The organism is Micromonospora sp. NPDC002296, assembly GCF_040296145.1.
GTDB lineage: Bacteria > Actinomycetota > Actinomycetes > Mycobacteriales > Micromonosporaceae > Micromonospora.
In genome coordinates, this window is record NZ_JBEOWQ010000028.1 from 1 (window position 1) to 57,671 (window position 57,671).

The 57,671-nt window shown below is 73.6% G+C and carries 46 protein-coding genes, 2 pseudogenes and 1 riboswitch (1 of these 49 running past the window's edge); of the genes and pseudogenes, 28 read left to right on the plus strand and 20 right to left on the minus strand.

Annotation, left to right across the window (positions count from 1 at the left end):
• The 3 genes from ABT023_RS20580 to ABT023_RS20590 all read left to right on the plus strand — a co-directional run.
• Positions 1 to 313, plus strand: a 313-nt coding sequence (locus ABT023_RS20580) for a thiamine pyrophosphate-dependent enzyme (protein WP_350887987.1), incomplete at its 5' end; no start/stop codon positions are given.
• Complete coding sequence (locus ABT023_RS20585; RefSeq protein WP_350887989.1) at positions 313 to 1,287, plus strand: alpha-ketoacid dehydrogenase subunit beta; 975 nt, start codon at positions 313 to 315, stop codon at positions 1,285 to 1,287. The genes ABT023_RS20580 and ABT023_RS20585, both read left to right, overlap by 1 nt.
• Positions 1,284 to 2,642, plus strand: a complete 1,359-nt coding sequence (locus ABT023_RS20590; protein ID WP_350887990.1) for an ATP-grasp domain-containing protein — start codon at positions 1,284 to 1,286, stop codon at positions 2,640 to 2,642. The genes ABT023_RS20585 and ABT023_RS20590 overlap by 4 nt, the downstream gene beginning before the upstream one ends.
• A 151-nt stretch (positions 2,643 to 2,793) precedes the next feature.
• Here ABT023_RS20590 and ABT023_RS20595 read toward each other — a convergent pair.
• Together ABT023_RS20595 and ABT023_RS20600 are read right to left on the minus strand one after the other, a co-directional pair.
• Positions 2,794 to 3,021 (minus strand): annotated as a pseudogene (locus ABT023_RS20595) (DNA-binding response regulator); the annotation flags it as partial.
• A 258-nt stretch (positions 3,022 to 3,279) separates the two neighbouring features.
• Entirely contained in the window at positions 3,280 to 3,978 is a 699-nt protein-coding gene (locus tag ABT023_RS20600; protein ID WP_350887991.1) for an SGNH/GDSL hydrolase family protein, read from the minus strand.
• Positions 3,979 to 4,473: 495 nt separating this feature from the next.
• Here ABT023_RS20600 and ABT023_RS20605 point away from each other — a divergent pair, with 495 nt between their 5' ends.
• On the plus strand, positions 4,474 to 5,076 hold the full coding sequence (locus ABT023_RS20605) for a hypothetical protein (RefSeq protein WP_350887992.1): 603 nt from the start codon (positions 4,474 to 4,476) through the stop codon (positions 5,074 to 5,076).
• Here the strand turns inward: ABT023_RS20605 and ABT023_RS20610 are convergent.
• Positions 5,047 to 6,300, minus strand: coding sequence for an MFS transporter (locus ABT023_RS20610; RefSeq protein ID WP_350888041.1), 1,254 nt, complete (start codon positions 6,298 to 6,300; stop codon positions 5,047 to 5,049). The two genes, ABT023_RS20605 and ABT023_RS20610, sit on opposite strands and share 30 nt — an antisense overlap.
• Before the next feature lie 26 nt (positions 6,301 to 6,326).
• The gene (locus tag ABT023_RS20615) at positions 6,327 to 7,901 is read right to left on the minus strand and encodes an AMP-binding protein (protein ID WP_350887993.1); all 1,575 of its coding nucleotides are present in this window, start codon (positions 7,899 to 7,901) and stop codon (positions 6,327 to 6,329) included.
• A gap of 377 nt (positions 7,902 to 8,278) precedes the next feature.
• On the opposite strand from ABT023_RS20615, the gene ABT023_RS20620 reads away from it, so the two are divergent.
• The 6 genes from ABT023_RS20620 to ABT023_RS20645 all read left to right on the plus strand — a co-directional run bounded on the left by ABT023_RS20620 (position 8,279) and on the right by ABT023_RS20645 (position 14,585).
• Positions 8,279 to 9,550, plus strand: coding sequence for an SGNH/GDSL hydrolase family protein (locus tag ABT023_RS20620; RefSeq protein WP_350888042.1), 1,272 nt, complete (start codon positions 8,279 to 8,281; stop codon positions 9,548 to 9,550).
• Positions 9,551 to 9,619: 69 nt separating this feature from the next.
• Positions 9,620 to 10,837, plus strand: coding sequence for a cytochrome P450 (locus tag ABT023_RS20625; RefSeq protein WP_350887994.1), 1,218 nt, complete (start codon positions 9,620 to 9,622; stop codon positions 10,835 to 10,837).
• A 9-nt stretch (positions 10,838 to 10,846) separates the two neighbouring features.
• The gene (gene lipP1, locus ABT023_RS20630) at positions 10,847 to 11,818 is read left to right on the plus strand and encodes a LipP1 family hormone-sensitive lipase (RefSeq protein WP_350887995.1); all 972 of its coding nucleotides are present in this window, start codon (positions 10,847 to 10,849) and stop codon (positions 11,816 to 11,818) included.
• Entirely contained in the window at positions 11,811 to 12,911 is a 1,101-nt protein-coding gene (locus ABT023_RS20635) for an alpha-hydroxy acid oxidase (protein WP_350887996.1), read from the plus strand. The genes lipP1 and ABT023_RS20635 overlap by 8 nt, the downstream gene beginning before the upstream one ends.
• Positions 12,860 to 14,263, plus strand: a complete 1,404-nt coding sequence (locus ABT023_RS20640) for an aminotransferase-like domain-containing protein (RefSeq protein WP_502890733.1) — start codon at positions 12,860 to 12,862, stop codon at positions 14,261 to 14,263. The genes ABT023_RS20635 and ABT023_RS20640 overlap by 52 nt, the downstream gene beginning before the upstream one ends.
• Before the next feature lie 61 nt (positions 14,264 to 14,324).
• Complete coding sequence (locus tag ABT023_RS20645) at positions 14,325 to 14,585, plus strand: hypothetical protein (RefSeq protein WP_350887997.1); 261 nt, start codon at positions 14,325 to 14,327, stop codon at positions 14,583 to 14,585.
• A 102-nt stretch (positions 14,586 to 14,687) separates the two neighbouring features.
• Here ABT023_RS20645 and ABT023_RS20650 read toward each other — a convergent pair whose 3' ends face one another.
• Positions 14,688 to 16,127: a glycine hydroxymethyltransferase gene (locus ABT023_RS20650; RefSeq protein WP_350887998.1), complete on the minus strand. Its 1,440-nt coding sequence runs from the start codon at positions 16,125 to 16,127 to the stop codon at positions 14,688 to 14,690.
• Between the two features lie 18 nt (positions 16,128 to 16,145).
• Positions 16,146 to 16,235: riboswitch (ZMP/ZTP riboswitch) on the minus strand.
• A gap of 131 nt (positions 16,236 to 16,366) precedes the next feature.
• Here ABT023_RS20650 and ABT023_RS20655 point away from each other — a divergent pair.
• Entirely contained in the window at positions 16,367 to 17,215 is an 849-nt protein-coding gene (locus ABT023_RS20655) for a metallophosphoesterase family protein (protein WP_350887999.1), read from the plus strand.
• Between the two features lie 141 nt (positions 17,216 to 17,356).
• On the opposite strand, the gene ABT023_RS20660 is transcribed toward ABT023_RS20655, so the two are convergent.
• The 4 genes from ABT023_RS20660 to ABT023_RS20675 form a co-directional block, all read right to left on the minus strand.
• Entirely contained in the window at positions 17,357 to 17,857 is a 501-nt protein-coding gene (locus ABT023_RS20660) for a hemerythrin domain-containing protein (protein WP_350888000.1), read from the minus strand.
• A gap of 122 nt (positions 17,858 to 17,979) precedes the next feature.
• Positions 17,980 to 18,510, minus strand: coding sequence for a GNAT family N-acetyltransferase (locus ABT023_RS20665; RefSeq protein WP_350888001.1), 531 nt, complete (start codon positions 18,508 to 18,510; stop codon positions 17,980 to 17,982).
• Positions 18,507 to 19,775, minus strand: coding sequence for an Imm61 family immunity protein (locus ABT023_RS20670; protein WP_350888002.1), 1,269 nt, complete (start codon positions 19,773 to 19,775; stop codon positions 18,507 to 18,509). Before ABT023_RS20670 ends, ABT023_RS20665 begins: the two co-directional genes overlap by 4 nt.
• A gap of 429 nt (positions 19,776 to 20,204) precedes the next feature.
• Entirely contained in the window at positions 20,205 to 21,695 is a 1,491-nt protein-coding gene (locus tag ABT023_RS20675) for a S8 family peptidase (protein WP_350888003.1), read from the minus strand.
• A gap of 335 nt (positions 21,696 to 22,030) precedes the next feature.
• Here ABT023_RS20675 and ABT023_RS20680 point away from each other — a divergent pair, with 335 nt between their 5' ends.
• From ABT023_RS20680 to ABT023_RS20690, 3 genes are all read left to right on the plus strand, one after another.
• Complete coding sequence (locus ABT023_RS20680) at positions 22,031 to 22,357, plus strand: hypothetical protein (protein WP_350888004.1); 327 nt, start codon at positions 22,031 to 22,033, stop codon at positions 22,355 to 22,357.
• Between the two features lie 82 nt (positions 22,358 to 22,439).
• Positions 22,440 to 23,261, plus strand: a complete 822-nt coding sequence (locus tag ABT023_RS20685; protein ID WP_350888005.1) for an SAM-dependent methyltransferase — start codon at positions 22,440 to 22,442, stop codon at positions 23,259 to 23,261.
• Positions 23,262 to 23,339: 78 nt separating this feature from the next.
• On the plus strand, positions 23,340 to 24,311 hold the full coding sequence (locus tag ABT023_RS20690; RefSeq protein WP_350888006.1) for a DNA polymerase domain-containing protein: 972 nt from the start codon (positions 23,340 to 23,342) through the stop codon (positions 24,309 to 24,311).
• Positions 24,312 to 24,324: 13 nt separating this feature from the next.
• On the opposite strand, the gene ABT023_RS20695 is transcribed toward ABT023_RS20690, so the two are convergent.
• On the minus strand, positions 24,325 to 24,831 hold the full coding sequence (locus tag ABT023_RS20695) for an Lrp/AsnC family transcriptional regulator (protein WP_350888007.1): 507 nt from the start codon (positions 24,829 to 24,831) through the stop codon (positions 24,325 to 24,327).
• Positions 24,832 to 24,903: 72 nt separating this feature from the next.
• Between ABT023_RS20695 and pdhA the strand changes: the two genes are divergently transcribed.
• From pdhA to ABT023_RS20720, 5 genes are all read left to right on the plus strand, one after another.
• The gene (gene pdhA / locus ABT023_RS20700) at positions 24,904 to 26,136 is read left to right on the plus strand and encodes a pyruvate dehydrogenase (acetyl-transferring) E1 component subunit alpha (RefSeq protein WP_350888044.1); all 1,233 of its coding nucleotides are present in this window, start codon (positions 24,904 to 24,906) and stop codon (positions 26,134 to 26,136) included.
• On the plus strand, positions 26,136 to 27,152 hold the full coding sequence (locus tag ABT023_RS20705) for an alpha-ketoacid dehydrogenase subunit beta (protein ID WP_350888008.1): 1,017 nt from the start codon (positions 26,136 to 26,138) through the stop codon (positions 27,150 to 27,152). The genes pdhA and ABT023_RS20705 overlap by 1 nt, the downstream gene beginning before the upstream one ends.
• Positions 27,149 to 28,558, plus strand: coding sequence for a dihydrolipoamide acetyltransferase family protein (locus tag ABT023_RS20710; RefSeq protein ID WP_350888009.1), 1,410 nt, complete (start codon positions 27,149 to 27,151; stop codon positions 28,556 to 28,558). Before ABT023_RS20705 ends, ABT023_RS20710 begins: the two co-directional genes overlap by 4 nt.
• A 608-nt stretch (positions 28,559 to 29,166) precedes the next feature.
• Positions 29,167 to 30,849, plus strand: coding sequence for a right-handed parallel beta-helix repeat-containing protein (locus ABT023_RS20715; protein WP_350888010.1), 1,683 nt, complete (start codon positions 29,167 to 29,169; stop codon positions 30,847 to 30,849).
• A 228-nt stretch (positions 30,850 to 31,077) separates the two neighbouring features.
• Complete coding sequence (locus ABT023_RS20720) at positions 31,078 to 32,337, plus strand: L,D-transpeptidase (protein WP_350888011.1); 1,260 nt, start codon at positions 31,078 to 31,080, stop codon at positions 32,335 to 32,337.
• Between the two features lie 114 nt (positions 32,338 to 32,451).
• Here the strand turns inward: ABT023_RS20720 and ABT023_RS20725 are convergent, their stop codons facing one another.
• Positions 32,452 to 33,471, minus strand: coding sequence for an SMP-30/gluconolactonase/LRE family protein (locus ABT023_RS20725; protein WP_350888012.1), 1,020 nt, complete (start codon positions 33,469 to 33,471; stop codon positions 32,452 to 32,454).
• 278 nt (positions 33,472 to 33,749) lie between these two features.
• On the opposite strand from ABT023_RS20725, the pseudogene ABT023_RS20730 reads away from it, so the two are divergent.
• Positions 33,750 to 34,109 (plus strand): annotated as a pseudogene (locus ABT023_RS20730) (STAS domain-containing protein); the annotation flags it as partial.
• 238 nt (positions 34,110 to 34,347) lie between these two features.
• Here the strand turns inward: ABT023_RS20730 and ABT023_RS20735 are convergent.
• The 4 genes from ABT023_RS20735 to ABT023_RS20750 form a co-directional block, all read right to left on the minus strand.
• Positions 34,348 to 34,716 (minus strand): FKBP-type peptidyl-prolyl cis-trans isomerase, encoded by a 369-nt coding sequence (locus ABT023_RS20735; protein ID WP_350888013.1) that lies wholly within the window; start codon positions 34,714 to 34,716, stop codon positions 34,348 to 34,350.
• Positions 34,717 to 34,885: 169 nt separating this feature from the next.
• Complete coding sequence (locus ABT023_RS20740) at positions 34,886 to 35,461, minus strand: hypothetical protein (protein WP_350888014.1); 576 nt, start codon at positions 35,459 to 35,461, stop codon at positions 34,886 to 34,888.
• A 325-nt stretch (positions 35,462 to 35,786) separates the two neighbouring features.
• Positions 35,787 to 36,512 (minus strand): helical backbone metal receptor, encoded by a 726-nt coding sequence (locus tag ABT023_RS20745; protein ID WP_350888015.1) that lies wholly within the window; start codon positions 36,510 to 36,512, stop codon positions 35,787 to 35,789.
• A 43-nt stretch (positions 36,513 to 36,555) separates the two neighbouring features.
• A complete protein-coding gene (locus ABT023_RS20750) occupies positions 36,556 to 37,698 on the minus strand; it encodes a DICT sensory domain-containing protein (RefSeq protein WP_350888016.1) in 1,143 nt (380 codons plus the stop codon).
• A gap of 188 nt (positions 37,699 to 37,886) precedes the next feature.
• On the opposite strand from ABT023_RS20750, the gene ABT023_RS20755 reads away from it, so the two are divergent.
• Positions 37,887 to 38,780, plus strand: a complete 894-nt coding sequence (locus ABT023_RS20755) for a PDDEXK family nuclease (protein ID WP_350888017.1) — start codon at positions 37,887 to 37,889, stop codon at positions 38,778 to 38,780.
• A gap of 724 nt (positions 38,781 to 39,504) precedes the next feature.
• Here the strand turns inward: ABT023_RS20755 and ABT023_RS20760 are convergent.
• On the minus strand, positions 39,505 to 39,852 hold the full coding sequence (locus tag ABT023_RS20760) for a histone-like nucleoid-structuring protein Lsr2 (protein ID WP_161683941.1): 348 nt from the start codon (positions 39,850 to 39,852) through the stop codon (positions 39,505 to 39,507).
• A 492-nt stretch (positions 39,853 to 40,344) separates the two neighbouring features.
• Here ABT023_RS20760 and lon point away from each other — a divergent pair, with 492 nt between their 5' ends.
• A complete protein-coding gene (gene lon, locus ABT023_RS20765; RefSeq protein WP_350888018.1) occupies positions 40,345 to 42,675 on the plus strand; it encodes an endopeptidase La in 2,331 nt (776 codons plus the stop codon).
• Positions 42,676 to 42,913: 238 nt separating this feature from the next.
• Here the strand turns inward: lon and ABT023_RS20770 are convergent, their stop codons facing one another.
• Complete coding sequence (locus ABT023_RS20770) at positions 42,914 to 44,629, minus strand: DEAD/DEAH box helicase (protein ID WP_350888019.1); 1,716 nt, start codon at positions 44,627 to 44,629, stop codon at positions 42,914 to 42,916.
• 812 nt (positions 44,630 to 45,441) lie between these two features.
• Between ABT023_RS20770 and ABT023_RS20775 the strand changes: the two genes are divergently transcribed.
• Positions 45,442 to 46,422 (plus strand): DUF5715 family protein, encoded by a 981-nt coding sequence (locus tag ABT023_RS20775; protein ID WP_350888020.1) that lies wholly within the window; start codon positions 45,442 to 45,444, stop codon positions 46,420 to 46,422.
• A 3-nt stretch (positions 46,423 to 46,425) separates the two neighbouring features.
• Positions 46,426 to 48,027, plus strand: coding sequence for an asparagine synthetase B family protein (locus ABT023_RS20780; RefSeq protein WP_350888021.1), 1,602 nt, complete (start codon positions 46,426 to 46,428; stop codon positions 48,025 to 48,027).
• A gap of 131 nt (positions 48,028 to 48,158) precedes the next feature.
• On the opposite strand, the gene ABT023_RS20785 is transcribed toward ABT023_RS20780, so the two are convergent.
• Together ABT023_RS20785 and ABT023_RS20790 are read right to left on the minus strand one after the other, a co-directional pair.
• A complete protein-coding gene (locus ABT023_RS20785) occupies positions 48,159 to 51,170 on the minus strand; it encodes a carbohydrate binding domain-containing protein (RefSeq protein ID WP_350888022.1) in 3,012 nt (1,003 codons plus the stop codon).
• 335 nt (positions 51,171 to 51,505) lie between these two features.
• Complete coding sequence (locus ABT023_RS20790; RefSeq protein ID WP_350888023.1) at positions 51,506 to 52,732, minus strand: ArsB/NhaD family transporter; 1,227 nt, start codon at positions 52,730 to 52,732, stop codon at positions 51,506 to 51,508.
• Between the two features lie 183 nt (positions 52,733 to 52,915).
• On the opposite strand from ABT023_RS20790, the gene ABT023_RS20795 reads away from it, so the two are divergent.
• Positions 52,916 to 53,926: a linear amide C-N hydrolase gene (locus tag ABT023_RS20795; RefSeq protein ID WP_350888024.1), complete on the plus strand. Its 1,011-nt coding sequence runs from the start codon at positions 52,916 to 52,918 to the stop codon at positions 53,924 to 53,926.
• Positions 53,927 to 54,063: 137 nt separating this feature from the next.
• On the opposite strand, the gene ABT023_RS20800 is transcribed toward ABT023_RS20795, so the two are convergent.
• The gene (locus ABT023_RS20800) at positions 54,064 to 55,068 is read right to left on the minus strand and encodes a hypothetical protein (RefSeq protein WP_350888025.1); all 1,005 of its coding nucleotides are present in this window, start codon (positions 55,066 to 55,068) and stop codon (positions 54,064 to 54,066) included.
• Between the two features lie 368 nt (positions 55,069 to 55,436).
• Here ABT023_RS20800 and ABT023_RS20805 point away from each other — a divergent pair, with 368 nt between their 5' ends.
• The 3 genes from ABT023_RS20805 to ABT023_RS20815 form a co-directional block, all read left to right on the plus strand.
• Complete coding sequence (locus ABT023_RS20805; RefSeq protein ID WP_350888026.1) at positions 55,437 to 56,684, plus strand: sensor histidine kinase; 1,248 nt, start codon at positions 55,437 to 55,439, stop codon at positions 56,682 to 56,684.
• Positions 56,681 to 57,346, plus strand: a complete 666-nt coding sequence (locus ABT023_RS20810; protein ID WP_350888027.1) for a response regulator — start codon at positions 56,681 to 56,683, stop codon at positions 57,344 to 57,346. The genes ABT023_RS20805 and ABT023_RS20810 overlap by 4 nt, the downstream gene beginning before the upstream one ends.
• A 205-nt stretch (positions 57,347 to 57,551) precedes the next feature.
• Positions 57,552 to 57,671: the 5' portion of an ABC transporter ATP-binding protein gene (locus tag ABT023_RS20815; protein WP_502890734.1), read on the plus strand. The gene runs 609 nt beyond the window's last position; 120 of the gene's 729 nt are visible here — the first part of the coding sequence; the start codon lies at positions 57,552 to 57,554; its stop codon lies beyond the right edge, outside the window.

A 57,671-nucleotide genomic window follows, 5' to 3' on the forward strand; every position in this document is an offset into this window, starting at 1 on the left:
GATGCGCGCCGGCGGCGGGCCGGAGCTGATCGAGGCCCGCACCTACCGCTTCGACGCCCACCACACCTTCGAGCACGCGGTACGCCTCGACTACCGCCCGCCCGAGGAGGTGGCCCGGGGCCGGTCCCGGGACCCCGTCGAGATCCAGGGCGGACGGCTGGTCGCCGCCGACCGGGCCGCCGTCGACGCCGAGGTCGAGGCCACCCTCGACGCGGCGGTGGAGTTCGCCCTGGCCAGCCCCGAGCCCGACCCGGCCGGCGCGCTGGAGCACCTGTACGCCAGCGGGCTGGTCGCCCGGACGGGAGGTGGCTGATGCCACGGCTGTCGTACCGCAAGGCGCTCACCCGGGCGCTCGCCGACGAGATGGCCCGCGACGAGTCGGTCTTCCTGCTCGGCGAGGACATCCGGGTGGCCGCCTCGAACGTCACCGCCGGGCTGCTGAAGAGGTTCGGGCCGGAGCGGGTGCTGGACACCCCGCTGTCGGAGCAGGCGTTCACCAGCTTCGCCACCGGGGCGGCCCTGGCCGGGCTGCGCCCGGTGGTGGAGTTCCAGATCCCGTCCCTGCTGTTCCTGGTCTTCGAGCAGATCGTCAACCACGCGCACAAGTTCCCGCTGATGACGGGCGGGCAGTGCGCGGTGCCGGTCACCTACCTGGTTCCGGGCTCCGGCTCGCGGACCGGGTGGGCGGGGCAGCACTCCGACCACCCGTACAGTCTGTTCGCCCACGTCGGGGTGACCACCCTCGTCCCGGCCACCCCGGCCGACGCGTACGGGCTGCTGGTCTCGGCGATCCGGCACGTCGACCCGGTGGTGCTGTTCGCCCCGGCCGGGGCGATGGACGTCCGGGCCGACGTGGACTTCGCCACCCTGGTCCCGGTGCCGATCGGCCGGGGCCGGGTGCACCGGGCCGGCGACGACGTCACCGTGGTCGCGGTCGGGCACCTGGTGCACGACGCGCTCGCCGTCGCAGAGGAGCTGGCCGGGCAGGTCTCGGTGGAGGTCTTCGACCCCCGCACGCTCTACCCGTTCGACTGGGACGGGCTGACGGAGTCCGTGGCCCGCACCGGCCGGCTGGTCGTCATCGACGACTCCAACCGGTCCTGCGGCATCGCCGGGGAGATCATCGCGACCGTGGTCGAACGGGTGCGGCTGCTCGCGCCGCCCCGGCGGGTCACCCGCCCCGACGGTGCGGTGCTGCCCTTCGCCCCGGCGCTGGACCGGGCCGTGCAGCCCGGCCGCGAGCAGCTCGCCGCCGCCATCCAACTCACCATGAAGGACGGATCATGATCGACCCGAGCTACCCCTGGCCGCCGCTGGACCAGGCGTGGAACGACCTGCCGGAGTCGACCCGCGCGGCGATGGTGGCCGCCGGGGCCGCCGCCTGGAAGGAGGTCTTCTACGGCTGCGCGACGTACAACCAGACGTGGCGGCTGGCCCGTCCGCCGGTCATGCCGGCGGACGCCTTCCGCGAGCTGAACGAGGTCTGCGACCGGCTCGCCCAGCTCATCCTGGAGTCCTGCCAGCGGCGCGCCCGCACCGCCGGGGAGCTGACCCGACTGCTCGGCGTGCCGGCGGAGGAGACGAGGCTGCTCGACGAGTCCGAGGAACTGTCCGAGGCGCTGCTGGCCGCGTACCGGCCCGACGTGCTGATCTCCGGCGGGGTGCCGAAGTTCGTCGAGTACAACATCGACAGCAGCCTCGGCGGCGGCTTCGACGCCGACACGGTCGTCTACCGGTACACGAAGATCTACCAGGATCAGGGCATCCTCGGCGGGCTGCCGGTGCGGCCCGCCCCGTCCCTGCTGGACCAGCGGTTCGTGGCGATCCGGGACGAGCTGGGCCTGGCCGACGGGGCCCGGGTGGCGCTGCTGCTGGACTTCGACGCGGACTACCCCGGCCTGGAGACCCCGGACGACTTCATCAGGATCCTGTCCCCGTTGGCCGACCGGGCCCGGCACTTCGGCATCGACCTGGTCATCGCCCAGCTCAAGTTGTCGACCCTGGACGAGGAGGGCCGGCTCGTCGTCGGCGGCGCCCCGGTGGACGGCCTGTTCCGGCTCTTCGTGCCCAACCGGGTCCACGCCAGCGCCGGCCTGGACGCCGTCGCCGGGGCCCTCGCGGCCGGCACCCTGCCGATGTTCGTCAGCTCCGCCGCCTGGCTGCTCGGCAACAAGATCAACTTTGCCTGGCTCTGGGAGGACCTCGACACCCTGCCCGAGGCCGACCAGGCGCTGATCCGCCGGTACGTCCCGCGCACCAGCGCGCTCACCGCCGCCGAGCTGCCCCGGGCACTGGCCGACCAGCACGACCTGGTCGCCAAGCCCGCCGACGGCTCCGCCGGCATCGGGGTGCTCCTCGGCCAGGAGACCTCCGCCGAGGCGTGGGAGGAGGGCCTGCGCGCCGCCCTCGACGAGGGCGGCTACATCCTCCAGGAGTACATGGAGGCCGACCGGGTGCCGATGGACTTCGTCCGGATGGAGACGGGGGAGACGGTCACCGCCGACGTCCCGTACAGCCTCGCCCCCTACCTGTTCGGCCGGCAGGGCTCCGGCGCGCTGGCCCGGGTCGGCTTCCCCGGCTGCGAGAGCGTCCTCAACCTCGCCCGCGGCGTCCTCCTGACGGGAATCCTCCTCACCGACTGACAGCCCCGCCCCGCCCCCCCGCCCCCCACCCCGCCCGCCCTGCCCCGCCCACCGGCGTCGATCATGCACTTGCGACCCGCCTAAAGTGGACACAAGTGAATGAACCAAGGGCCATAAGTGCATGATCGACGTCGGTCAGGCCGGTCAGGCCGGTCAGGCCGGGCGCGGGGGTGGTGGGTGGTCGGGCAGGGGGCAGCTTGGCGATCACCTCAGGATCCATCGCGGTGCCGCCTGAGGCGACCCGGCGTACGGCGTCGCCGGGCGGCCAGCGCGCCTGGAGGCCCTCGTCGGTGAAGGTCGGCGGTAGCCGCACGTCGACGACGGCCACGTCGGGCCGGTGCCGGGCCAGAACGGCGCGCAGCGACGGCCCGTCGCCGACGTGGCGCTGGGCGGTATCGCGGCCCGTTACTTCCACTGGGAGTGAGCCGCTGGGAGTGAGCCGCTGGGAGTGAGCCGCTGGGAGTGAGCCGCGACCGGGTGCCATGACGGGGAAGGGCGGGCGGGGACAGTCCGCACCTTGGGGATAAGCCCGCGGCGGCCACCAGGCGCGCGGCCCGGTGCATGGAGGCAGACCGGGTGCCGACGGACTTCCTGCGAATCAAGACGGGGGAGACGGTCACCGCCGACATCCCGTAGGTCAAGGGGTGTCCGCCTCCCCGCGGGCGGCCAGGTGGGTGCCGAGGCGGCGGATCGTCTCGGCGGCGGCGATGGCGTCGCTGCGGGCGCTGCCGTGCCGGCCGTCGGTGCTGTACAGGCCCGGGTCGGCCACCGCCGGGTGGTCGGTCAGGTGCACGTGCAGGGTGCCCAGCCGCTCGCCCAGCGCCCGGGTGTGCGCCGACAGCCGGCGCATCCGCTCGCCCAGGCTCTCCCGCAGCCGCTCGGGCACCGCCGGGCTGTGCGACACGTCGAACATGCCCACCGTGACCACGTCCGCCCCGGTCGCCTGGAGGCCGGTGACGATCGCGGCCAGCTCGGCGTCGACGGCGTCCGCGTCGTACCCCTGGCGGAACGCGTCGTTGCCGCCGCACACCACCAGCGCCAGGTCCGGGTCGAACTCCACGGCCGGGCCGAGCTGCGCCGCGCGGACCTCGTGCGCCCGCAGCCCGCGCAGCCCCAGGTTCCGGTACGCCAGCCCGGGGCGGGCCGCGTCCAACTCGGCGGCGATCCGGTCGGCCCACTGCACGTCCGGGTACCCGTCGACCGGCTCGCACAGCCCCTCGGCGACGCTGTCGCCGAGCACCACGAACCGCCGCCACGGGTGACCGGCCAGCAGCCGGGCGCTCTCCCCGGCACGCAGGCAGTGTGGATCGGTCGCCTCGGTCGGGGTCGATGCCATGATCGGCACGCTAGCAGCGGGGCGGGAACGCCGCCATCGAGGCATTCAATGTGCTCGGCGGCCTCGGCGTGAGCCTTGTGCCGGCCGCGTTCGGCCTGTGGCTCGGCGGGCTGCTCGGCTGGGGCCTGTGCCGGAAATCAGCCGGGGTTCTGGCGGCGGTTGCTGGGCGTAGCCGTCGACCGTCCGGTGATGCCTCCCCGCCCCCTTTGCTCTGCTGCCGTCACCGCAACACCGGCACCACGCGGCCGCTGCACGTCGCGGACCAGCATTAACGCAGGGCAGGAGGCGCCGTGACCCGCGCGTTGCATCGGGGGCAGCAGTGCAAAGGAGCCGCCACAGGTGCCATCCGCCATCCGCCATCCGCCCTCCGCCATCCGCCGACCTGCGACGACGCCGGAGCCCGCGTGGACATCAGCGCCATCCCTCCAGGCCCAGCGCCACCGTTTCCCGCAGTGCCACCCGTTTGCCGCCGAGCGGAATCGGCAATCAGGGGTCATGACTACCGTGGGCGCGCCGGGGGAGGTGCGGTTCCGGCGGTCCCGTCGCAGGACGCTGCTGTACCTCGCCGCAGGAGTACTGGTCGTCATGGCGGTCGCCTGGCTGACGCGCCGCCTCTTCTTCGGCGTGGCCGGCGTCGGCCCGCCCCCGCAACTGTTGGTTCTTCTGCTCGGGGCGGTCGCCGGGTACGTCCAGGCGCAGCAGCAGATCGGCCTCCCGCTGCTGTTGACCGAGGGACAGATCGTGCTGACCCGTCCCGGTGGCGGGTCGCTCGCCATCGACCGGGACAACCTGGTGGTCGCCGAGGTACGCGGCCGGATCAGCCCGATCCTCGTGCTGGAACCGGCCGACCCGGGCCGCACCCGGCCGGCACTGAACCGCTGGGAATGGAGCCGCAGCGGCCTGTGGAGCCAGTCCCGAGCCCAGCGGCCGTACGAGATCCGGGTGCCCCTGTTCGGCCTCGCCCCGAGGGCCGGCCGGCTGCGTGCCGAACTGGCCGGCCGACGGCGTCCCGCCACCATGTTCGTTGCCGAGGAAGAGGCGAACCCGGACGGGCGTCGCGGCCGGCGCTCAGCCCGCCGGGGCCGACCGAGGTCGTGACCGGCCCGCCCGCAGCGGGCCGACGAGCAACGGCCCCACGGTCAGCACCGCGCACACCACCGACATCACCAGCAGCGCCGGCTTGAGCCCGAGGAGCGCCACCGACCAGCCGCCGACCAGGCCGCCGATCGGCAGCCCGACGAAGGCCAGCGAGCCGGCGATGCCGAGCACCCGGGTCTGCAGCGCGTCCGGCACCCGTTCGTAGAGCGTCACCCCGAGCAGCGGGTTGACCGCGGCGATACCGATCCCGGACAGGAACGTCACCACCAGCACCACCACCAGGTGGTCGGTGACGGCCATGGTGAGCATCCGGGGGGCGCCGCTCATCGCGGCGCCGACGGCGAAGACCAGCGTCCGGGGCAGCCGGGGGCCGATCGTCGTGAAGACCACGTTGCCCAGCAGCGCCCCGGCGCCGAAAACGCCGAGCACCAGGCCGAAGCCGGCGGGGTCGCCGAGCACGTCGCGGATCCAGACCGGGAGCCACACGGTCGTGTTGGCCGCGGCCATCATGTTCAGCGCGGAGACCACCAGCAGCATGGCCAGCAGCACCCGGTCGGTGCGCAGGTAGGCGAAGCCGGTGCGCAGCGCCCGGAAGTAGCTCTCCCGGGGCGCGGCCGACGCCTCGGTGGCCGGTGGGCGCACCAGGATCCCGACCAGCAGGGCGCAGAGCGCGAAGCTGCCCGCGTCGATCCAGATGGCCCGGGTCACCCCGACCCAGCCGATGAGCAGGCCGCCGATCACCGCCCCGAACAGGGTCACCGCGCGGGCCAGCCCGTCGTAGGCGGAGGTGAGCCGGATCAGCTCCACCCCGGCGCGCTGCGCCGCGGGCCGGAACATCACGTGCTTGACCCGGTCGCCGATGCCGCGCAGCCCGCCGGCGAACGCGACCAGGACGACCAGCGCCCCGAAGCCGAGCCACGGGGTCAGCGCCACCACGGCCATCGCCACCGCGCTCGCCGCGTCCACCACGATGGAGGTGCGCCGGACCCCGAACCGGTCGGCCCACGGCGTGGCCAGGGAGCTGGAGAGCATGTACGGCAGGAACTCCGCCGCCGCGACGATGCCCATCTTCGCCGGGCTGCCGGTGGTGGTCAGCACCAGCCACGGGATGGCGATGACCGAGATCCGGCTGCCCAGGTTGGAGATCAGGTCGGCGGCGACCAGGGTGACCAGCTCCCGCCGGGCGGCGGCCCGCCCCGGATCCCGCCCGGTGTCGGTCTGCACCGTGGGCTCGGGGGCGGCGTCGGTCGTCACGCCGGGCTGCCGACGGGATCGGCGGGGCGGTCGGCGGCGTACCGTTCGCGCAGTGCCCGCTTGTCCACCTTCGCCGAGCGGTTCAGTGGCAGCGCGTCGACGAACTCCACCGCGCCGGGCGCCCACGTCTCGCTCAGCTCGGCGGTGACCAGCTCGATCAGCTCCGCCCCGGTCACCGTCGCCCCGGGCGTCGGCACCACGTACGCGTGCGGCAGCTCGCCGGCCACCTCGTCGGGCACCCCGATCACGGCGGCGGCGCGCACCTGCGGGTGGCCTGCCAGCACGTCCTCGATCGGCCGCGAGTAGATCGGCCAGCTCCGCTGCCGGGTGAGGATCCGATCCTGGAGCCGGTCGACGAGGTAGAGGTACCCGTCGGCGTCCAGGTGGCCGATGTCGCGGGTCCGTACCCAGCCGTCGACCAGGGTCTCGGCGGTCAGTTCGGGCTGGCCGTGGTAGCCGACGAAGCTCAGCTTCGTGCGCACCCACACCTCGCCGTCGACGCCCGTCGGCAGCGCCGCGCCGTCGGCGTCGCGGATCTCCACGGCCACGTCACCGTACGGCCTGCCGCAGGAGCGCAGCCGCTTGGGGTGCTCCGGGTCCTCGGTCAGCCCCGGCTGGGCGGTGATCACTACGGCCTCGCTGAGGCCGTACACGATGCGCAGGCACGGGCCGAAGCGGGCGATGGCCTGCCGCAGCCGGGCGGGCGCGGCGGGCCCGGCGCCCACGTTGAACATGAACATCGCGGAGAAGTCCGCCCCGGCCAGGTCGGGGTGGTCCAGCACCTCGTAGAGCATCGGCGGGGTGACGAACGTCGAGTTGATCCGCTCCCGGCCGACGGTGTCGATGAAAGCCGCCGGGTCCCACTGCGCGCGCAGGAACAGCACGCCGCCGCTGAAGAGGTTGACCAGCGTGGTGATCTGCCCGCTGGCCAGCCACATCGGCGAGTGGGACAGGTGCCGCAGCAGGGGAACCCCGCCGGCGCGGAAGCCCGCGGCCAGGGTGAGGATCTGCCGGTAGAAGCTCTCCCGGTGGTGCACCAGCTTCGGGGTGCCGGTGGTGCCGCTGGTCTGCAGGAACGACTCGGGCTCCGGCACGTCGCCGGGCAGCCCGGCCGCCGCGTCCCGGTCGGCGGCGGTCAGGTCCGGGCCCGCGCCGCCCGGCCCGAGGCAGAGCACCGGTACGCCGGCCAGCCCGGCGGCGATCTCCGCGCCCAACCCGTCGCCGGTGCGGGCGTCGTAGACGAACGCCTCGGGGCGGGACAGCCGGACGAAGTCGTCGACCTCCCGCCGGGAGGTGACGGGGGCGATCCACATCGTCCGGCAGCCCAGCAGGTGCAGGGCGAGCTGGAGCAGCGGACCCTCCACCGCGTTGCCGAGCATCACCAGCACCGCGGCACCCGGTCGGACCCCGCCCCGGGCGAGCGCGCCGGCCATGCCGCGCACCTCGGCTGCGACGTCCACATAGGTGTATCGGCGTCCACCGCCGACCAGCGCCTCCCGGTCGCCGAAGCCGGCGAAGAGTTCCAGCGCCTCGTGGACGTAGGTGGTCGGTCGGTCGGACCCGTCAGTCATCGCCAGCCCCCATCAGCTTTTCGTCGGCGATCGGTGGCGACCCGGCGAGGCACCCGCGATGATCGGCCGCGAGCGGCGTCCGGGCAGCTCACGGCCAGGACGCGGCGACAGCGGGGCGCTTCGACGACCGCACCGCCGCCGCTCCGAGCCTAGGCCGCGCGGGCCCGCCCGGCACAGGGCCGATCGGTGCCCCGCCATACCTCGACGTCAATTGATCTTGTCGATCAGGTTGATTGACGCCTGTCAGGGGCGCCGCTAGGTTTCTGGACCATCGTCCAGGCAGCTGTCGTCAGTGGACGACCCTGGGCCAACATGGAGGTTCAATGTCGACTCCGAAGAGATGGCAATTGACGAAGGCCCCTAAGAGATGGCAGATGATCGCCGCCGTGGCCACGGCCCTGGTCGTGGGGGCGCCGGCTGTGGTGGCGACCGCAGGCCCGGACAACGGGGAGCGCCGCAACGACCCCGTGTGGGCGGGCAGCTGGGCCGCCGCGGTGACCCGGGGCAACTCGGCCGGCCTGACCAACACCGGCCTGAACAACCACAGCATCCGGATGATCGTGCACACGACCGTGGGTGGCCCCCGGCTGCGCATCCGGCTCAGCAACGTCTACGGCGAGCAGGCCGTGAAGGTCGGCCGGGCCACCGTCGCCCGGCCGGACACCGCGACCCCGACGGACCTGTCGGACGTCACCGCCGCCAGCGTGCGGGAGCTGAAGTTCAACGGCTCCGCCTCGGTCACCATGAACCGGGGCGCCGAACTGCTCAGCGACCCGATCGACTTCCCGGTCGGTGACCAGGAGGACCTGGTCGTCACGCTGTACTTCCCGGTGCTGACCGGGCCGGTCACCTTCCACGGCCAGTCCCGGCAGACCACGTTCATCGGCGCCACCGACCTCACCGGCTCCGCCGCGGGCACCGGCTTCACCACCCGCCCCGACTGCTGCTGGATGTTCCTGTCCGGCGTGGACGTGCAGCGGCGGCAGAGCCCCGGCTCGGTGGTCGTCCTCGGCGACTCGATCGCCGACGGCAACGGCAGCTCGGTCAACTCCAACAAGCGCTGGCCGGACCTGCTCGCCGACCGGCTGATCGACGGCCGTCCCGAGGTACGCACCCCGGGCGTGCTCAACCTCAGCCTGGCCGGCAACCGGCTCAACCACGAGGGCACGGAGCCCGGCACGGGCGGCTTCCCCGGCTACTACGAGTTGGGCCCGAACGGCCTGGCCCGGCTCAACGAGGACGTCTTCCCGCAGACCGGCGTGCAGACCGTCGTCACCCACCTGGGCATCAACGACATCTGGATGTCCGGTGACTCCGCCGAGAGCATCATCGCCTCGCTGCGGCAGATCAACCAGCAGGTCAAGGCCCGCGGCCTGACCAGCCTGGTGGGCACCCTGACCCCGTACGAGGGGCACGGCGTCGCGGGGGTGTGGACGCCGGAGAAGGAGGCCACCCGCCAGGCGGTCAACGCGTTCCTGCGCGGCAGCCAGGAGTTCGACGGGGTGCTCGACTTCGACAAGGTGCTGCGCGACCCGGCGCAGCCGAGCCGGCTGCTCCCGGCGTACGACTCGGGTGACCACATCCACCCGAACGACCTGGGCAACCAGGCGATCGCCGACGCGGTGCCGCTGCGCCTGCTCGGTCTGTGACACCGGCGGGGCGGCGGGGGCGATCCCCCCGCCGCCCCGTCTGGAAATTCCTGGGGAGGAAGCACCACCGTGGACGTCCGAGAGCTGCTGGCCGGCCTGTACAGCGAACAGGGCCGGCAAGACCCGTACCCCTTCTACGCGGCCCTGCACGAGCTGGGCCCCATCCGCGAGATCCCGAACCGCGCCGCGCACAGCACCGTCGCCGCCGTCGCCGGGGGATACGACCTGGTCAGCCAGGTGCTGCGCGACCCCGAGTGGTACAAGCAGTCGCCGCCGGGCTGGGAGCAGCACGAGATCCTGCGCACCTTCGAGTCCTCGATGATGTTCATCAACCCGCCGGACCACACCCGGATGCGGGCCGTGTTCGCCAAGACGTTCACCCCCCGCCGGCTGGGTGCCCTGGAGCCGGTGATCGAGCGGATTACCGACCGGCTGCTGGACCGGATGGCCGAGGCCGGTGCCGGTGGGACCGAGGTCGACTTCGTGGCCGACTTCGCGTACCCGATCCCGGCGCTGGTGATGGCCGAGTTCATCGGCCTGCCCGAGACCGACCTGGACTGGTACCGCGAGCGGGTCGAGCGGATCGACGACTTCCTGGACGTCGCCGGGGCGACCCCGGAGCGGCTGGCCAAGGCCGACACCGCCGCCACCGAGCTGCGCGCGTACTACCGGGAGCTGATCGCCGACCGCCGCCGCACCCCCAGCGAGGACCTGGTCAGCGGCCTGGTCGAGGCGGTGGACTCCGGCGGTGTGGACCTCACCGAGGACGAGCTGATCAGCAACCTCATCGTCCTGTTCAACGCGAGCTTCGTCACCACCGTCTACATGTTCAGCAACGGCCTGCCGCTGCTGCTCGACCACCCCGAGGTGGCCGCCGCCCTGCCCGGCGACGACAAGCTGACCCTGGGCTGCGTCGACGAGGTGCTGCGGATGCAGAGCCCCGTGCACTTCCTGGCCCGGGCCGCGCCCCGGGACACCGTCCTGAACGGCGTCCCGGTGGCCGAGGGCGAGAACGTGATGCTGCTGATCGCCGCGGCGAACCGGGACCCCGCCCGCTTCCCCGACCCCGACCGCTTCGACCCGCGCCGGGGCGGCCCGCCGTCGCTGGCCTTCGGCGTCGGCCTGCACTACTGCCTCGGCGCGGCGGTGTCCCGCCTGGAGGGCCGGCTGGCCCTGCCCCGGCTGTTCACCCGCTTCCCCGAGCTGCGGATCACCCAGACGCCGGTGTACAGCGGCAGTCTGTTCCTGCGCGGCATCGACAAGCTGTTCGTCACGACCGGCGGTTAGGAGACCGGCATGCCCCTGGACCCGCAGGTGATCGCGTACCGGGCCGCCCGCGCGGCGGCCGGCGTCACGCCCCTGTACACCCAGTCCCTCGCCGAGGCCCGCGCCGCCGACCTGGCCGCGATCCGGGCCGGCGGCGGCGACGTCGAGCCGGTGCACGAGGTACGCGACGACGTCGTCCCCGGCCCCGCCGGGGACCTCCCGATCCGCGTGCACCGGCCGGCCGGGCCGGGCCGGCTGCCCACGCTGATCTACTTTTTCGGCGGCGGATGGACGCTGGGCAGCGTCGACACCGCCGACGGGATCTGCCGCCGGCTGGCCAACGCCGCCGGCTGCCAGGTGGTGACCGTCGGCTACCGGCTGGCACCCGAGCACCCGTTCCCGGCGGCCGTGCACGACTGCCACGCCGCCGTGCGCCGGCTCGCCGGGCACGCCGACGAGTTCGGGGTCGACCCGGACCGGTTGGCCGTCGGCGGGGACAGCGCCGGTGGCAACCTCGCCGCCGCGGTCACCCTGCTGGCCCGGGACGAGGGCGGGCCGGCGCTCGCCGCCCAACTCCTGGTCTACCCGAACACCGACCAGCGTCGGCGGGACGAGCCGGCCGGCGAGCAGGACCCGCTGCTGTTCAACCGGCACTCGGTGGCCTGGTACCGGGGGCACTACCTGCCCGACCCCGCCACGGCCGAGGACCCGCTCGCCTCGCCGCTGCTCGCCGAGGACCTGACCGGCCTGCCGCCGGCCCTGGTCGTCACCGCCGAGTACGACCCGCTGCGCGACGAGGGGGAGCGGTACGCGTCCCGGCTGCGCGAGGCCGGGGTGCCGGTCGAGCTGGCCCGCTACGACGGGATGATCCACGGGTTCTTCGCCATGCCGGGCGCGTTCGACGCGGGCCGGCGGGCCCAGGACCGGGCCGCCGCGTTCCTGCGCGAGCGGCTCGGGACCGCCCCGGTGCTCCCCTCCGATCCGGGCGCCGTCGATGGCTGACCCGGCCCCCGTCCCGCTCGCGGCGAGCCTCGCCGACTTCGCCGCCCTGGCCCGCGACGTCCTCCCGCCCGAGGTGTACGACTTCGTGGCCGGCGGCAGCGGCACCGAGACCACTCTCGCGGGGAACCGGGCCGCGCTGGACCGGATCGCCGTGCTGCCCCGGATGCTGCGCGGCGTCGACCGGCCCCGCACCGACGCCCCGCTGCTCGGCCGGCCGCACGCCCTGCCGGTGGCGGTGGCGCCGATGGCGTACCAGCGGCTGGTGCACCCCGACGGCGAGCCGGCGCTCGCGGCGGCGGCCCACGCGGCCGGGGTGCCGTACGTGGCGAGCACCCTGAGCAGCGCCACCGTCGAGGAGATCGCGGCGGCCGGCGGCCCGGTCTGGTTCCAGCTCTACTGGCTGCGCGACCGGGCGATGGTGCGGGAACTGGTGGACCGGGCGCACCGGGCCGGCTGCACCGCCCTCATGGTCACCATCGACGTGCCGATCCTCGGGCCCCGGCTGCGCGACGTGCGCAACGGCTTCGCCCTGCCGCCGCAGGTGAGCGCGGCCAACCTGCCGGGCAGCCGCGACGACCTCGCGCACGCCGGCACCCCCGGCGCCTCGGCCGTGGCCCGGCACACCAGCGCCGCCTTCGCCCCCGCCCTGACCTGGTCCGACATCGGCTGGCTGCGCGGGCAGACCGACCTGCCGCTGGTGGTCAAGGGGATCCTCGACCCCCGCGACGCGGTGCTCGCCGTCGACGCGGGCGCGGACGCGGTGGTGGTGTCCAACCACGGCGGGCGGCAGCTCGACGCGGCCCCGGCCGCCGTCACCATGCTGCCGGAGGTGCTGACCGCGGTCGGCGACCGGTGCGAGGTGCTCGTCGACGGGGCGATCAGCGGCGGCGTCGACGTGCTGCGCGCCCTGGCGCTCGGCGCGTCGGGGGTGCTGGTCGGCCGGCCGCTGCTGTGGGCGCTGGCCGTCGCCGGGCGGGCCGGCGCCGACGCCGCGTTCGCGCTGCTCGCCGCCGAGCTGCGCGACGCGCTCACCCTCGCCGGGTGCGCCGACCCGGCCGAGGCCCGCGACCTGCGGACGATCACGGGAGGCTGAACGTGGACGGTGGACGACCGGTGGAGGCGGCCGTGGATGTGGACCTGGACGTCGCGGACCTGCACCCGGCGGTGGACGATCCGGCGCTGAACTCGATGAACTTCCTCAACGAGGTGGCCCAGCGCTACCCGGCGGCGGTGTCGCTGGCCGCCGGCCGGCCGTACGAGGAGTTCTTCGACGTCGCCGACCTGCACCGGCACCTGGAGACCTTCCGGGCGCACCTGGTCGACGACCTCGGGTACGGCCCGGACCAGGTGCACCGCACCCTGTTCCAGTACGGCCGGACCAAGGGGATCATCCACGACCTGGTGGCCCGCAACCTCGCCGTCGACGAGCGGATCACCGTCGACCCGGAGTCGATCGTGGTGACCGTCGGCTGCCAGGAGGCGATGCTGCTGGTGCTGCGCGCGCTGCGCGCCGACCCCCGGGACGTGCTGCTCGCGGTCGCCCCGACGTACGTGGGGCTCACCGGGGCCGCCCGGCTGGTGGACCTGCCGGTGCGCCCGGTGGCCGGTGGCCCGGCCGGGATCGACCTGGCCGACCTGCGCGAGCAGGTGCGCCGGGCCCGCGCCGAGGGGCTGCGCCCGCGCGCCTGCTACGTGATGCCGGACTTCGCCAACCCCTCCGGGACCAGCATCGACCTGGCCGACCGGCGGCGGCTGCTCGACCTCGCCGCGGAGGAGGACCTGCTGCTGATCGAGGACAACCCGTACGGGCTGTTCCACGCCGACGGCGCGCAGCGGGTGCCGACGCTCAAGGCCCTGGACACCGGCCGGCGGGTGGTCTACCTCGGCTCGTTCGCCAAGACCGTGCTGCCCGGGGCCCGGGTCGGCTACCTGGTGGCCGACCAGCGGGTCCGGGACTCCGACGGGACGGTGGGGCCGCTCGCCGACCAGCTCGCGAAGATCAAGAGCATGGTCACGGTGAACACCTCGGCGATCGCCCAGGCGGTGGTCGGGGGCGCGCTGCTCGCCCACGGGGGCAGCCTGGTCGCGGCGAACGTCCGGGAGCGCGCCGCGTACGCCCGCAACCTGCGCCACCTGGTGGCGGGCCTGACGCGGCGGTTCCCGGCGCCCTCCCCGGTGTCCTGGAACGTCCCGGCCGGCGGGTTCTTCGCGGTGCTGACCGTCCCGTTCCCCGTCGACGACGCGCTGCTGCGCCGCTCCGCGCAGGAGTACGGCGTACTGTGGACCCCGATGGCGCACTTCTACGACGACACCGCTCCGGTGGCCGCGTTACGGTTGTCGATCAGCGCGGTCACCTGCGAGCAGATCGACGTCGGCCTGGACCGCCTCGCCGCGCTGATCGCCGACGAGCTGGCCCGGACGGCGGCCCCGGCGGCGTCGGTCTGACCCCGCACTGTCGCCGTTCCGCCACCCCCCGTGCGTTCGCCGTCCGGACGCACCGGCCATAATGGACCGTATGGTCGCATGGGAGTACGCACTGTTGGTCCGCCGTTACCAGGGGCAGGGACGCAATTTCCACGTCTCGTTCGTCTGGTACGGCCCGGACGGGTCCCGCACCGACATCACCGCGTACGGCGACACCGCGATCGCCCACCTCAACCGCGCCGGCCGGGACGGCTGGGAGCTGGTCTCCGCCGCCGAGGACGTGAACAACGTCCAGGGCAGCACCGAGGTCCACCGCTACCACCTGAAGCGCCCCCTCGCCTGACCCTCGCCCCGCCGATCATGGACTCGTGGTGGGGAACGGCCGGCGTGAACCAGCCGTTCCGGGCACCACGCCTCCATGCTCGGCGGGGGCGGAGGGACGGGGTCAGGTCAGGTCGACCGACGGGTAGAGCGGGAAGGTCGACAGGAGGTCGGTGGCCCGGCGGCTGACCTTGTCGGCCAGCGCCGGGTCGAGGACGTACTTGGCCTTCGACGGGGTGCCGTCGGCGTTCGAGGCGGAGACGGTCTGGCTGAGCACGGTGTGGATCAGCTCGGCGGTGGCGTCCATCTCGGCCACGCCCAGGCCCCGGGTGGTCAGCGCCGGGGTCCCGATCCGGATGCCCGACGTGTACCAGGCGCCGTTCGGGTCCTGCGGGACGGAGTTCCGGTTGGTGACGATGCCCGAGTCGAGCAGCGCCTGCTCGGCCTGCCGGCCGGTCAGCCCGTACCCGGAGACGTCGATCAGCACCAGGTGGTTCTCGGTGCCGCCGGTGACCAGCTTCGCGCCCCGGCGCAGCAGCCCCTCCGCGAGGGCCTGCGCGTTGTCGACGATCCGCTGGGCGTAGTCGGCGAAGTCGGGGCGGCGGGCCTCGGCCAGGGCGACCGCCTTGGCGGCCATCACGTGCGGCAGCGGGCCGCCGAGCACCATCGGGCAGCCCCGGTCCACCTGGTCGGCCAGCTCCGGGCCGCAGAGCACCATGCCACCGCGCGGGCCACGCAGCGACTTGTGGGTGGTGGTGGTGACGATGTGCGCGTGCGGCACCGGGTCGAAGTCCCCGGTGAAGACCTTGCCCGCCACCAGGCCGGCGAAGTGCGCCATGTCGACCATGAACGTCGCGCCGACCGAGTCGGCGATCTCCCGCATGATCCGGAAGTTCACCTTCCGCGGGTACGCCGAGTAGCCGGCGACCAGGATCATCGGCTTGAACTCGCGGGCCGCCTCGGCGACCTTGTCGTAGTCGACCAGCCCGGTCACCGGGTCGGTGCCGTAGCTGCGCTGGTCGAACATCTTGCCGGAGATGTTGGGCCGGAAGCCGTGGGTGAGGTGGCCGCCCGCGTCCAGGGACATGCCGAGCATCCGCTGGTTGCCCAGCTCCCGGCGCAGCGTGAACCAGTCCTCCTCGGTCAGGTCGTTGACCTGCCGCACCTGGGCCTTCTTCAGCGCCGGCGCCTCGACCCGGTCGGCCAGCACCGCCCAGAACGCCACCAGGTTGGCGTCGATCCCGGAGTGCGGCTGCACGTACGCGTGCGTGGCGCCGAACAGCTCCTTGGCGTGCTCGGCGGCGAGCGACTCGACCGTGTCGACGTTCTGGCAGCCGGCGTAGAAGCGGCGGCCGACGGTGCCCTCGGCGTACTTGTCGCTGAACCAGTTGCCCATCGCCAGCAGCGTGGCGGGGGAGGCGTAGTTCTCGCTGGCGATCAGCTTGAGCGACTCGCGCTGGTCGGCCAGCTCCGCCCCGATCGCGTCGGCGACCCGGGGCTCCACGGCCCGGATCACCTCAAGGGCGCTGCGGAAGGCGGTGGACTCGGCGTTCGGCGACGACATGCGACCTCCTGGTGACGTGCGGAAGGCCCAGGCGCTCGGCAAACGTCCTGATGACGGGACCGCTTCCCGATGGTTCTCCATCCCCACGCGCCAGTCACGGCCCGTGCTGATCGTACCCGGTCCGCCCCCGCCGCCCCGGCCGACCTCCGTGGCCCCGCCGACGGGGGAGCGACGAGGCGCGACTCGGCCGTCGCCGCCGCGCCTGCCGGGGCGGGGGCTTCCTCCCGTACGATCGACGGATGGCGAAGGACGACGGCGCGTTGCTCGCCATCAGTGACCTGCACGTGGGGTACGCGGAGAACCGGGACATCGTCGAGGGCCTGCGGCCCCGTTCGCCCGGCGACTGGCTGCTGGTCGCGGGCGACGTGGGCGACACCGTGGCCGACGTCGAGTGGGCGCTCGGCCTGCTCAGCCGCCGCTTCGCCAAGGTGGTCTGGGCGCCCGGCAACCACGAGCTGTGGACGCCCCCGGCCGACCCGATCACCCTGCGCGGCGAGGCCCGCTACCGGCACCTCGTCCAGGTCTGCCGCGGGCTGGGTGTGCACACCCCGGAGGACCCGTACCCGGTGTGGCGAGGCCCCGGCGGGCCGGCGCTGGTGGCACCGCTGTTCCTGCTGTACGACTACGGCTGGCGGCCCGAGGGGCTGGACACCCGGGAGGCGGCGCTCGCCGAGGCGTACGCCACCGGGATCGTCTGCACCGACGAGTTCCTGCTGCACCCCGACCCGTACCCGAGCCGGCAGGCGTGGTGCGCGGCCCGGGTGGCCGGGACCGCCCGGCGGCTCGACGCCCGCGACCCGGCCCTGCCGACGGTGCTCGTCAGCCACTGGCCGCTGGTGCGGGAGCCGACCCGGGTCCTGCGCTACCCGATCTTCGCCCAGTGGTGCGGCACCGACGCCACCGCCGACTGGCACCGGCGCTACAACGCCGTCGCGGCCGTCTACGGCCACCTGCACATCCCCCGCACCACCTGGCACGACGGGGTGCGCTTCGAGGAGGTGTCGGTGGGCTACCCCCGGGAGTGGCGTCCCCGCGCCACCCCACCCGGCCGGCTCCGCCAGATCCTCCCCCCGCCCCCCACCACCTGACCCGCCCCACCACCCGCCCCGGCGACCTCGGACCTTGGACAGCTGCTGTCCGCCGGGGACGGAAACTGTCCAGGAATCGGCGGTGGAGACGACGGCGGGGCCCGGCCGTCAGGCCGGGCCCCTGGTCGGGGCCGGGTGCGCTCAGGCGTTGACCGCGTCGAGGGCCTTCTTGATCGCCTTCGGTTCGGTCGGGCTGCGCGGCGCGTCGGGGCGCAGCGCGATCATCCGCTCGCCGATCTCCTGCAACTGCTTGCGGCCGAGCGCCTCCCGCACCTTCGGGAACCACTCCTGCTCCTCCTCCTCGACGTGGTGCTGCACGTTCTCGATCAGCACCGTCGTCTTGGCGTTGAAGTGGCTGTCGCCGGCGTCCATGGCGGCCAGCTCGGCGCAGAGCAGATCGGCGACGTGGTGCTCCTCGTACGACTCGAGGATGTCGTCCTCCAGGTCCGGCAGCAGCTTGCGGACCTCCGGGTACATCACCTCGTTCTCCAGGTAGGTGTGCACCGTGAGGGCCTCCAGGATCTGCCCGACCAGCTTCTGCCGCTGGCTCGCCGGCCCGTCCTCGGCATCCTGGAAAGCCTTGAACAGGCGGCGAATCTCCTTGTGGTCCTCTTTCAACAGGACGATGGCATCGGTGGACACCCGTGACCTCCTCGGTTGCTGGTGATCCCTCCGGTACCCGTGAGGTGAGCTGCGGAAACAGCTGTCACCCGGTCGGGGCGACCGCCTCCCCGGGCGGATGACGCGGGGGCGTCGACCCCGCGTCAGGCCCCCAGCTCCCGGACGTGCCGCAGCCCGGGACGCCCGTCGAGCAGCACCTCGCCGGCCGGGACGAAACCGGTGCGCCGCAGCACCCCGAGCGAACCGGCGTTGTCCAGCGCGGCCGACGCGACCAGCCGGCGCAGCCCGTACCCGGTGCGGGCCAGCTCGACCACGCGGCGCACGCCGTCCGTCGCCACGCCACGCCCGGCCGCCCGCTCGGCCACCCGGAAGCCCAGCTCCGCGCCGCCGTCGGCGACGTCGACCAGGTTGAACCGGCCCAGCACGGCCCCGTCCTCGTCGACCAGGACGTGGAAGTGGCACAGCCCGGCGGCCTGCTCCGCGAGCAGGTCCGCGTGCCGCGCGGCGAAGCCGGCGAAGTAGTCGTCGCCCCGGTCCGGCACGGACCGGGCGAAGTACGCCCGGTTCTCCTGCTCGAAGCGGAGCAGCGCGGCGGCGTGCCGGACGTCGAGCCGCTCAAGTTCGGGCCGCCGCGGCCGATTCCGGCGGGAGAACTCGCGCACCGGGAGTGTCATCGCCCCGCCACCCGCCCGTCCGCGCGCGGATCCTGCTGTGGCCGTTGTTCCACGAACTTCTCGGCGGGGGTGCGCTGCCCGGACCGGAACAGTTCGAGCGCCTGGTGCGGCGGCACGGCGGACGGCGCGAACAGCACGCTCCCGTCGTGCGCGACGTAGATCGACCCGCCGCCCCGGACCGGGCGGACGACGAGCACCGCGTCGTCCTCCGGCAGCAGGTGGTGGACGAGTTCGGCGCCCGGCGCGATCCGGCCGAACAGTTCGGTGCCCCGCTCGATCAGGCGCTGCGGCAGTCGCGCACGCCCCTGCGCCAGGCGCTGACGCAGCCACGGCGGCTGGTGCGCCTCCTCGCGGGGAAAGCGTCGCTGCTCCGCGACGTACGCGGTGGGGTCGACGGGTTCCGACCACCACACCGGCTCGTCGTCGCGGTCGAACCGCATCGTCTCGTCGCCCGCCGACGTCACGGTCAGCTCCACGCTGAACCACGTACCCAGGCCCGGCCGGTAGGAGGCCCGCCGCGACGCGTGGAGCGCGTCGCGGAGCGCGGGGTCGTCCGGGCGGTGAATCTCCTCGCGCCGCTCGCCCCACGCCGCCCACCACCGGCAGTAGTCGACCGTCGCCAGGACGCCGGCGCGCATCGTGAGGCGGTCCGCTCCGGCCGGCAGCTCGCGGCGCACCAACCGTACGATCTCCCGCGCCGCCACCCGCTGCTCCTCGGCCTCGGCGTCGGCATCAACTTCGGCGTCGGCAGGCGCGGTGCTGCCGGGCGGCGGCGCGTCGGGCGTCGCCCCGGTGCCGCCGAACCGCCGCACGATCGATTCCTCCGACAGGTCGGCGTACCTGGCGAACCGCACGGCCCTGCCACGCCACGGGCCGGGCGGGAAGCGGGCCGACCGCTCGCCGGACGCCTCGCGCCAGGACAGCACGAGCCCCGAGGGCCCGAGGTCGGTCAACGTGAACCCGTCCCGAAGCGGCTCGTCCGGGGACGGCCCTCGCTGTCCCCGTTCCACGACGGCCCGCACCCGGCCGCCGATCTCCCCGATCACGTACCGGCGCGCGACCGTCAGCGACCCGGCGGACATCTGGGGGTGCCACGCCCCGCCGCGGTCCCGCTTCTCCACCACGAAACCGCCGTCCCGCTCGACGATCCTGAGCAGGGTCTCCGCATCACCGACCTGCAACAACGCGTCGCGCGCCGGCCATACCGTGACCCGCGCCGGCTTGCCGAAGGCACGCAGCCGGTCGTCGTCGAGGTGTCCGATCATGGCGCCGACCCTTCCCCGGCCACCGGGTCCTGTCAACGAGCATTCGGGACGCCAAGGAGTGGGACGACCCCGAGGAATCAGGCGGGCTTCGAGTTCTCGCATTCGGGTCACGTTGTGGAGGCGTAGCGCTTTGGGGGCGGCTGCCGGTGGAGCACCGGGCCGCGCACCTGGTCGACGCCGCGCGGGCGTACCTCCACGTCGGTGACCTGCTTCGGGCAGGCCGCGCCCTGGTCGACGCCGACCGGACCCGCCGGCCGAGGTCCGGTGCCGGCCGTCGGCGCGTACGGTGATCGCCGACGTGGCGCGCGGCGGCCCGGTGCCGGCCGGCGTGGCGCACCTGGCGACGGTGGTCGGACTGGCCCGGTGACCGCACGGGTGGGGCCCGGCACGCACGCGCCGGGCCCCACCACTGGTCGTGCGGTCAGTCGGTCACTTCACCACGTTGTACGCGTTGACCATGCCCGAGCCGTAGAACGCGTTGTAGTACTTCCCGCCGGTGCAGGTCGAGTCGTACGCGTGCGGGCCGGCCGCGATCAGCGGCACCGGGTTGTACACCGCGCCCGCCGGGCAGGCCTGTGCCACGGCCGTGAGCTGCAGGAACAGCGTCAGCTGCAGCGGCCCCATCCTCGGGTGGGCCGACAGCGCCAGGGCGGCGACGCCGGTCGCGTGCGGGGAGGACATCGAGGTGCCCTGCTTGTAGCCCCAGCCGTTGGTCCGGGTGGCGGTGTTGAAGGTGGTGGACAGGATGCCGTCGGTGATGGTCGACTGCGCGCCCTGGGTGCGGAACCGGGTGTCGCCGCCCGGGGCCGTCACCTCGACGACGCCCTTGCCGTACGACGAGTAGTAGCTCTTCTGCCCGGTCGGGCCGACCGCCGACACGGTCACCACGCCCGGCACCTCGGCCGGCAGTACGCGGCACTCGTTGCCCAGGTCCGGACGCGTCTCGGGGGTGCCGTTGTTCGGGCTGCCGTCGTCGGTGATCTTGCCGGCGAGGTCCCAGTTCGAGTTACCCGCGGACGCCACGTTCAGCACGCCCTTGCTCTGCGAGTAGCGGATGGCCCGGTGGATCGCGGTCCACGCCGGACGCTGGCGCGGGTCGTTGCGGCAGTTCAGCTCCCACGGGTCGACGAAGTAGCTGTTGTTGGTGAGCTGCATGCCGTGATCGGCGGCCCAGACGAACCCGCAGACCGCGGACTCCGGGAAGATGAAGCCGTCGTCGTTGACCACCTTGACCGCGGCGACCTTGACGCCCGGGGCGATACCGGTGACGCCGACACCGTTGACGGCGGCGGCGATGGTGCCGGCGACGTGGGTGCCGTGGTCGGAGGAGGTCGGGTTCCAGGCCGCCTCGGTGGTGTCGGGGACACCGCCGACGCAGGACGCGCTCTTGTCCTTGGCGATCTGGCCGGCCAGGTCGGGGTGGCTGCTGGAGATGCCGCTGTCCAGCACGCCGACGACCACGCTCGGGCGGCCGTTGTTGACCGCGTGGGCCTGCGGAACGCCGATCATCGGCATGTCCCACTGCTGGCCGTACATCGGCTCGGCGGTCGGGTCGCCCGTGGAGTTGACGACGTCGGCCGCCGGGACCTCCACGGTCTCGCCCTCTTCGAGGGCGGTACCGAGGCCGGCGGTGGAGGCCGCCGCCTCGACGCCGGCACCCTTCACGTCCGTGACGAAGTTCGGGTTGGTGGATCGGGCGACGATCACGCCGATCTGGTCGTAGCGGGCCACCACCGTGCCGTTGGCGGCGGCCACCCGGGCGGCAGCCCTGTCGGCCTTGCCACCCAGCGGGGCGACGACGAGGTAGGTGGCGTCCGGGCCGGCGGCCGCCGCCGGGGTCAGTCCGCCGGTGAGGGCGAGACCGACACCGAGCGTCACGGAGGACGCGGCGGCCAGGGTCTTGCGACGGAGGTTCTTCACACAGGCTCCCAGGGGGCTGTATCCGGCCGGCTCGCGCCCCTGGTGGAGGCGCGGCTCGGCGGGAAGCGGACGGGGCGCCCGCTTCCGATGCACAGCGTAGGAACTCGTCGCGGCGTTACAAACCTCCGTCCGGACAGACAGGGACTGTCAGACGGTGGCATTGAGGGCCGTCCGGAGTGGGCGCGGCCGGGGCCGGCGTTCTCCCCGGGCCGACATGGACAGGGGGACAGCGCCGAGGGGTGCCGACCGGCAGAATGTCCCCGGCGTCGCCGGGGTCCCGGCGACGGGTGTCGGTGCGACGCCGGCAACCGGCCGGCCGGAGGAGGCTGCGAGCGATGACGGTGGTCAGGGGTCTGCGGGAGGCTCTCGTGCTGTTCGTCATCGCGCTCGTGGTGGTGGCCGTCGCGGTGGGCGTGTGGACGGTGGTCGGCGGCGGTGACTTCGTCTTCCGGTTCGGTGTCGCGCTCATCGTGGTCGGCACCCTGCTCGGGCTGACCGGCGACCTGACCCTGAGCCGGATCGGCATGCTGCCGGCCCGGGCGACGTTCGGGCTCGCCCCGGAGCGCGAGGACGCGGGCGGCGGCCGGGTGCTCACCGGGGTCGGCATCTTCCTGTTCGTCTCACTGCCGCTGATGGTCGTCGGCGTGACGGTGCTGGCCTGACCGTCCACACTGTCCTCCCGCGACGCGGCGGCAACAGGCTCGGCTACGCTGATCGGACAACAGCGGCAGTCGAGGAGTTTTCGTGTCAGAGGCCGGCTACGTCGGGTTCCGTGACGGCGAACGGGCGGAGCGTATCGACACCTCAGTGGCGCACAACGCCCGGGTGTGGAACTACTGGCTCGGCGGGAAGGACAACTTCGAGCCGGACCGCCGGGTCGGCGAGCGCATCCACACCATGTTCCCGGTCATCGGGGAGGTCGCCCGGGCCGACCGGCGCTTCCTCGCCCGCGCGGTGCGGCACCTGGCCGGCGAGGCGGGTGTCCGGCAGTTCCTCGACATCGGCACCGGCCTGCCCAGCGCCGACAACACCCACCAGGTCGCGCAGGCCGTCGCCCCCGACGCCCGGATCGTCTACGTCGACAACGACCCGATGGTGCTGGTGCACGCCCGGGCCCTGCTGACCAGCTCCGCCGGGGGTGCCACCGACTACCTGGAGGCCGACGTCCACGACCCGGCGTCGGTCCTGGCCGGCGCCGCCCGGACACTGGACCTCGACCGGCCGGTGGCGGTGATGATGCTGGGCATCCTCAACTTCGTGCTCGACACCGACGAGGCCGTGGCGATAGTCCGCCGGCTGATGCACGAGATGCCGTCGGGCAGCTTCCTGGCGCTCACCCATCCGACCGTCGAGCTGGGTGGCGAGGCGAACGTGCCGGCCATGAAGTTCTGGAACGAGAACGCCGCCCCGCCGATCCGGTCCCGCACGGCAGCCGAGATCGGCCGGTTCCTCGACGGCCTGGAGCTGCTCGACCCGGGCCTCGTGTCGTGCGGGCGGTGGCGGCCGGCCGACGGGGAGGAACCGGTCACCGTCCCGCAGTACGGCTGCGTGGCCCGCAAGCCCTGACCGCCGGCGCCGACCCGCCGGGGCCGGGTGGCGCCGACCCGCCCGCGCGTGTCGGTGCCACGTCGTACGGTGTCAGGCATGGCGACGGCGGCGCAGGAGATCCGGGTCGGGGAGCGGGTCGTGCGCGTCTCCAGCCCCGACAAGCCATACTTCCCGGAGCGCGGGCTGACCAAGCTGGACGTGGTGCGCTACTTCCTCGCCGTGGGCGACGGGATCCTGCGCGCGCTGCGCGACCGCCCGACCATGCTGGAGCGCTGGCCCAAGGGCGTCTTCCCCGGCGCGCGGATCGGCACCCGGCAGGACAACCGGGGCGACGCGTTCTACCAGAAGCGGCTGCCGGCCGGCGCGCCCGACTGGGTCCGCACCGCGCACCTCACCTTCCCCAGCGGCCGGACGGCCGACGAGGTCGCGCCGAACGAGCTGGCCGTGGTGGCCTGGGCGGCCAACCTGGGCACCCTGCGGTTCCACCCGTGGCCGGTCACCGCCGCCGACGTGGAGCGCCCCGACCAGCTCCGCATCGACCTCGACCCGATGCCCGGGGTCGGCTTCGACCAGGTGGTGCCGGTCGCCCGGGAGGTCCGGGCGTTCCTCGCCGAGCTGGGCCTGACCGGTTACCCGAAGACCACCGGCGGGCGCGGCCTGCACGTCTACCTGTCGATCGAGCCGCGGTGGAGCTTCGCCGACTGCCGCCGGGCGGTGCTGGCGCTCGGCCGCGAGATGCAGCGCCGGCTGCCGGAGCTGGTCACCACCACCTGGTGGCGCGACCAGCGGGACCGCCCGGTCTTCGTCGACTACAACCAGATGTCCCGGGACCACACCATGGCCTCGGCGTACTCGATCCGGCCCACCCCGCAGGCCCTGGTCTCCGCGCCGCTGGACTGGGCGGAGCTGGACGACGCCCGCCCGGAGGACTTCGACGTGGTCGGTATGCCGGCCCGCTTCGCCGAGCGGGGCGACCCGCACGCCGGGCTGGACGGGCAGCGGTTCTCCCTGGAGCCGCTGCTGGAGCTGGCCGACCGGGAGGGCCTGGAGGCCCCACCGGAACGCTGAGCCGGGCGCGGGCTCACTCCCAGGGGCTCTGCGCGCCGTCGAACTCCTCGAAGACCAGCCAGGTCCGGGTCGACAGCACCCCGGAGATGCTCTGCACCCGGCCAAGCACCACGTCCCGCAGGGTGGCGTTGTCCGGCGCCCGGACCAGCGCGAGGACGTCGTGCTCGCCGCCGAGCAGGGCCGCGTGCTCGATGTAGCGCACCCGGGCCAGCTCGGCCGACACCTCCCGCCAGGTGTTCTGCTGGATGGTCAGCGCGATGTACGCCGAGGTGCCCAGCCCGGCCGGCTCCGGCGCGACCTGGGCCCGGAACCCGGTGATCACGCCGTCGCGCAGCAGCCGCTCCACCCGGGCGTACGCGTTGGTGCGGGAGACGTGCACCTGCTCGGCGAGGGCGCGGATGGAGATCCGGCCGTCGCGGACCAGCTTGTCGAGGATGCGCCGGTCGACCTCGTCCAGCGGCCCGGCCGAACGTCCCGCCCCGCCCGTCACGCCCGGCTCCGGGATTGTCTCCTGGCTCACCTCAGGCCCTCCCCAGTGCCGTTCGTCCCACGTTCATCGTGGATCTTGAGTCAATCATCCAACAGCAGGAGCATAGGGCCACCACACGTCCAGGAGGTCCCCGCCGTGACGACCACACCCCAGGCGGTCCGCAGGGCATCCCCGCGCACCCGCCCGCCGGCCAAGAAGCCCACCAAGGCCCCCGCCCGCGGGCAGACGACGACCGACCCGACCGCCGGCCTGCTGCCGCAGCCGGAGCCGGTGCGGCTGCTCGACGCCGACGGCACCCCGCTGCCGGCCCGCGCCGACTACCCCGAGCCGCCCGCCGAGGCGCTGCGCGAGCTGTACCGCCGAATGGTGGTCGGCCGCCGGTTCGACACCCAGGCCACCGCCCTGACCAAGCAGGGCCGGCTCGCCGTCTACCCCTCCTCCCGGGGCCAGGAAGCCTGTCAGGTCGGCGTCGGGCTCGCCGTCCGGGACACCGACTGGGTCTTCCCCACCTACCGCGAGTCGATGGCGCTGGTCTCCCGGGGCATCGACCCCGTCGAGGTGCTCACCCTGCTGCGCGGCGACTGGCACTGCGGGTACGACCCCGCGCAGCGGCACACCGCCCCGCAGTGCACGCCGCTGGCCACCCAGTGCGTGCACGCCGCCGGGCTCGCCTACGGGGAGGCCCACCAGGGGCGGGACACCGTCGCGCTGGCCTTCATCGGCGACGGCGCCACCAGCGAGGGCGACTTCCACGAGGGGATCAACTTCGCCGCCGTGTTCAAGGCCCCCGTCGTGTTCTTCGTGCAGAACAACAAGTACGCCATCAGCGTCCCCCTGTCCCGGCAGACCGCCGCGCCGTCGCTGGCGTACAAGGGCGTCGGGTACGGCGTGCCGAGCGAGCAGGTCGACGGCAACGACCCCGTCGCCGTGCTCGCCGTGCTGACCCGCGCGGTCGAGCACGCCCGCGCCGGCCAGGGCCCGTACCTGGTCGAGGCGCACACCTATCGGATGGAGGCGCACACCAACGCCGACGACGCCACCCGCTACCGCGACGGCACCGAGGTCGACACCTGGCGCGACCGCGACCCGATCGCCCGGCTGGAGACGTACCTGCGCACGCGCGGGGTGCTCGACGACGCCGCGATCGCCGCGATCGCCGAGGAGGCCGAGGCGTACGCCGCCGACCTGCGGGAGCGGATGCACGCCCAGCCGGAGGTCGACCCGCTCAGCCTCTTCGACCACGTCTACGCCGAGCCGACCCCGCAGCTCGTCGAGCAGCGCGAGCTGGTCCGCGCCGAACTGGCCGCCGACCGGGAGTCCGAGGGGGAGGCCTGATGGGCGTCACCACCATGGCGAAGGCGCTCAACGCCGCGCTCGCCGACGCGTTGGCCTCCGACGAGCGGGTGCTCGTCTTCGGCGAGGACGTCGGCAAGCTCGGCGGCGTCTTCCGGATCACCGACGGGCTCCAGGCCCGGTTCGGCGACAAACGCTGCTTCGACACCCCGCTCGCCGAGGCCGGCATCGTCGGCTTCGCCGTCGGCCTGGCCATGTCCGGGATGCGGCCGGTCGTGGAGATGCAGTTCGACGCGTTCGCGTACCCGGCGTTCGAGCAGATCGCCTCGCACGTGGCCAAGCTGCGCAACCGCACCAGGGGCGCGCTGAGCGTCCCCATGGTCATCCGGGTGCCGTACGCGGGCGGCATCGGCGGGGTCGAGCACCACTGCGACTCGTCCGAGGCGTACTACGCGCACACCCCGGGCCTGAAGGTGGTCACCCCGGCGACCGTCGACGACGCGTACTCGCTGCTGCGCGAGGCGATCGCCGACCCCGACCCGGTGGTCTTCATGGAGCCGAAGAAGCTTTACTTCTCCAGCGCCGAGGCCGAGCTGCCCGCCCGCACCGAGCCGTTCGGCCGGGCCGTCGTGCGCCGCACCGGCCGCGACGCCACCCTGGTGGCGTACGGGCCGGCGGTGCCGGTCGCGCTGGAGGCCGCCGAGGCCGCTCGCGAGGAGGGCTGGGACCTGGAGGTGGTGGACGTGCGCACCATCGTCCCGCTCGACGACGCCACCATCACCGCCTCGGTGCGCAAGACCGGCCGGTGCGTGGTGATCCAGGAGGCGCAGGGCTTCGCCGGGGTCGGCGCCGAGATCGCCGCCCGGGTGCAGGAGCGCTGCTTCCACGCCCTGCACGCCCCGGTGCTGCGGGTGTCCGGGCTGGACATCCCGTACCCGGCGCCGATGTTGGAGCACACCCACCTGCCCGGGGTGGACCGGGTGCTCGACACGGTGGCCCGGCTCCAGTGGGACGACCGGCCCGACCCGCGCTGGCTGACCCAGGGCAGCGCGGCATGACCACCGTCGACCGTACCCAGGTCTTCCTCCTGCCGGACCTGGGCGAAGGGCTGGCCGAGGCGGAGATCGTCGAGTGGCGGGTCGCCGTGGGCGACACCGTGACCGTGGACCAGAGCGTCGTCGAGGTGGAGACCGCCAAGGCGGTCGTGGACGTGCCCTGCCCGTACGCCGGTCGGGTCGTGGCCCTGCACGGCGCGGCCGGCGAGACGCGCCCGGTCGGCCAGCCGCTGATCACCATCGCGCCGCTCGACGGCGACGGCGGCGAGCCCGCCGGGCACGCCACCTACCGGGAGGAGGAGCGCGCCGGCTCCGGCAACGTCCTCATCGGGTACGGCACCGGGCACGGCGGGACGGGCCGGCGGCGGCGCCGCCCCCGCCTCGCGATCGCCCCGGAACCGCCGGGCGTCACCCCGGCTGCGACCCCGGCCGTTACTCCGGCTGCCACCCCGGCGGTGGCCCCGGCGGTGGCTCTCGCGCTCGCCCCGGCGGCGGGCACCGGGACCGGGTCGGCGCTGGTCATCTCGCCGATCGTCCGGAGGCTGGCCCGCGAGCACGGCATCGACCCGGCCACCCTGCGGGGCACCGGCCCCGGCGGGGTGGTCCGCCGGGCCGACGTCGAGGCGGCCCTCGCCGCCCCGGCCACGCCGCCGGCCCCGGCCCCCCGGCTCGCCCCGGTGCCGGCCCGGCCCGAGCCTGCCCGGTCGACCGGCGACGAGGACCTCGTCATCCCGCTCACCGGCATCCGCAAGGCGATCGCCGACAAGCTCTCCCGCAGCCGGCGGGAGATCCCCGAGGTGACCATCTGGGTCGACGCGGACGCCACCGCGCTGGTGCAGACCCGGCGGGCGATCAACGCCGCGACACCGGACCAGCCGGTGAGCATCCTGGCCCTGCTGGCCCGGATCTGCCTCAGCGGCCTGCGCCGGTTCCCACAGCTCAACGCGCGCGTCGACACCGAGGGGCAGCGGATCGTCCAGTCCCGTGGGGTGCACCTGGGCATCGCCGCGCAGACCGACCGGGGCCTGGTCGTCCCGGTGTTGCGCGACGCCCAGCTGCTCACCACCCGGGAGCTGTCCGTGGCCCTCGCCGAGACCACCACCGCGGCGCGGGCCGGCGCACTGCCCCCGGCCCGCCTCACCGGCGGCACCTTCACCCTCAACAACTACGGGGTGTTCGGGGTCGACGGCTCCACCCCGATCATCAACCACCCGGAGGCGGCACTGCTCGGGGTGGGCCGGATCGTGGACAAGCCGTGGGTGGTCGACGGGCAGCTCGCCGTACGGAAGGTGACGCAGCTCAGCCTCACCTTCGACCACCGGGTCTGCGACGGAGCGGTGGCCGGGGGCTTCCTGCGGCACGTCGCCGACTGCGTCGAACAGCCGGCCCTGCTGGTGGCGAACGTCTGACCGCGGCGGGACCCGGCGCGGCCTGCCGGTGACGGTGCCGGCCGGGCCGGGCACCGGATCGGCGCCGGACCACGGCCCGGCTCAGCCGCACAGGGTCATCGCGTTGTCGCGGGTGCGGTCCCTGGTTGGCCCCGGGACCGTGCCCCGGGGCGGGGCTGTGGGCGGGGCGGTCGATGTCGTGGGCGGTGCCTCTGCTCAGCCGACGCCCTGCTCAGGCCGCAGCAGTCGGTTCGGTCCGACACGCGAACCCGTCGGTCACCGCATTCGACGCGCCTTGTCGCGAAACCACCTCGCCCGGCCGACGACGTCCTCTCCGGCGAAAACGGGTGTCCGAGCCCCGGCCGGCCCACTGCCCCGACAATTCCGCCAACCTGTCACGGCGGGGGATATCGTGCGCGATCCGGCAAACAGCGGCCTCGCGGGCGCTATGCGGGAACTGTTTCCCGAACGAGCGCAATCCTGACTGGGGACAGGGCGGCGCCATTCCGTTTTCCGGCTCGGCGGCCGGGAAATCGGCGCCGTCGGCGGCCGTCCCGGCCGTCCGTGGCGGTCCGGGTGCGAGCCGTGCCCTCCACCGCCCGTCGTTCGCCGTCGGAGAGGAGAGCGCAGTGTCGTTCCAGGGAGTGCCCGTCAACGTCCGGGACCGTCGTCCCGCCGTCGCCGGAGCGCCGCTGCACTGTGACGCCACCGAGTACGGGCTGCGCGGTGACGGGGTGACCAACGACCAACCAGCGCTGGCCGCGTTGGTGGACCGCCTCGGTGCGGGGTACGCCGCCGACGGACGGGCCCGGGTGATCTACTGCCCGCCCGGCATCTACTCAATCCGGGACGCGGGCACGGTGTGGCGCAGCGGGGTGTCGCTGATCGGGGCCGGACCGGGCGCGACCCGGTTCCTGCTGAGCAACGAGGGCAACCGCGTCGAGCCGACGCCGCTGGCCTTCTGGACCACGGTCCAGCACGGCGCCGACCGCGACCGGCACATCGCCGACTGCACCTTCGCCGACTTCGAGATCGACGGCTCCGGCGTGAGCATGGCCGAGTACAACTATCTGGCCAAAGGGCTCGGCCTCCAGTACGTGGTGCGCGGGACGTTCCGGAACCTCTACATCCACCACACCGCCGCGACGGGGCTCGGCTGCGACTTCCTCCAGGACAGCCTGATCGAGGGGGTGGTGGTGGTCGGCTGCGGCCGACTGGACAACGGCGAGGAGATGGGCGGCGCCGGGATCGGCGTCGGCATCGGCGGCTGGGGCACCGTGGAGCGGCTCACCATCGCCAACTGCACCACGCTGGGCAACGGCACCAACGGCATCTTCCTGGAGCTGCAGAAGCCCTACTGGCAGCCCCCGCGTGGCTACCGGATCATCGGCTGCCACAGCCAGGGCAACAGGTTCGGCATCTCCGACTGGGGCGCCGACGGGCTGGTCGTCTCCGCCTGCACCATGATCGGCAATCTGGAGGCCGGCTTCGACGTCTCCGCCGAGGGCACGTCCGGCGTCGCCGGCCGGGGTGGCCTGCTGTCCGACTGCGTCATCGACGGCAACGTCCGCGACGGCGTCAGCATGGGCAACACGCCCGGCCCGTACACGATCCGGGGCAACCGGATCAGCGGGAACGGGGCGTACGGGTACCACGGGCACGATCTGGGCCACGGCTACCAGGGGGCGGCCATGGACGTGGTCATCGACAGCAACGACTTCTGGGGCAACGGCCTGGACGGCATTCGGATCGACCGGCCGATGGCCGACGCCGTGCTGCTCGACAACCGGATCCGCAACAACGGCCGGCAGTGCGCCGACGAGTACAGGGGCGGCGGGGAGTCCGTCCGCTACACCGAGCGGTCGCTGGTCGACCGGGCGGCGGACTGGCCGCACGACGGGCACCGGGGCAAGGTGCTGCGGGTGGACAGGCGGGTCGCCGTGGTCGCTGCGAACGACGGCAAGGAGCTCACCCTCGCCCCGGTCCGCCCCGACGCCTACAGCGGGTGGAGTGGCGACACCCCCCTGCCCGGCGCCGCGTACGAGTTGTCGCAGGCGCCGCAGTGCCGGGCCGGGATCACGATCAACGCGCCGTTCGACTCGGCCACCGTTCGGGGCAACCGGATCTGGGACAACCACCACAGGCATACGCAGACCCACGGGCTGTGGATCACCGAGCGGGGCAGTTGCGTCGCCTGCCGGGTGGAGGACAACGACCTGGCCGGCAACGCCGTGGCCCCCACCCGGCTGGACACCCCGCCGGTCGGCGGCCGCTGGGACCGCAACCACGGTGACCAGGACTGGGACTGCTGACCGCCGGAACGGACGGCTCCGGCCGGGTGCACGGCGGGGCGAACCGGTCGTCCGGGGTGACCCGACCCAACCGCGACATCGGGTCCTGTCAGGTCGGTGGGAACACTTTCGACCCGGTGTCGTCGAAACTGCCGAAAACTGCTTCACGTAATTCCCGGAAAGCTGCGTCGCGCCTCCCGTCGGGCCGTACAGAATGTGGCCAAGGGGAAATGGGAATGGGGTGCGAATATGAACGTGAGGCGGCGATCGACGCTATTTGCGGTAACCATCGCAGCCACCTCGCTGGTGCTCGGCGGGTGCACCGCCGAGCGGAAGACCGCCGGGGAAGCGGTACCACCACCCGTGGTCGAGCTGACGCCGGCCGACCGGGCCCGGGACGTCCCGCTCAGCGCCGAGGTCGGCACCAGCGTGACGAACGGGAAGGTGAGCGCCGTCCGGCTCACCGACGACAAGGGGCGGCAGGTGGGCGGCGAGCCCCGGGAGGACGGGTCGAGCTGGGTGCCCGGCGCGCCCCTGGCGAAAGGGCGGACGTACACCGCCGAGGTGACGGTGACCGGTGACCGGGGGCAAACCTCCACCCGGAAGACCACCTTCACCACGGCGTCGAAGCCGTCGAAGCCGGCGATCACCAGCACTCTCTACTTCGCGGGCAACCAGACGTACGGCACCGCGATGCCGGTGACGGTGGCCTTCGAGCCGGCCGTGCCGAAGGAGGCGCGGGCGGCGGTGCAGAAGCGGCTGTTCGTCAAGACCGACCCGCCGCAGCCGGGCACCTGGTCGTGGCTGGAGGACGGCAGCCAGGTGTACTACCGGGCACCCGACTTCTGGCGGCCGGGCACCGCGATCAGCGTCCGGGCGGCGCTCGACGGGCTGCCGATCGGCAAGGAGCTGATGGGCGACGCCGACCGCCGGGCCACCTCGAAGATCGGGCGGCAGGTCGCCGTCGACATCGACAACGCCACGAAGCAGATGTCGGTGTTCCGGGACGGCAAGCTGGTCCGCCGGATCCCGGTCAGCCTCGGCAAACCGAGCACGCCCAGCTCCAGCGGCAAGATGGTGATCATGGAGAAACACGAGCGGACGACGTTCGACACCCGCGGTGAGCCCGACGGCGGGTACGTGGTCGACGTCGACGACGCGCAGCGGATCACCTGGGGCGGTGAGTTCATCCACTCGGCGCCGTGGTCCGAGGGCGACCAGGGCTACACCAACGTCTCCCATGGCTGCGCCAACGTCTCCGCCACGGCGGCCGACTGGCTGATGGGGATCACCCAGGTCGGCGACCTGGTGACCGTCAAGGGCACCGAGGTACCGCTGCAGGCCGGCAACGGCTGGACGGCCTGGAACGTCGGCTGGGACGAGTTCGCCAAGGGCAGCGCGTTGCCCGTACCGGCCGGGCTGCGGCCCAGCCCGCACGTGGCGCCGCACCCCAGCGCGGTGGCCGGCGGCAGCTCGCCCGCACCGGCCCCCTCGGCCAGCGGCGGCTGAACCTGGGAGGAACGACCGCCGGACCGGTCCGTCACCGCACGGTGGCGGGCCGGTCGCCGTCCTCACCGGCTGCGCCCCGTCGCCCCACCTCGCCGGGGGACGCCCGGTCGGCCCTCAGCCCAGTGGCACCCGGGCCACGCCCGAGCCGACCAGGCTGCCGAGCCAGAGCCGGTCGCCGTGCTGACGTACGCCGGTGATCATCCAGTAGGTGCCGCGCGGACCGTGCAGGGTCCGCAGCACCGTGCCCGCGCCGTCGACCAGCGCGACCAGCCCGTAGCGGCGCGGCTGCGGCCGGACCGCGTCGGGCAGCAGCGCCACCAACTGCCGCAGCCGGGGGTGCGGCAGCAGCCGCTCCACGGCCGGCAGCCGGGGGCTGGGCAGGGCGATCCAGTACGTCCCGTCGCCGACCGCGGACAGGTTGTCCGGGTACGCCGGCAGGTCCGTCAGCACGGTGGCCGCCCCGCCGGGCAGGTCGACCCGCAGCAGGCGGTGGGTGGTCGTCTCCACCAGGATCAGCGCGGACTCGTCCGGGGTGAGCGCGATCCCGTTGGGGAAGTAGAAACCGCTCGCCACCACCTCGGTGCGCCCGGTGCCCGGGGCGTACGCCAGCACCCGCCCGTTTGGTCGGTGTTCGAGCAGGTCGTGCTTCCAGTGCGACAGTGGGAACCGGTCGGAGGAGTCGGTGAAGTAGATGGTCCCGTCCCGCGCGACGGTGGCGTTGTTCGCCAGGTGCACCGGCGGGGCGGTGCCCGTCAGCTCCCGTACCGCCCCGTCCGGGGTGACCCGCAGCAGCCCCCGGTAGGCGTCGCAGACGACGAGGCTGCCGTCGCGCGGGTCGACTTCGATGCCGAGCGGCCGGCCGCCGGTCTCGGTCAGCAGTTGGGAACGGGTGCCCGGGGGCGCGTCCGCCGGCCACCACCAGAGCCGGCCGTCCTCGTCGCCGCTGACCACCCGGCCGTCCGGGTCGACCACGACGTCCTCGGGGCCGTGCGCGCCCTCGGCCAGCGGCAGCAGCTCCGCGTCGTCGAGCCGCAGGTCGGTCGCCGTCCACGGCCCGTTCAGCGGGGGCGGCACGGTGGCCGGCTCGCGGACGGGCCGGATGGGTCGGGGCGCGCGCGGGCGGGGTACGACCATCGGGCCATTGTCACCCGCCGCGCGCCGCCGGCCCCGCCCTCGCCGCGCGTGTCGCGCGGGCCCGCCCGCAATCCCGACGGCCGCCGGGGACCACGCCCGGGGCGCCCGCCTGCCGTGCCGGGTCGGCCTGGCATCCCCGGTGCCACCGGGGATGCCCGGCGTTGCCGCAGCTCCTGCTCAGGGTGGACCCGGAGTGACTCGGGGTCAGACCCTGGGTGTACCCGGAGTCACTCCTCGGCAGGGCGGAATTGTCGGGGGGTGGGGCTAGATTCGTGGTCATGGAGCAGCGCAGCGATCGGTTCCACGTGCAGGTCAGCGTGGGTGACCACGCGGTGGAGATGTGGGCGACCGGCGAGGTCGACATCGCCACCGTCGGCCTGCTGCGCGCCGCGCTGTGGGCCGCCCCGGCCAGGCCGGTGCTGCGGCTCGACATCTCCGGCGTCCGGCTGCTCTCCGCGGCCGGGGTCCGGGCGCTGGTCGCCGCGCACCGACGGGTCCGCGCCCGTGGCGGGGAGCTGGTGCTCGTCGACCCGGCCCCGGTGGTCGCCCGGGTGCTGCACGTCACCGGCCTGGACCGCGTCATCCCCGTCCGGGACGGCGCCGCTGCCTCGACCGCCACCGCCTTGACTGCGGCTGCCTCGACCGCCGTTGCGCCGCGGGTGCTGGCGCCGCTCGCCCCCGCTGCGGCGGGGGAGTCGTCGGCGCGACCGGAGCCGGTGGCGACCCCGCCGGAACCTGCCGTGCTCGGGTCGCTGGCCCGCGCCCTGGGGTCGCTCGTGCCCGTGGCGGAGGCGTCCTCCGCCCCCATGCTGGCCTGCGTCTGACGGCCCTGCCGTCGGGTGGGGCCGCCGGCACCGGCCGACGACCCCACCCGGGTCAGCGGACGCCGAGCAGGTCGACGACGAACACCAGGGTCTCGCCGGGCTTGATGAGACCGCCGGCGCCCTGGTTGCCGTACCCGAGGTGCGGCGGAATGGTGAGCTTGCGCCGGCCGCCGACCCGCATGCCGACGACACCCTGATCCCAGCCGGCGATGACCCTCCCGCCGCCCAGCGGGAACTCGAACGCCTCGCCGTGGTTCCAGGACGCGTCGAACTCGCGACCGGTGGAGTGGGCCACCCCCACGTAGTGCACGGTGGCCCGCTGACCGGGCTGGGCCTCCGGGCCATCGCCGACCGTGAGGTCCTCGATGACGAGATCGGCGGGCGGCGCGCCCTCGATCGGGCCAACCTGGGGCTTGTCCATGTCGTACGCCTCCTGCTCGGTGCTGCGGTCAACTGCGGTCGTCGTCGATCCTGCCGGATCGTGATCTGCCGATGTCCGGCGGTCCCGCACCCGGCGGTCCGGCGCGGCCCGACATGCGGCGGCGGGCGCCACCGGGAAGGTGGCGCCCGCCGGGGCCGTGCTCGTCCGACTAGCTCAGCCAGGGGAACCGCTGGACGATGGGCAGCCGCTTCCAGGCCCGGCCGAGGCCGAGGGTGTCGCCCGCGCCGACCAGGGCGAGGACCACCAGGACCGCGGCGTAGATGAGGTGGTCGTCCATGAAGGGGTTGTTCTCGGGGGGCAGGACGGCCGTCCACATCATCACCAGCAGCAGGGCGCCGGCGACGGCGGCGATCCGCATCCCGATGCCGAGCATCAGGGCCACGCCGATGGCGGCCAGGCCGGCCATGAACAGCCAGTCCGCCCAGGCCGCGCCGGCGATCTCGGTGTAGAACCCCTTGAACGGGCCGGCTGTGCCGAAGGCCAGGAAGCCCTTGGTGGGGCTGCCCCCCTCGATCCAGGCGTTCTTCGCCTCGGTCCCGTGGCCGAGGCCGAACATCTTGTCCAAAAAGGCCCAGAGGAAGGTCCAGCCCAGGGCGATCCGGATTCCGGCCAGGACGTACCGGGTGGCCCGCTGTCGGGTGGTCTCGGTCGCCTGGATGGTCTCGCCCGATGGAGCGAGGGTGTTGGCGGTGTTCCGCTCGATCGTCGCGGCCATGGTCTCCACGTCCCTTCCTGTGCCTCGCACCGCGTTCCCGGTGGCAGTTCTATTCGACATCGTCACCGGCGTCCCGGTCAGGGCCGATGGGTCCGCTTCCGACCGGGACCTTAGACCCCGATCCACCCGGTCCGGTCGGCCGGACCGGGCCCCGTCGACCTCGTCCGAACGTAGTCGATGATCACGCAACCGCAACCGATGAGACCGCGGACCGGTGATCGCGCGGGCGGGCCGACGGCCGCGCCGACGGGTACCGCGCACCTGGCGGAGGGCCCCTGCCGAGCGTCGGGCGGGTGACGCGGACGGCGGTCACCCGGCTGCCGGTCGCGGCGGGTCAGCCGGGGTGGGACACCGGCCGGTCGAGCTGCCCGGCCAGCAGCGCGGGCGCCTCGGCCAGCGACGGGCCGTACCAGGTGAGGTGCCGGCCGGAGAGCAGCGCGCACGGCGTGCCGGGAAACGCCTCCGGGCCGTCGTCGGCCGTGAACCGGTACGGCTCGTCCGGCAGCACCACCAGGTCCGGTTCCCGGCTCCGCAGCTCGGCCAGCTCCGGGCGGGGGTAGCGCTCGGGGTGCGCCGCGTAGGCGTTCGCGACCCCGAGTCGGCGCAGCACGTCGCCGGCGAAGGTGTCGGCGCCGAGCACCACCCACGGCCGGCGCCACACCGGCACGACCGCTCGCCGGGTGAGCGCCGGCGCGGGCGCCGCCCAGGCCCGCCGGGCCGCCCGCAACCAGCCCGGATCGTCGGGTACGCCGAGCGCGGCGAGCAGGTCCGCCAGCTCCCGCAGGGCCTCCGGCACGGTACGGGGGTAGGTGACCCGCACCGGCACCCCGGCCGCGCGCAGCGCCTCCGCGTCGGCCTTGCGGTTCTCCTCGACGTTGAGCAGCACGAGGTCGGGCCGCAGCGCGCGTACCCGGTCGAGGTCGGGGTACTTGCTGCCGCCGACCCGGGCCACGTCCAGCCCGACGGGATGGGTGCAGTAGTCCGTCGCGCCGACCAGCAGCCGCGGCGCGGTCACCGCCACCGCCTCGGTCAGCGACGGCACCAGGGACACCACCCGCACGCCGACACCCCCTTCACTCCCGCACCCGAGCGCCTGACCCGCATTACCCGACCGGCATCTCGGCCGTCTCGGGGGCCAGCCGGGCCACCGGCACGCCCTCCCGGGCGGCCCACCCGACGGCGTGCCGGACGTCGGCCACGGGCAGGGGCCGCCGGGCGGTCACGGTGACCGCCGCGTGCACCGCGAACGCGACGAACGGGTACGACCGGACCAGGCCGCCGACCGCCTCGTGTACCTGGCCCGCCACCGTCACCGCCTGCTCCTCGGTCAGCGCCGGCAGGAACAACAGGTACTCGTGGTCCGACAGGCGTACGGCCCGGTCCACCGGGCGAAGCGGCGCGGTCACCGCCCCGATCACCGCCTGTGCCTCGCGGGCCGCGCTGCGCCGGCCGAATCGCTCCGGTGCGCCGGCCGGCTCGTCCACCTGGACGCCGATCAGCGCCACCGGCAGGGTGCCCGACGCAGTGATCCCGTCCGCGCCCGTCCACCGCCGCATCCCCGACTCGTCGAGCAGCGGGGCGGCGCCCTCGGCGGCCCCCGCCTCGGCACCCCGGCCGCGGTCACCCGGCCCCGACCCGGTCGCCCAGCGATCCCGGGCCGCCCGCTCGGCGCGGGAGAACATCAGCCGCAGTGCCGCCTCGCCGCGCGCCTCGCCGGGTGTCGCGGGCAGATCACGCACCCGGGCCAGCACGTCGTCCACGGTTGCGCGGACCGCGTCGGGCAGCCGGTCGGCGAGCCGGTCGCGCAGCCGCAGCACCTCGTGCAACGCCTCGTCGCGGCGGAAACCCCACCGGCCGTCGAAGAGCCGGCCGGCCTCCAGCGTGGCCGCCGGCTCCACCTCCGCCCGGTCGTACGCGACCAGCGTCGCGCCGAACCGGGGGGTCAGGGCGAGCACGCTCCACTCCCGCGCCAGGTCCTCGGTCTCCTCCAGGGCCACCCCGTACGCGCCGTCGGGCAGCCCCGAAGGACGCTGCCCGACCACGCCGACCACCGTCACCGCCCCCGAGGCGGCGATCCGCTCGTAGACCGCCCGTTCCCGCTCGAAGTACGGCATCCGTTGGAAGAGCGCGACGACCACCAGCGGCCCGTCCTCGGCGATGGCCAGGGCGGCGCTCTCGATGGCGTGGGAGACGGCGACGAGGCTGCGCTTGGTCATGAGTTCCGGGGGCCGTCCACTGTGCAGCACCCGCTGAGCCTAGAGAACCGGACCGCGGAGCGCTTCCGCCGGCCCCGCCCAGCCGGCGCCGCGGCGAGGCGTCCGGGCGGCGTGCCCGGGCCGACCGGCGGCCGGGCGCGGGCCGCACCGGCGAGGTGGAAACCATGATCGACGGCCTAGACTCGGCCGGTTGACGGCCCGACGGATGGACAAGGTGGATGACGAGCACCGGTAGTGAAGGCGGCTCCCTGCTGCGCCCCGTCGCGGCGTCGACCGGCCGTGGTCCGGTCCTCGCCCGGGGCGGCCAGGTGGTGTACGCGGCCCGGCGGCTCGGCGAACTGCTGCACGGCCGTCCGCCGGGGGTAACCGGCCACCAGTGGAGCTCGGCCGGCCGGGAGTGTCTCGACCACGTGGTCTGCGCCGCTCCTACGGGCCGTCCGCTGTTCGCCGTCGAGGTCGGGCCGCCGGTGCCGCCCGGGTCGGCGGCCCGGCGCGCCGAACGGATGAAGGACGCCGTGTGCGCGGCGGTCGGCCTGGCGGTGCTGCGGATCGCCTCGCCCACCCTGCGCGCCGCCGACCACGGCCGGCGGATCGTCGAGTACGTCATCGACGCGCGCGCCTACGCCGACGCCGTCCGGCCGGACCCGGGGCACACCATGCCCGGGGATGCCACGCCGGTCGCCTTCCGGGACATCGTCGGCCGGTTGCCGGACGGGCGCAGCGGACACGTCAACGACCTCGGCGCCCTGGCCCGGGCGGCAGCCGTCGAGGCCTACGTCTCCCGTCGGCTGGTCGATCCGATCGTCCGGGGCCTGCACGTGCGCTGGGCGGACGGCCCGGCCGAGGGCTGGAGCTGGGTCGAGGTGCGGCCCGGCCGGTGCCTGGTGGAACGGGTGCGGGTGTGGGAACACCGGCTCTCCTGCGGGGTGGACCCGGGGCGGCTCGCCGAGGACCTCGCCGCCGTGGCGGTGGGCGAGCGGCTGCGTGGCCTCGACGGCGGCGAGCCGGAGCTGGTCGCCCGCGAGCAGTTCGACGGGGACATCCGCCGGCTGCGGGCGCGCCGTGACGAAATGCGGAACGGCTTTGCATTCGACCACCTCTGCGCGGACTGACGCCCCCTGGAACGGCGTCGTCGGCCGGTCGTCCCCGCGCGGGCTGATGCCCTATGGGACGGCCGTCGGCAGGGCGCCGTTGGGCGACCGTACGACCATTGGAACGGCGGTGGGCCGGCCACCGGTGACGTGACCGAGCGTCCCGGTCACCGTTCGGCGGGGCGGTCGCTCCGCAGAATTCCCATATCCGGTTGAACCTCGCGCCACGGCGCCGTACTCCAGCGGGGAATGGACGGGATCTTCACTCCACCGAGCCTGCGGGCGTGGTCGACGGTGCGGAAAGAACCCCATCGACCATCGACATGCGCCCGCACGTCGTAGTGACCCTCACCGGCGTCCCACCAGAATTGATCGGTCCGCCGGGCCACGTGGCGGCTACCGGATCGAGGGGAGAGTAATTCGACGCGAACCCACCCGGGCGTCGGCAGATCCCAGGTCGCCCGGGGGCCGATCACCCCCGGGCGACCCCGTCGCGCGGTTCGAGCACCGGCGGCCTGCGAGGCCGGACCGGTGGACGTGGGACGCGGGGCGGCGCGCAGGTGGCCGTCATCTCGGCGGACCGGCACGGCAGGGAGAGCGGACGCTGGTCGGCGCGTGGGGACGGCCCTCACCGGCACCGGCCTGAGTCGGCCGGCGCCGTGGGAAATGCGACCGGAAAGGGGCCGGTGGGTGCCGGCCTCCACGGCGCGACCCGGGTCCCCCGGATCACGGCGCCGCCTCCGGATCAGCGGTTTTTGTAGGCCTCGACGACCGACACCGGGATGCGCCCGCGGTCGGAAATCTCGTGGCCGTTGTTGGCGGCCCATTCCCGGATGGCCCGGTTCTGCTCGCGGTCCATTCCGGAGACCGGGGCCCTTCCCGGGCGGCGGGCGGTCCGGCCGGTCTCGACCGGGCCTCGACCGATGCGCCGGCCGGCGTTGATGTAGGGGTCGAGTGCTTTGCGCAGGGTGCCGGCGTTCTCGTCGGAGACATCGATGGTGTACGCCACGCCGTCCAGGCTGAACTCGACGGTCCGATCCGCCTTCCCGCCGTCGAGGTCATCAGTCAGAACGGTGATTACTTTCCGAGCCATCGCCAATTACTCCTTGTGTGGGGCGGGGTGTGCTAAGAGTTTGACGTATCAACTGGCAATTCCGCAAGAATATGCCCGGTTCTGCATTCGGCGAGTCGAGTTACGCGGGATGGAATCCCGCTCGGCCGGTGGAATTTGCCGGTGCCGCGCAAGCGGTTGAGCAGGCCCGGGGCGCCGCGGGGAGGGCCGATCGATTCGGTCCGACACCCGTGACCGGCGCGGCGGTGTTGTCGTCATCCGCCACGCCTTCCCTTCGGCGGCGGGCGGTTTCCCGAAGATCGCGCCGGCACCGGCACCGGCCCCGATCAGGCGCGGGGATTGCCGTCGCTCCTCGTCGGACGCCCCCGGTCGGCGAGGGAGACCCGCTCCCGGCCCCTGTGCCGGGCCGCCTCCGAAGGACCGCAGGAGTGGCCTGAATCACGCTTCGGAACAAGGGGAACGCTCGGTTACTTGAGTGAGGCAGGCTCAACCCAACGCGATAGCAGGTGTTCGATGGCAACTCTCCCGGTACTTCCGCTGACCGACGCCGTCCTGCTGCCGGGCATGGTCATCCCGGTGACCCTCGACCCGACCACCCAGGCCGCCGTCGACGCGGCCCGCGCCACCGGCGACGAGCAACTCCTCGCCGTGCCCCGCATCGACGGCGAGTACGGCCCCGTCGGCACGGTCGCCACCATCGAGAAGGTGGGCCGACTGCCCAGCGGCGAGCCGGCCGCCGTGGTCCGGGGGCTGTCCCGGGCACGGATCGGCTCCGGCGTCCCCGGACCCGGCGCCGCCCTCTGGGTCGAGGCCACCGAACTGCCCGAACCCGCCCCCACCGGCCGGGCCCGGGACCTCGCCCGCGAGTACCGCGCCCTGATGACGTCCGTGCTCCAGCAGCGCGGCGCGTGGCAGGTCATCGACGCCATGGAGCGGATGACCGACCTCTCCGAGCTGGCCGACGCGGCCGGCTACGCGCCCTGGCTCACGCTGGCGCAGAAGGCCGAACTGCTCGCCGCGCCGGACGTCACCGCCCGGCTGGAACTTCTCGTCGGCTGGGTGAAGGACCACCTGGCCGAGCAGGAGGTCACCGAGCAGATCAACAGCGACGTACGCGAGGGGCTGGAGAAGTCCCAACGCGAGTTCCTGCTCCGCCAGCAGCTCGCCGCCATCCGCAAGGAGCTCGGCGAGGACGAGCCGGACGGCTCCGCCGACTACCGGGGCCGGGTCGAGTCCGCCGAGCTGCCCGAGAAGGTCCGCGAGGCGGCGCTGCGTGAGGTCGGCAAGCTGGAGCGGGCCAGCGACGCCTCCCCGGAGGCGGGTTGGATCCGCACCTGGCTGGACACGGTGCTGGAGATGCCGTGGACCACGCGTACCGAGGACAACACCGACCTGGCCGCCGCCCGGGCCGTGCTCGACGCCGACCACGCGGGCCTCGCCGACGTCAAGGACCGCATCCTGGAGTACCTCGCGGTGCGCAACCGCCGGGCCGAGCGCAACCTCGGCGTGGTCGGCGGGCGTGGCTCCGGCGCGGTGCTCGCCCTCGCCGGCCCTCCCGGCGTCGGCAAGACCAGCCTCGGCGAGTCCGTCGCCCGGGCGCTCGGCCGCAACTTCGTCCGGGTCTCCCTGGGTGGCGTCCGCGACGAGGCGGAGATCCGGGGCCACCGCCGCACGTACGTCGGCGCGTTGCCCGGCCGGATCGTCCGTGCGCTGCGCGAGGCCGGCTCGATGAACCCGGTCGTGCTCCTCGACGAGGTCGACAAGCTCGCGGTCGGCTACGCCGGCGACCCGGCCGCCGCCCTGCTGGAGGTGCTCGACCCGGCGCAGAACCACACCTTCCGCGACCACTACCTGGAGGTCGACCTCGACCTGTCCGACGTGCTGTTCCTGGCCACCGCCAACGTGGTGGAGACCATCCCGGGCCCGCTGCTGGACCGGATGGAGCTGGTCACCCTGGACGGCTACACCGAGGACGAGAAGGTCGCCATCGCCCGCGACCACCTGCTGCCCCGGCAGCGGGAGCGGGCCGGCCTGACCGCCGAGGAGGTCACGGTCACCGACGACGCGCTCGCCCGGATCGCGGGGGAGCACACCCGGGAGGCCGGCGTCCGGCAGCTGGAGCGGGCGCTGGCGAAGATCCTGCGCAAGGTCGCGGTCGTCCTGGCGACCGATCCGACGCCCGTCCGGGTGAACACCGACAATCTGGCCCGCTACCTCGGCCGGCCCAGGTTCACCCCCGAGTCGGCGGAGCGGACGGCGGTGCCCGGCGTGTCCACCGGCCTCGCGGTCACCGGCGCGGGCGGGGACGTGCTCTTCATCGAGGCCACCAGCATGGAGGGTGAGCCGGGGCTGACCCTCACCGGCCAGCTCGGCGACGTGATGAAGGAGTCCGCGCACATCGCGCTGTCGTACCTGCGCTCCAACGGGCGCCGGCTCGGCATCGACCCGAACTCCCTCGCCGGGCGGCGGATCCACCTGCACGTTCCGGCGGGCGCGGTGCCCAAGGACGGGCCGAGCGCCGGCATCACGATGGTGACGGCGCTGGCGTCGCTGGTGACCGGCCGGCCGGTGCGGCCCGAGTTCGGGATGACCGGCGAGGTGACGCTCTCCGGCCGGGTGCTCCCCATCGGAGGGGTGAAGCAGAAGCTGCTCGCCGCGCACCGGGCCGGCCTGACCGAGGTGATCATCCCGGCCCGCAACGAGCCGGACCTGGACGACCTGCCCGCCGAGGTACGGGAGGCGCTGACCGTGCACACCCTCGCCGACGTCGCCGACGTGCTCGCCCTTGCGTTGCGCCCGGCCGACGCCGGCACCCTCACCGGCCCCACCCTGACGGCCGCCTGAGGCGATGACAGAGGTCCCCTGCCGTCGCTTCAGCAGGCGGGGGGCCTCTGTCGAGGCGCGCCCGGCGCGGGAGCCGGGCAGCCGCCGGTCGGGCCAGCAGCGCGCCGGTTCGGCTCGTACGCGTTGTGACCCGACCCGGCCGACCCGCGCCGCCGCGGATCAACTCGGCGTCGGTGACAACGGAGGCGCCCCGAACGCGGGGGCCGTGATCGTCACCGACGCCGAATCGATCAAGAGGTCAGGGGCGGTCGCGGTCGCGGCGTACCGTCGTCTTGCGGCCCTTGATGGTGCTGCCGCGCAGCGCGGCGATCACCTCGTCGACCGCCCCGTTGGGGACCTCCACCAGCGAGAACCGGTCGGCGATCTCGATCGAGCCGATGTCCCGGCCGCTCACCCGCGTCTCTCCGGTGATCGCCCCCACCAGGTCCTGCGGGCGCACCCCGGCGCGGCGGCCCAGCCCGATGAACACCTGCGTGGCGCCCCCCGACCGGGGCCGGGCCGGACGGCGGTCGCCGCCGCCCCGGCCCTCGTACCCCGGCCGGGTCTCCCGCTGCGGACGGACCGCGACCTGGGGGATCTCCTCCTCGTCGTCGTCCGAGCCCGGCGAGGCGGCCTCGTGGGCCAGCTTCACGGCGGCGAGGGCGACCTCCATCAGGTCGAACTCGTCCGACAGCGACTCCACGATCACCCGGAACGGATCCAGGTCGTCCTCCAGCAGCGACTCCCGCAGCGCCGCCTGGGTCAGCTCCAACCGCCGGGTGCGCAGGTCGGCCGCCGTAGGGATCTTGTCGATCGCGATCCGCTGCCCGGTCACCCGCTCGATGGTCTTGAGCATCCGGTGCTCGCGCGGCTCGGCGAGGGTGATCGCCACGCCCTCGCGGCCGGCCCGGCCCACCCGGCCGATCCGGTGCACGTACGACTCCGGGGCCGACGGCACGTCGTAGTTGACGACGTGGGTGAGCTGCTCGACGTCCAGGCCCCGGGCCGCCACGTCGGTGGCCACCAGCAGATCGGCGGTGCCGGCGCGCAGCCGTCCCATCACCCGGTCCCGCTGCTCCTGGCTCATCCCGCCGTGCAGCGCCTCGGCCCGGTAGCCCCGGCCGTTCATCGTCTCGGTGAGCCGGTCCACCTCCTCGCGGCTGCGGCAGAACACGATGGCCGCGGTCGGCGACTCCACGTCCAGCACCCGGCCCAGCGCCGCCGGCTTGTGTGCCCGCGCCACGATGTACGCGCTCTGCCGCACCAGGGGAGCCTCGCCGGCCACCTGCTGCTCCCGGCCGATCTGGATGCGCACCGGGTCGGTCAGGTGCTGGCGGGCCATCCCGTCGATGCGCGACGGCATGGTCGCCGAGAACAGCACCGTCTGCCGCTGCGCCGGGGCGTGCTCCAGGATCGCCTCGATGTCCTCGGCGAAGCCCATGTCGAGCATCTCGTCGGCCTCGTCGAGCACCACCGTGGCCAGCTCGCCCAGCCGCAGGGTGCCCCGGGCGATGTGGTCCAGCGCCCGCCCCGGCGTGGCCACCACCACGTCCACGCCCAGGTCCAGGGCGCGTAGCTGCCGGCCGATCGGCTGCCCGCCGTAGATCGGCAGCACCCGGGTGCCCAGGTCCTTGCCGTACCGGTGGAACGCCTCGGAGACCTGCACCGCCAGCTCCCGGGTGGGCACCAGCACCAGCGCCACCGGGTCGCCGCCGGGGCGCCGGTCAGGCAGGCGGTGCAGCAGCGGCAGGGCGAACGCGGCGGTCTTGCCCGTGCCGGTGGCCGCCTGGCCCAGCAGGTCCCGACCGGCCAGCAGGGGAGGGATGGCCTCCCGCTGGATCGGGGTCGGCTCCTCGTAGCCGAGGGCGGAGAGGGCGCCGAGCAGTTCGGCGCGCAACCCGAGGTCGGTGAAGGCGGTCGCCTCGTCGGTGCTGCCGGGGGCGGCGGGGTCGATCGGTGTCGGTGCGGAACTCATGCCACAAGCCTTTCATCACCCCTCGGGGCGCGCTCGGGCGACCGGCACAACCGGCCTTCTCGGCCTGTGTCGCGGGTGATTGCCGGTGGTGGCCCCGTCCAGCCCGCTGGCACCGGCCCGTCCCTGCTGCGGGGAAGGCAACTGAATCGGTTAACAAGAATTGACCTCAGCCGGGTGAACAGGGTCAGTGTCTGGGGCTGGGAGCCTTGACCGTCACGCGGGTCGAGTGGGTGGGCCGCACCGGAGCCGGAACGGCACCATCGACGATGCGGCTCGGCAGGGCACGAGCTGCGGCCGGCAGCGCCGGAGGCGGCGAAATCGCGCCCCCGGTTCATAATCTTGCTACTTAATCGGTTCAGTGCTTTGATGGGCCCATCGGGTAACCGCCGTGATCGATGTCCTGCTTCGGGCCCGCACCAGTCACCCGGCCGAACCGGCCGGGACCCCCGACGGCCGGCGGAGGGGGCTGCGCGAACGGCTGGGTTCGGCGAAACTGGGACAAGGGCCTCTTCCTCCGGGAATCGAGGCCCGGGCGGACGGCCGGGGTGCCGCACCCACCCCGGCCGACCGGCTCCACCTCGGTCAGCGGTGAAGTCGTAGGCGGCAGGCCCGGCGGTCGCCGGCGGGCTGGTGCCGCCGTGCGCCATCAGCCCGATTCGGGGAGCGGCGGCGGCCGATGCTCCCAGCGGTCCGGGCGGTCCTCGCCGTTAGGGTGATATGGGAAGATTGTTCGTACTCGCCCTCACTTTCAGCGATTACGGTGTGTATCAGGTCAAACCACACGGTGTCGCGCCGGAAGAGAGGACCCGACCATGCGAGTGCCCAGCCGAAGCCCCGGCCAGCAGCCCGGCACGTCCGTCGCGTCCGCTGCGCCGGCCCGGCAGGTGCCCCAGGGGATGGCCCGGGGGGTGGCCCGCAGACCGGCCCCGCCCGCCGCCCCGGACCTCGCCGCCTACCGAACGGCCGTCGCGGAGCTGCTGATCGAGGTCGGTGCCCTGGCCGAACCCGAGTCGACGGGGGCCCGACAGGTGCTGCTCGACGAGCGGCTGCGCGAGCCGGCGATCGCTGCGGTGCTCGACGCCACCCCGCAGGGCCTCATCGGCGCCCGGGAGACGCTGCTGCTGGAGATGGCCCGCTACCGGCCCAACCCGCGCAGCTCCGCCGCCGACCTGACCGCGCTCATCCGGATCTACCTGCTCTCCCGCATCGACGTGCTGTGGTGGCGCGACGCGCCCACCTTCATGACCGACGCGGAGGTGAACGCCAGCGCCGACCTGGTGGACCTGGAATGGCTGCGCCGCCGCGACCTGCTCCGCTTCCGGTACCAGCAGCAGCCGCGCACCCTCGTCGGCCGGGGCGTGCGGGCGGTGGGCCGCCGGTTGCTGCCGGAGGCCCGGCCGCACACCGCCGGGCTGAAGTTCCGCCGGGCCCGGCGCGAGGTGGTCGGCCTGCTCAACGACATCGGCCGCGAGTTCGACCGGATCACCCCGCCCGGCACCCCGCCGCTGTGGGTGACCAGCCTGGTCCGCAGCGCCGAGCATCAGCACCACCTGCGCCGCCTCGGCTACGCCGCGATGGTGCCCAGCGGACACTGTCTCGGCTACGCCGTCGACGTGGAGCTGGCCTGGTTCGAGCGATTCGGTGCCCGGGACGCCCTCGCCGGGCTGCTGCTCGCCCGGCAACGGGCCGGGGAGATCAACGTGGTCGACGAGGGACAGGCCTGGCACCTGTGCCTCGCGCCCGCCGCCGGGCTGCGGTTCCGCCGGTCGTACGAAGCCGAGATGGGGGTCTGAGCCGTGTGTGGCATCGCGTTGAGCATCGGCCCGGAGGCCGACCCGGCCACCTTCCGCCGGATGCTGGCAGTTCTCGCCCCGCGCGGCGAGGTGACCGAGACCCGCCGGGAGGCCGGGCTGCTCGCCGGGACCCGCCGGCTGCGGATCGTCGACCGGGACCGGGCGGTGCAGCCCTGGGTCTCCGCCGACGGGCGGTTCCTGCTCTGCCACAACGGCGAGATCTTCAACCACCACGAGCTGCGCGTGGAGCTGACGCGGCTCGGCCACCCGTTCCGCAGTGAGAGCGACACCGAGGTGCTGCTCGCCGCGTTCCTGGCCTGGGGCGAGGACGCGGTGCGGCGGCTGCGCGGCGAGTACGCGTTCGTCGTGGTCGAGCGGAGCACCGGGCGGGCCTACCTGGCCCGTGACCCGATCGGGGTCAAGCCGCTGTACTGGTCCCGGGTGCCCGGCTGCCTGCACCTGGCCAGCGAGGTCAAGGCGCTGGTCGGGCACGGCGCGCCGGTGCGCGAGGTGCCCCCGGGGCAGCACGGCTGGGCCGAGCCGGGCGGCGAGGTCCGGCTGCGCCCGTACGTCGACCTGCTGACCCTCGGCGAGGGGCTGCCGATGGTGGACGACCCGGACGAGGCCGCCCTGCTCGTCCGTGCCGCCCTCACCGACAGCATCCGGATGCGGGTGGACACCGACCTGCCCCTCGGCGTGGTGCTCTCCGGCGGGCTGGACAGCTCCCTGGCCCTGGTGCACGCCCACCAGATGCACCCGAACTGCGTGGCGGTCACGGTCGGTGTGCCGGAGAGCCCGGACGTGGCGTACGCCCGGCGGCTCGCCGCCGACCTGGGGGTGCCGCACGAGGTGGTCGAGCTGCGCCCCCGCGACGTCCGGCTCGCCGACGTGCGGGAGGCCATCCGGATCTCGGAGCTGACCGAGTACGGGGACATCATCAACGCGGTGGTCTCGGTGCCGATCTTCCGTCGGCTCCACGAGCTGGGTGTGCGGGTGGTGCTCACCGGGGACGGCTCCGACGAGCTGTTCGGCGGCTACCCGATGTACCACCAGGTCGGCCCCGAGCGGGCCCGCCGGCTGTTCCTGCACCGGATCCGCAACCTGTGCCGTACGGAGTTGCAGCGGGTGGACCGGGCCAGCATGGGCCACGGGGTGGAGGCGCGGGTGCCGTTCCTCGACCTCAGCGTGGTGGAGCTGGCGATGCGGCTGCCACTGGAGCTGAAGCTGCGCGAGGGACGGGAGAAGTGGATCGTGCGGCGGGCCTTCGCCGACGTGCTGCCCGACTACGTGCTGCGCCGGCCGAAGAATCCGATGTCGTACTCGTCGGGGCTGCACGAGCGGGCCCGGCTCTACAAGCCGCTGTTCGCCCGGCTGCACCGCTCGTTCGGCTACCACCTGCTCGAACCCGTCCGGCGGGACTTCGACAGCGTGCTCAGTCGGTGCGGCAACGACCTGGACCGGGCCATCGCCGACGGGCTGGCCAGGCCGGACTACACGATGCTGGAGCACGCCCGGGACCTGGTCGGGGCGGCGAGGTGGAACGCCGCGCCGGTGGTCCGCCGGCTGGTCGGCCCGCGCGCCACGCGCCGTACGCCGGTCGGCTGACCGCTGAGCCGCCGGTCCGCGTGGCGGAACCGGCGGCGGTGGCGTGGCCGGACCCCGGCTCCCCGAGGCCCGGCCCACCATGATCGACCTGACCGGGGCGGGGCGGCCGGACCGGCCGCCCCGCCACCGGGTCACCGCAGGTAGGCGCCGGTCTCGCCGATCTTCCCGGGCGCCGGGTTGCCCGGCAGGTCCAGCACGTACACCCGCAGGTTGCCCTTGCCGCTGACGGCCGCGGTCAGCGTCCCGTTGGTCACCGTCCGCACGTCGCCGGTGACCGCGTCGACGTACCGGCCGTTCGGAACCCCGGTGAACGTCGCGCTGCCGGAGACCGTGACCAGCGCGAAGCTGTCCACCGCGCCGGAGGTGAACCGGCGCTTGTACGCCATCGACCCGCTGATCCCCTCGGTCGAGTACTGCCCCTTCTGCAGGGCGGGCACCGCCCGGCGGATCTGGTTGAGCCGCTGCACGTGCTTGGCCAGCGGCTGGCTGAGCGTGGTGGCCACCGGACCGGTGGCGGAGCTGACCTTGCCGAAGTCCGACGCGGTGACCGTGCCCTGAACGTGGTCGCCGTAGTAGGCCCGGCCGGTGGTGGCGAGGGGGCAGGTCGGCCCGCAGTCGATCTTCGCCCCCTTCTGGAACTCGATCTCCGAGCCGTAGTAGAGCGTCGGGATGCCCCGGAACGTCCACATCAGACTCATGTTCTCCGCCCAGGCGTCGGTGCCCCCGGTGTACCGGGTGTTCGACTTGTTCGGCCCGTAGTCGTGGCTGTCGACGTAGACGACGTTGTAGGTGGCGTCGTTGTAGCTGTCGTCGGAGTCCTTGCCGTTGCCGTACGCGTTGTTGGCGTCGCCGAAGTTCATGTGCATCCGCATGTCGATGACGTTCATGCCGGAGAACTTCGAGTGGTCCGGGGCGTGGTAGGTGTTCCCGCGCAGGAACGCGTTGTCGGTGGTGGGCTGGCCGCCCGGGCCGGAGAGCTGCTCGTAGTCGAACTGTTCGATCGCGGCCCTGACGTCGTCGGGGCTGTACTCCTTGCGCTCCTTCCAGGTGAAGAACTGCGCCGAGTGGTTGACCGAGCCCCGGTTCCACTTGTCGTTGACGAACGCGGCGACCTCGCCGAAGACGTAGAAGTCCTTGCCCTTCTCGCCGTGCTTGGCCAGGGCGTGCTGCTGGATGGCCGGCAGGAAGCGACGGTTCCAGGTGACCCGGGGAATGTGCACGGCCGTGTCGATCCGGAAGCCGTCCACCCCCATGTCGATGTACCGGTTGTACGCGTCGATCAGGTACTGCTGCACGGTGGCGTTCTCGGTGTTGAAGTCGGCCAGGTCCTCGTGCAGCCAGCAGCTCCGGGCGTCCTCGCCCTCCCAGTTGCCGATCCAGCACTGGTGGTACAGGTCGGCCGGGAACAGCTTGTTGGTCGGTGCCGGCCACTGGCACTCGTAGAGCTTGAAGCCCTCCGGGCTGGTCCCGTTCGGGGTGCCCCAGCGCGGGCACTGGTTGCCGGCCGGCGCGGCCGTCGACCACACGTCCCCGTTGTACGCGCGGCCCTTGGCCAGGGCGTTCTGCGCCGGGGTCAGCTCCGGATCGGCGCCTGCGTGCTCCACCATCGGGTCGTACCCGCGGCCCGGCTCCTGCTTGCTGTACATCCACTTCCACTGCTCGTCGCGGACGCCGTACACCGTCGGGGTGAACAGGCCCTTGGCGCCCCAGCGGGAGCTGTGGTTGTAGACCACGTCCTGGAAGATCTTGATGCCCTTGCCGTGCGCGGTGTTGATCAGGTCCTGGTAGCTCGCGCCGGGGCTCTCCAGGCGCGGGTCGACGCGGTAGAAGTCCCAGCCGTGGTAGCCGTGGAAGTCGTAGTCGGACCGGTTCAGCACCACCGGGGTGATCCACAGGGCGGAGAAGCCGAGCCCCTTGATGTAGTCCAGCTTGTCGATCAGGCCCTTGAAGTCGCCCCGGAACATCGGGTCGTTGTTGGCCGCGTTGCCGGACCTCACGTGCTGGCTGCCGCCCCGGTTGTTGGCGTTGTCGCCGTCGGCGAACCGGGCGGTCATCACGAAGTAGATGCTGTCCTCGCGGGGGTCGCCGCCGAGCGGGCTGCCGGCCGTCGCCGGGGGCGGGGCGTCGCCGGTGGTCGCCGCCGCCGGGTCGCTGGCCGGTGAGGTGTTGCCGGCCGCGTCGTACGCCCGCACGGTGTACTCGTAGCGGGTGTTCGCGGTCAGGGATCCGTCGAGGTGGCTGGTGGTGGCGGTGGTCATCGTGACCGTGCCCTCCGGCCCGCCGGTGCGGGTGAGCCGGTACCCGGTGACCGCGCGGTCGTCGGTGGACGCCGCCCAGGACACCGCCACCCGCACCCCGTTCGCGGTGGCGCCCAGCCCGGTCGGGGTGGAGGGCGCGGTGGTGTCCGGCGTCTCCGGCACACACGGCGCGGTCGTCCCGGCGGTCACCACGCCGCCCTTGACCGTGGTCACCCCGGCCCCGATGGCGTAGTCCGCGCCGTTGTTGTTGTCCCAGTTCCCGGCGCCGTTGTTGAACGCCGCCTTCATCGTCGCGGCGCTGCCGAGGTCGACCGCCCGGCGGGTCCAGCCGGCGCAGCCGGCCTCCATCGCCACGCCGGGTACGGCGGTCCAGGCCCCGCCGGCGGGCTGGTAGTGGATGTTCGCGGTGGTCCAGCCCCGGGTGGCGACGTGGTACCAGACGTCCGCCGTCCGGCCGGTCGACGGGGTGGGCGAGGGCGGGGTGGGAGTCGGGGTGCCGGCGCAGGGGTCGCCCGCGCCGACCACGCCGCCGGACACGGTCACCACGCCGGTGCCGAGGCGGTAGTTGCGGCCGTTGTTGTTGTCCCAGGTGCCCGCGTTGTTGTTGAAGACCGCTTGGAGGCCGGCGGCGGACCCGGCGTCGACGGTCCGCTTGCGCCAGCCCGTGCAGGCCGGCTCCATCGGTACGCCCGGCACGGCCGTCCACGCGCCCCCGTCGGGGGCAAAGTGGAGGTTCACGGTGCCGGTCCACGCGGCCGGGGGCTGGTAGAAGACGGTCACGGTGTTCGCGGCGGCGGCGATGCTGAGCGGGGCCAGCCCGACGACCAGGCCGGCGGCCGTCGCGGCCCCGATCATCCGTCGTCGTCGCCCGGTGCTGCTGCCCATCGGGGCTCCTCGGGGGGTGAGATGTCGGCGCCTGGGCCGAAGGGGGACGGACCCTTGCGGCAGCCCTCGGTTCGGGGGTGGGCTGTCCGATCCGGACAGGTGCCTGACGTGTGGCGTCAAGAAGTGCCGGATCTTTCTGCAAGGTCTTGCAAGTGTCGAGAAAGTTACCACCATCAACCTCCCGACACCAGATGTTCACAACAGGCGGGAAAACACCCAGCCGGCACCGCTCGACCGTTGTCGGCGGTGAACCGCTGCGCTGCTGCCCGCGCAACGCGGCCACGGGTGAGGGGACCATGCTGTTCGGCGACGCCCCGCCGATACCGCTGCCCGGGTCAGCCGGTGAGCAGCAGCGCGCCGACGGCGGCGAGCGTGGCGGTCACCGTGAGCACGGCGCTGGCGGCCACGAACTGGCCCAGCGGCACCGCCACCCCGGCGGCCCGGCACCGCTCGTACCAGAGCAGGGTGGCCAGCGACGCCCACGGCGCGACCAGCGGCCCCACGTTCGTGCCGACGAGCAGGGCCAACAGCCGGGTGACGTCACCCGGGGGCAGCACCGCCTCGCCCGCCACGTACGCGGGCAGGTTGTTCACCATGTTGGCCAGCAGCGCGCCCGTCCCGCCGGCCCGCAGCGCCCCGAGCGTCCCCCCGTCCGGGCCGAGCAGCACGCCGACGAGGTCGTCCAGCCCGTGCCGGCCGAGGGTCTGCACCACCAGGAACAGCCCGGTGACGAAGAGCAGCAGCCGCCACGGCACCAGCGCCGGCCGCAGCGTGGCCCGGGACCGGACGGCGAACCCGGCCAGCACCAGCCCGGCGGCCACCGCCGAGGCGATCCCGATCTCCACCCCGGCGAGGATCCCGGCGACGAAGAGCAGGCAGCCGGCGAGCGCGGTCCGGTAGAGCACCCGGTCCACCGGCGCGGGCCGCTCGGGCGCGACGAACCGGGCCGATCCTCGCCGCCCCCGCCGCCAGTACCCGGCCCAGAGCAGCGCCATGGTGACCCCGATCGCGGCGAGCTGCGGCAGCGCCATCCGGGCCGCGAACGGCAGTGGGTCGAGGCCGACCCGGTCGGCGGCGAGCAGGTTGGTCAGGTTGGACACCGGCAGCAGCAGGCTCGCGGTGTTGGCCAGCCACACCGTGGTCATCGCCAGCGGCAGCGGCGGCATGCCCAGCCGGCGCGCGAGCGCCAGCATCACCGGGGTGAGCAGGACGGCCGTGGTGTCCAGGTTCAGCGCGATCGTGGTGACGGAGGCGAGGCCGACGCAGAGCACGAACAGCGCGGGGTAGCTGCCCCGGGCGACGATTGCCAGCCGGGTGGCCAGCACGTCGAAGACCCCGGCCGCCGCCGTCAGCTCGGCCAGCACCACCACCGTGCCGAGGAACAGCAGCAGCGGCAGGACGCGTGCCAGGGTGGCCGCCGTCTCGGCGCGTGGCAGCAGCCCGGTCAGCGCGCAGGCCGCCCCGAACAGGGCCAGCCCCAGCGCCACCCCGTCGAGCGGGTGCAACCGACGCAGCCGGGTCCGACCGGCCGGTGCGGGTGGCGTGCCGCCGTCAGGGATCACGGCGGCTGATCCTCGCACAGTGGCCGGGCCGCCCCGGCGGCTCGCCGGGCCCCTGTGACCAGGCACTCGGTGCCGCCAGGCTCGGACGGACCTGACGGTCGGCGGCGGCGTTCCCGCCGCCGGCTCCCCGGGCCGCCAGCCATGGTGGACAACGGTCGATGGCTGACTTAGCGTTCAGGAACTATGCGTAGGACCCTCCTCGGCGCCGGCCTGGCCCTGCTGTTCGCCGTCACCGCCTGCTCCGGATCCGAGCCCACCGCCGCTTGGTCGACACCGGGCGGCCCGTCGACCGGCACGCCCACCGCGTCCCGACAGAGCGCGGCCGAGGCCGAGCAGACCCTGGCCAGCCTGCGCAAGGTCGACGACCTGCCGATGTGGGAGATGACCTTCGTCGGCGACTACGACCCCACCGTGGGCACCGACGCCGCGCCGCCCAGCCCGTTCGGCTGCTCGCTCTTCGCCGCGTGGGGTGACCGGAGCCGGCCGCTGTTCGCCCGCAACTTCGACTGGGAGGCCAACCCGGCCCTGGTGCTGCGCACCGACCCGCCCGACGGGTACGCCACGGTTTCCCTGGTCGACATGTCCTACCTCGGCGTCGGCGCCGACCCCACGGGGGACCGCCGGCTGCTCGACGCGCCCCTGCTGCCCTTCGACGGGATGAACGAGCGCGGGCTCGCCGTCGGGCTGGCCGCCGACGACGCCGCCACCGCCCGACCCGAGGCGGGCAAGCCCACGGTCGGCTCGGTGCGCATCCTGCGGCTGGTACTCGACCAGGCAGCCACCGTGGACGAGGCGGTCGCTGTGTTCGGCCGGCACAACCTCGACTTCGAGGGCGGGCCGCCGCTGCACTACCTGCTCGCCGATGCCACGGGGGCGTCGGCCGTGGTCGAGTTCGTCGACGGGGCGCTGCGGGTCGAGAAGGGGCGGGGGAGCTGGCAGGCGCTGACCAACGTGCCCGTTGTCGGCGTGCCCGAGGAGAAGCGGCGCACCGACCACCGCTACGGCGTGCTCGCCGCGGCGCTGGCGAAGGCCGGCGGGGTGATCGACGACCGGGCGGCGCTGGAACTGCTCAACGACGTCCGGCAGGGCCACACCCGCTGGTCGGTCACGTACGGCCTGCGCACCGGGGAGATCCACCTCCGCACCACCACGGGCACGGACCGTCAGTACCGGCTCCCGGTCACCCTCTCGTAGATCCTGAAGGACGGCTGGCCGTTTCCCTCCAGGCCCCGTCCCGGCGCGTAGTGGCCGGCGTGGGGTGGGCGGCGGCATGCCGGTGGGCCGGGTGCCGTGGGATGCGATCCCCGGCGCCCGGCCCACCGTCCCCCTCGTCAGCGCTCCTTGGGATCGAAGGTGTAGTCCACCCCGCCCACGTCGTACTTCTCACCGATCTCCACTGCCGGGCCCACCTGGACGACCTGGAGGACGTACGGCTTCTGCAGGACCTGGTCCACCGAGAAGCTGAGCGACAGCACCGGCCGCTCGTTCGGGTTGATCAGCAGGTCCTTGATCTGTGCCTTGGCCGGGTCGACGATCTGGATCGAGGTGTTGCCGACGACCCGGATGCCCTCACCCTGCGCACCCGCGGCCCGCCAGCGCTGGAACATCTCGGGGCCGAGGTCGGCGACGATCTTGGCACCCGGCACCGCCTCGCCCAGCGGCCGGAACGCGAGGTCGAACTTGGCCGGCACGTCCAGGGCGTTCGCCAGGGCGTACGGCCGGACCGAGACCGAGCCGGGGGTGGCCGCCGGGACGGTGTTGGCGTTCTTCCAGGCGATGTTGTTGTTGTACTGCGTGTTGATGGACGTCGCCGGGCCCTCGAACAGCATCGGGTCGCTCGGCGACTCCCAACGCAGCAGGAGGCAGAAGTGCCCGATGGAGGGCACGTTGTTCCACACGATCGACGTCGTGGTGACCCCGGAGGCGGCGACCACCAGCGGCTTCGCGCCGATCTGCGTCCAGTTCAGCGGCCAGTTCGCGGCGCCGCCGGAGGTGGTGTAGTACGCCTTCAGCGTTCCGCTGCTGATTCCGGAACCGTAGGGGCCGTGGTTGTTCAGCTTCACGAAAATGTAACTCGTCGAGCCGACAACCGGATTCGTGGACGAGGCGCACTCCACCGCGGTGGGACAGATCTTGATGTTCGGGCTGTTGAAGAACGACGAATAGATGGCGCCGTGCGGCTCGAAGCCGGTGTCGCTCGCGATGTCCTTGATGTAGACGTCGGTGCGGGCGTTGGCGGCCATGCCGCTGTCCGAGTCGACAGCGGCCGCAGCGGTACCGCCCACGGAGAACGCCATGACGGCGGTCAGTACGGCACCGAACAGCAGCCGTGCCACCCGCGGACGTGGACGTGTGCGTGCGATTGTCATGCTGATTCCCTTTCGACGGGCGGTGGAGGTCCGAGTGATTTGAGGTTCCCGACCACCCGGCCCGATTACTGTAAAGCAATGGCCGCGATCAATGAAACACTTAAGAATGTCGATTGCTCAAAGGGTGTCCGCATTTGCCGGGGAGGCGGCAATTCCCGGATACGGCGGAACATGAATCAGATAGTCACGCACGATCGTGTATCAACGGCGGCCCGCAGCGCTCCTGTACGCCTACCCGTTGGCGCCCCCGCCGCTGCGGGTGGGCACCGGCCGGGTTCGCCTGCCTCGCGGAGCCGGCCGGCCACGTCCGGATCACACGCCGGCCCGTACGCTGGGTGACCGTGAAGCGGATCCTGTTCGGCCGGCCGCTGCGCAGCGTGGCCTTCGACGTGGCGGTCTCCGGCTTCGTGGTGCTGTTCGGCCTCGCCGGCGCGGTCAACCAGGCCGGCGGATGGTGGGCCACCGGTGTCGGCGCGGCGATGGCCGTGACCCTGCTGTTCCGGCGAACCCACCCGTCGGCGGTGACGGCGGTCATCGCCGTGCTCGCCCTGGTCCAGGTGGTCGCCGGCTGGGGGCCGCTGGCCTTCGACATCGCCGTGCTGATCGCCCTGTACAGCGTCGTGAAGTACGCCGAGCGGCTGCGCGACGGCATCGTCGCCGGGATCATCGCCGCCGTCGGAGTGATGCTGGGCGCGAACCAGATGCAGGGCACGGCCGCCTGGTGGGCCACGGCGATCTGGTTCGCCCTGGTCACCGGCGCGGTCTGGCTCATGGGCCTCAACGTGCGTACCCGGCGGCTCTACGTGCTCAGCCTGGAGGAGCGGGCCACCACCCTGGAGCGCGAGCGGGAGGCCGAGTCGCGGGCGGCGGTGGCCGAGGAGCGCACCCGGATCGCCCGGGAGCTGCACGACGTGGTGGCGCACAGCATGGCCGTCATGATCGTGCAGGCCGACGGGGCGCGGTACATGTTCGACCGGGACCCGGAGACCGCCCGGGAGGCGGTGAAGGTGGTCGCCGACACCGGCCGGCAGGCGCTGGAGGAGATGCGCCGCCTGGTGGGCGTACTGCGGGAGCCGAGCGTGCCCGACCCGGCGGCCGGGCCCGTGGCGGCGGCCGGGACGGACGGCGCGGGGCCCCCGGGGCTGTCGGCGGAACCGGTGCACCGGCGACCGGCGTTGGTGGGGCTGCCCGACCTGCTGGACCGGTTCCGCGCCGCCGGGCTGCGCATCGACTGGACGGTCACCGGCGAGCCCCCGGCGCTGCCGCCCGGCCTGGAGCTGACCGTGTACCGGGTGGTGCAGGAGGCGCTGACCAACGCCCTCAAGCACGCCGGGGTCGGCGCGACGGTCGCGCTGGGCATGGACCATTCGCCCGGTGCCGTCGTGGTCCGGGCCGCCGACGACGGTCGCGGTCGGCCGGTGGTCCGGCCCGCGCCCTCCGGCGGCCACGGCCTGGTCGGCATGCGCGAACGGGTGACGGTGTACGACGGCAGCCTCACCGCCGGCCCCCGGCTGGCCGGGGGGTGGCAGGTCGAGGTGCGGCTGCCGCTACCGTCGAGCACCGGGACGGGGGTGGCGGCATGACGATCCGCGTGGTGATCGTGGACGACCAGGCGCTGGTGCGGGCGGGATTCCGGATGGTGCTGGACTCCCAGTCGGACCTGACCGTGGTCGGTGAGGCGATCGACGGCGCGGACGCGCTGCGGGTGCTCGACCGCATCGAGGCCGACGTGGTGGTGATGGACATCCGGATGCCGACCATGGACGGGGTGGAGGCGACCCGGCGGATCTGCGCCGGTCGCCCCGGGCGCACCCCCCGGGTGCTGGTCCTGACGACCTTCGACACCGAGTCCGACGCGTTCGCCGCGCTCCAGGCCGGGGCGAGCGGGTTCCTGCTGAAGAGCGTCCCCCCGGAGGAGTTGCTGGCCGCGATCCGGGTGGTGGCCGAGGGCGACTCGGTGGTCGCCCCGCCGATCACCCGCCGGCTGCTGGAACGGTTCGCCGGCCAGCTCGGCCCCGGCCCCACCGGGGACCCCCGGCTGACCCAGCTCACCGAGCGGGAGCGGGAGATCCTGCTGCTGGTGGCGCAGGGCCTGTCCAACGCCGAGATCGCCGCCCGGGTGCACGTCGCCGAGGCGACCGTGAAGACCCACGTCGGGCGGATCCTGGCCAAGCTCCAGCTCCGCGACCGGGTCCAGGCGGTGGTGCTGGCGTACGAGAGCGGACTGGTCACCCCCGGGGGCTGACGGCGGGTACGACCCAGGTCGTACGCCGCCGTCCCGGGCGGCGCACCCCTGGGCGCACCGAGGTCGAGCGCGCGGGTGGACGCGGGCCGGCCGGTGCCGCCCATAGCGTCGGAGACGTCCCAGCCGCCGTCTTCACGGGGAGCACCACGTGTCCGTACCACCTCCCGCGTTCGCCGCCTCCGGCGTCGCGGTCACCGCCCGGGGCCTGCGCAAGGAGTACGGCGCCGGCCAGGCGCGGGTCGTCGCCCTCGACGGCGTCGACGTCGACTTCGCCGCCGGCCGGTTCACCGCCATCATGGGCCCGTCCGGCTCCGGCAAGTCCACC

What these genes read in the sequence shown, in the direction of transcription:
- ABT023_RS20585 (WP_350887989.1), top strand. Translation starts at nt 313, where the DNA reads ATGCCACGGCTGTCGTACCGCAAGGCGCTCACCCGGGCGCTCGCCGAC.
- ABT023_RS20590 (WP_350887990.1), top strand. Translation starts at nt 1,284, where the DNA reads ATGATCGACCCGAGCTACCCCTGGCCGCCGCTGGACCAGGCGTGGAAC.
- ABT023_RS20600 (WP_350887991.1), bottom strand. Translation starts at nt 3,978, where the DNA reads ATGGCATCGACCCCGACCGAGGCGACCGATCCACACTGCCTGCGTGCC.
- ABT023_RS20605 (WP_350887992.1), top strand. Translation starts at nt 4,474, where the DNA reads ATGACTACCGTGGGCGCGCCGGGGGAGGTGCGGTTCCGGCGGTCCCGT.
- ABT023_RS20615 (WP_350887993.1), bottom strand. Translation starts at nt 7,901, where the DNA reads ATGACTGACGGGTCCGACCGACCGACCACCTACGTCCACGAGGCGCTG.
- lipP1 (WP_350887995.1), top strand. Translation starts at nt 10,847, where the DNA reads ATGCCCCTGGACCCGCAGGTGATCGCGTACCGGGCCGCCCGCGCGGCG.
- ABT023_RS20635 (WP_350887996.1), top strand. Translation starts at nt 11,811, where the DNA reads ATGGCTGACCCGGCCCCCGTCCCGCTCGCGGCGAGCCTCGCCGACTTC.
- ABT023_RS20645 (WP_350887997.1), top strand. Translation starts at nt 14,325, where the DNA reads ATGGACCGTATGGTCGCATGGGAGTACGCACTGTTGGTCCGCCGTTAC.
- ABT023_RS20650 (WP_350887998.1), bottom strand. Translation starts at nt 16,127, where the DNA reads ATGTCGTCGCCGAACGCCGAGTCCACCGCCTTCCGCAGCGCCCTTGAG.
- ABT023_RS20655 (WP_350887999.1), top strand. Translation starts at nt 16,367, where the DNA reads ATGGCGAAGGACGACGGCGCGTTGCTCGCCATCAGTGACCTGCACGTG.
- ABT023_RS20665 (WP_350888001.1), bottom strand. Translation starts at nt 18,510, where the DNA reads ATGACACTCCCGGTGCGCGAGTTCTCCCGCCGGAATCGGCCGCGGCGG.
- ABT023_RS20670 (WP_350888002.1), bottom strand. Translation starts at nt 19,775, where the DNA reads ATGATCGGACACCTCGACGACGACCGGCTGCGTGCCTTCGGCAAGCCG.
- ABT023_RS20680 (WP_350888004.1), top strand. Translation starts at nt 22,031, where the DNA reads ATGACGGTGGTCAGGGGTCTGCGGGAGGCTCTCGTGCTGTTCGTCATC.
- ABT023_RS20690 (WP_350888006.1), top strand. Translation starts at nt 23,340, where the DNA reads ATGGCGACGGCGGCGCAGGAGATCCGGGTCGGGGAGCGGGTCGTGCGC.
- ABT023_RS20705 (WP_350888008.1), top strand. Translation starts at nt 26,136, where the DNA reads ATGGGCGTCACCACCATGGCGAAGGCGCTCAACGCCGCGCTCGCCGAC.
- ABT023_RS20710 (WP_350888009.1), top strand. Translation starts at nt 27,149, where the DNA reads ATGACCACCGTCGACCGTACCCAGGTCTTCCTCCTGCCGGACCTGGGC.
- ABT023_RS20720 (WP_350888011.1), top strand. Translation starts at nt 31,078, where the DNA reads ATGAACGTGAGGCGGCGATCGACGCTATTTGCGGTAACCATCGCAGCC.
- ABT023_RS20725 (WP_350888012.1), bottom strand. Translation starts at nt 33,471, where the DNA reads ATGGTCGTACCCCGCCCGCGCGCGCCCCGACCCATCCGGCCCGTCCGC.
- ABT023_RS20735 (WP_350888013.1), bottom strand. Translation starts at nt 34,716, where the DNA reads ATGGACAAGCCCCAGGTTGGCCCGATCGAGGGCGCGCCGCCCGCCGAT.
- ABT023_RS20755 (WP_350888017.1), top strand. Translation starts at nt 37,887, where the DNA reads ATGACGAGCACCGGTAGTGAAGGCGGCTCCCTGCTGCGCCCCGTCGCG.
- ABT023_RS20760 (WP_161683941.1), bottom strand. Translation starts at nt 39,852, where the DNA reads ATGGCTCGGAAAGTAATCACCGTTCTGACTGATGACCTCGACGGCGGG.
- lon (WP_350888018.1), top strand. Translation starts at nt 40,345, where the DNA reads ATGGCAACTCTCCCGGTACTTCCGCTGACCGACGCCGTCCTGCTGCCG.
- ABT023_RS20770 (WP_350888019.1), bottom strand. Translation starts at nt 44,629, where the DNA reads ATGAGTTCCGCACCGACACCGATCGACCCCGCCGCCCCCGGCAGCACC.
- ABT023_RS20775 (WP_350888020.1), top strand. Translation starts at nt 45,442, where the DNA reads ATGCGAGTGCCCAGCCGAAGCCCCGGCCAGCAGCCCGGCACGTCCGTC.
- ABT023_RS20785 (WP_350888022.1), bottom strand. Translation starts at nt 51,170, where the DNA reads ATGGGCAGCAGCACCGGGCGACGACGACGGATGATCGGGGCCGCGACG.
- ABT023_RS20795 (WP_350888024.1), top strand. Translation starts at nt 52,916, where the DNA reads ATGCGTAGGACCCTCCTCGGCGCCGGCCTGGCCCTGCTGTTCGCCGTC.
- ABT023_RS20810 (WP_350888027.1), top strand. Translation starts at nt 56,681, where the DNA reads ATGACGATCCGCGTGGTGATCGTGGACGACCAGGCGCTGGTGCGGGCG.